We start from the raw sequence: 54,598 nt of genomic DNA, 5'->3' as shown, positions 1-54,598 counted from the left end.
CACGCAAGGTCCTAGGCTGGAAGACGCCATCAGAAGTTTACCTGGGTAAAAAGTTGCACTTGAGTTGACAATTCGTCCCGCAAAAGCATGTTTTCGAACAGGGGTGAATTACATGACCACACACAACACACCATTTCATTACGATTTCGTGGGGAGTTTCCTGCGGCCTGAATTCCTGAAGCAGGCCCGAAGCGATTTTGCGGCGGGCAAGATTGACCGCGCGGCGCTGACGGCATCTGAGGATGAGGCAATTAAAACGCTCATCTTCAAGCAGGTGGCGGCTGGGTTCCACTCCGTCACTGACGGGGAATTTCGGCGGGCATATTGGCACCTAGATTTTTTCTGGGGGTTAAACGGTGCGGAACACGCACAGGGCAGCAGCGGCAACCAGTTCCATGAGTGGCTGACGCGGCCCGACTCGGTTCAGCTGTCGAGCAAGCTTGACGGGCACAATCACCCCTTTGTGGAGCACTTCAAGTTCATGCAGGCCCACACACCGGCCAACGTGGTGGTCAAGCAAACCATTCCGGCACCGGCGCAGCTCTTGTTCGAATTGGACCGACCGGAGAATCAGAAGACCGTGGTGCGCTATTACGAAGACCGCGCGGCGCTGCTCGCCGACATCGTGCACGCTTACCGGCTGGTCATTGCCGACCTGTACGCGGCCGGATGCCGGAACTTGCAGCTTGATGACTGCACCTGGAGCGTGCTCGCCGGGGCGCTCGACACGAACGTCGCGGCGTTTCGGCTCAGCCCAGATGAGCTGGCGGCCACGGCCGCGACGTACCAGGAGCTAAACAACGCGGCCACGGCGGGGTGGCCGCCGGATTTGGTTTTGAGCACCCACGTCTGTCGCGGTAATTTCCACAGTGATTGGTCGGGCAAGAGTGCGTACAACGCCATCGCCGACCCGCTCTTCACCAGGTCGAATTACCACGCGTTTTATCTGGAATACGACACCGAGAAGGCGGGGGGCTTTGAGCCACTCGCGCAGGTGCCGGATGACAAATACGTGGTGCTCGGGTTAATCACCAGCAAGTTCCCGCAGCTGGAAGAGCGCAAGCACATCATTGACCGGATTCACGAGGCGGCGAAGTACCACCCGCTTGAACGGCTGTGCCTGTCGCCGCAGTGCGGGTTTGCCTCCACCGAGGAGGGAAACATCTTGAACGAGAGCGAGCAGTTTGCAAAGCTCGCGTTGGTTAAGTCGATTGCGGAAGAAGTGTGGGGCGAAAATCCCTACACGGATGCGTAATCTGCGAATGAGTTACTTCGCAAACTTATTCGCGTTACAATATTAGCGAAGAGACACAGAAAGGAAGCTACAAATTATGGCTAAAGTTGAAAGTTTTACGTTGGATCACACAAAGGTTAAGGCACCTTATGTTCGTTTGATTACGGTTGAAGAGGGGGCAAAGGGCGACAAGATTAGTAACTTCGACCTGCGTCTCGTTCAGCCAAACGAAAATGCCATCCCAACTGCCGGCCTGCACACGATTGAACACCTGCTTGCTGGCTTGCTCCGTGACCGCCTGACCGGTGTGATTGACTGCTCCCCATTTGGCTGCCGCACCGGCTTCCACCTTATTACCTGGGGTGAACACAGCACGACGGAAGTGGCCAAGGCACTGAAGAGCTCCCTTGAAGAAATTGCCGACAAGATTGAGTGGAAGGATGTTCAGGGCACGGACAAGTACAGTTGCGGGAACTACCGCGACCACAGCCTGTTCTCCGCTAAGGAATGGAGCAAGAAGATTCTGGCCGATGGGATTTCCGACCAGCCATTCGAGCGCCACGTCATCTAGACTTACGGCAAAGGCGCCAACTGGGTGGCTGCTCAGGTGCATCGCCCCTGATGGCTCCAGCAACTGAAGAAATAAACACAAATACCGCGGCTAACGGAACGCATTGGGCGTTTTGCCAGTCGCGGTATTTTTTGCAGTTATTGAGGTTAGGCGCGCATCTTCTGGCCCATTGCGGTGGCCAGCTTGGTGAGCTCCGGACGCATAATCTTGTTGGTTGGGTTCAGCGGGAAGTGGTCGACAAAGTATACTTGTGTCGGCCGCTCGTAATTGGCGAGGTGCTTGGCGGTGAACGTCAGGATCTCGTCCCGGCGCTTTTGGTGCAGCTCATCGTCGCTGCTGCCGTCGATAACCATGGCGGCGACGGCTTCACCGTAAATGTCATCGGGAACCGGCACCACGGCAACGTTGCGGACATAGTCGAGTTGCTCGATGACGCCTTCGACCTTGGTGGGGCTAATCTTTTCGCCACCACGGTTGATGATGTCCTTAGAGCGGCCAACGAGCCACAGGTAGCCGTCTTCATCGAAGTAACCAAGGTCGCCGGTTAGCATCCAGCCATCCTTGAAGGAATCGAGGTGTGGCGTCATGTAATCCGTAATGACGTGATCGCCGCGAATGGCGATCTCGCCGCGGAAGCCTGGTGTCTGGACGAATTTGTCGCCGTTCACGATGGCAATGTCGGTCTTGTACGGCTTGCCGGCTGAGCCCACTTTGATGGCGTCCAGTGGGTTGAGTGTGCACTGGCTGCAAGATTCGGTCATGCCGTAGCCTTCCAGAATCGGCACGTGGAAGCGACGGACGAATTCCTTGTGGCGGCTAACCGTCAGCATGGATGATGCGCAGCGAATGAACCGCAGTTTGTGGTCCGGCCGGAACGCGGCGTTTGCCTTTTCGTTCTTGAGCAGAATGGTGACGATGGTCGGCACCACTGAGGACCAGGTGACGTCGTTGCTTAGCACCTGTGGCCAGAACTTCGAGGCGGAAAACTTCGGGGCGATGACCATCTTGCCCCCGGCCAAAAAGCTCGACAGAACGAGGACGAGTTGCGCGTTGATGTGGAACATGGGCATCACAATCAAAACGGTGTCAGCTGGTGTTAACTCATGGCTTTCTAGGTCGTGGTTCGCGGCATTAATCATCATGGCATGTGTTTCGCCGACGCCCTTGGGCTTGCCGGTGGTGCCGGATGTGTTCAAAATCATGCCCAGGGTGTCTTCGGTCGGTGCGTCGTAGTTTGCCGGCTGGCTGTGGTGCAAGTTCTGCAGCAGTACCATGTCCTGGCCCATTAGGAGATTCGGCAGCGGGGTCGCCTTCACGTACGGGATTTCGCTAAAGGCGGTGGCGCGGGGTGCATCCACGAAGACGGCGGCGTACTGATTCTCCTTGAAGTCAGCCACTAAGCCATCAAGGCCGGTGGATGGGGCAATTGGGTGGATTGTCGCGCCCATGGACCACATTGCCTGGTTGATGGGCAGGTAGACGGGTGAGTTCTGCAGGCACATCAGCACGACGTCGTCCTTCCCCACGTTGGCGCTGCGCAAGGCTGCGTCCAAGACGGCGATGTCGCGCGCGATGTCTGCACCAGTAAACCAGGTGCCAGAGGCTTCGTCCTTAACCACATTTTCATTTTGCACGGCTGCGAGGCGTTCGTGCAGGCTATCAGTTAGTCTTGTCATTTTTAAGATCCTTTATCAATTATTTGCTTGCGGGCAGCTCGGCAGAATCGGATTGCGGTTTTGCGGCGAGTGCCTTTTTCTTAAAGTGCAGGTTGGGCCGGCCGATTAAAATCCCAAACGGTGGGACCTTGTACAGGAAGTACGAAATCAGCCACGTGCCCCCCAAGGCGATGACGTAAACGAGTGGTGCGCTAATCAGCCACGTCCAGTCAGACAGGTGGATTTTGGCAATCACTTCCGTCATCAGCGTCAGCATGATTGACTGCGTGAGGTAAATCCCAAAGGAAATCTTCGAGGACAGGGCGACGAACTTGGCGAACGGTTGCCAGCGCGGCCGGGTGTGCCGCTTTGCGTAACCGAGCGACAGGGAGAACACCGTCGCCACCATGAAGCTCGCGTAGATAACGAGGTATGGCTGGTGAATGAGTTCCGCGTAGTGCCGGGTCAGCCCCAAAACGTCGGTGTTGAAGCGGTAAAGGGCAAACGTGCCGAGCGCGAGCAGTGCGGTGATTGAATACAGCGGCCACTTGACCTTGCCGAGGAAGGCCACGACTTCTTTGTAGTGAATAGAATAAAAACCACCCACAAGGAAGTAGAACTGGTAACTCAAGATGTTGTTCCCATAGTGCAGGAAGATGTCCGGCCAGCCAGCGTGACTGATGTACGGGAAGTAGTATTTCGCCCAGAACGTGAAGGCGATTTGGAATGCTAGGGAAATCCCCATCAGAATCAGGTGGTTGCGCATTGATCCCAGCTTCTTAAACAGCCAAACGAGCAGTGGGAAAATCAGGTACAGCTGGAACATGACGAAAATGTAGTACATGTAAAAGCCGTCCGCCTTGATGAGGTGGGTCCACCACTGCGTCCCAAATTGTGCAAAAGACAGGCTCCCCGCCCCAACAAAAACGGTGAAGAGGGTGAGGAATCCGTTCCAAAAGATGTACGGAATCCCGGAACCCTTGTACCGTTTGAGCCAGAACGTGGGCCAAACGTTATTCTGTTTGTGGTAGTACTGCAAGAATAATACGAGCCCCGAGATGAACATGAACCCCATTCGCGTGAAGTGCAGAATCAGGTGGGTTGCCAGCATGATGACGTACGGCTTGCCCGTGCTGGCCATTGGTTCAGTGACCATTGAGGTGGCGTGGTTAGCAAGTACGCCGAAGATGAAGATGACGCGCATGAGATCGACCTCGTATAGGTAAGGTTTCTTGCGCTTTTTTATTTGTGTAGCCAAGATGCAGTCCCCCAAAAATTTTTGCTGTCAAAATTGGACGTCAGTGGTGCGCTGTCTGTAAATTTCCGTCACAATTTCCAATAATAAAAATTATAATAGCTAAATGTTGCGTTTTTGTGTATTTTTACGGATAATTTCCAATTTTGGCCCGCAATAGCATTCTTTTTCGTAAGTAAAATGGCTCAACTTGCACAAGGTGGGTGGAAACCGTTATAATAGTAATAACAAGTAATTACAAGTTTGGTTGGGAGGAAAAGACGATGCGGATTTTAAAAACGTATTGGCGCCTGTGGTTTGTATTAACCGTGGGCATATTGGCAGCTTACCTTACGTGGGGTGCGCACCAGGTGCGTGTTGCTAACTGGTTAATCACTGGGGCCGGTCTGATTCTCGCAGCGATTATGTTTTGGGAAATGATACAAACCCTGCGCTCAGGCAAATTCGGGGTGGACCTGCTCGCAATCACGGCCGTTGTTGCCACGATTGCCGTGGGTGAGTTCTGGGCCGGACTGATTGTGTTGCTCATGCTCACCGGGGGCGACGCGCTGGAGGATTATGCCGCGCACCGGGCCAACAGTGAATTGCGGAGCCTGCTTGCCGGGAACCCAACTTCTGCGCACGTGATGGTGGATGGCAAGCTGCAGAACGTGCCGGCCGACAGCGTTAAAGTTGGCGACACGCTCATTGTGCGGCCGGGGGAAGTGGTCCCGGTCGACGGGGTCGTTCTGAGCGGGGTGTCCGATGTTGACGAGGCCAGTTTAACTGGTGAATCACGGCCGGCGCCGAAAGCAAAAGACGCTAAGCTGATGTCTGGGAGTGTTAACGGGGATGGTGCCCTGACCATGCGGGCCAGCGCCAGTGCCGCGGACAGTCAGTACCAGAGCATCGTGGCCTTGGTCAAAGAATCAATTTCCCGCCCGGCACCGTTTGTGCGGATGGCCGACCGTTACGCGGTGCCGTTTACCATTCTCGCCTACGTCATTGCGGGCATTGCTTGGTATTTTGCCGGCAGTCCGGTGCGGTTCGCCGAGGTGCTCGTGGTTGCGTCACCGTGCCCACTCATTCTGGCGGCACCAATTGCCCTAGTTTCCGGGATGAGCCGTACCAGTCGTAACGGGATTGTGGTTAAGACGGGGGCGGCGATTGAAAAGCTGGCCGCAGCAAAGACGGCGGCGTTCGATAAAACGGGGACAATCACCCGCGGCGTTTTGCGCGTCGATGGTGTGCACCCAGCAAAGCCGGATTTACTCGATGCGGACACGCTGCTTCAACTGGCCGCGGCGGCAGAACACCACTCGGCGCACATCTTGGCGCGGTCGTTAGTGAAGAGCGCGGGGGATAATTTGCCGGTTGCGACTAACGTAAGCGAAAAAACCGGTGCCGGCGTTTCGGCGACCGTCAATGGTCAACAGATTCTCGTTGGGAAGGCTGGTTTTGTTGGCGTGGAGCCAGCAAGTGATGTGACCGCGGTGTACGTCAGCATCGATGGCGCTTACGCCGGTTACATTGATTTCGCCGACGAACTGCGGCCGGAAGCACGTGCGACGATGACGAGCTTGCATGCGCTTGGTGTTCACAACCTCGTGATGATTTCGGGTGACCGCAAGCCGATTGCTGAGGCGATTGCTAAGGACGTCGGCATCGATGAAGTGTACGCAGAGCAGTTGCCGATGGACAAGATTAACGTGATTCGCAACGTCCCCAAGGGCAAGCGGCCGGTGATCATGGTTGGCGATGGTGTGAACGATGCGCCGTCACTGAGCGCTGCTGATGCCGGAATTGCGATGGGGGCACACGGCGCCACCGCGGCCAGCGAATCCGCCGATGTGGTGATTTTACGCGATGACCTGAGCAAGGTCGGCGAGGCCGTTGCCATTGCGAAGGACACGATGCGAATTGCGCGCGAATCCGTGCTCATCGGGATTGGGATTTGTACCGTCTTGATGTTGATTGCAAGTACCGGGATTATTCCGGCGATTATAGGGGCACTGTTCCAGGAAGTCGTCGACACCGTCACGATTTTGGCCGCACTGCGCGCTCGCAATCCGCGCAAGACGGTTGTGCGCAGCTAGCGTGTAACTCGCATTGAACTTAGTGGTTTGACGACTAATCGATTGCGCAATTACGTCCTTTCGCTTCACACACAAACCTGAATTTGTTACGCAAAGAAAAATGGGAGTGCCAACCGCAAAAATCGCGGTTGGCACTCCCATTTTGTTTGTTGCCACGCCTAGGCGCAGCACCGAGCCACTGTTTAGCTGATGGCTGCCTTCATTGCTTCTGTGTATTTGCCAATTTCTGGTGCCGCGGCCGTTTTGTACTTGGCGGCAATGTCGACGATGGCTGAACCGACGATGATTCCGTCAGCGAAGCGGGACAAGTCGGCTGCCTGTTCCGGTGTGTGAATCCCAAAGCCGATTGCGGCCGGAACGTCGGTGTACTTCTTGATTTCGTTAAACAGTCCGGACAGGCGGGCGTCGAACTCGTCGCGCTCCCCGGTGATGCCTTCCGAGCTGACCACGTAGATGAAGCCCTCCGCCTTCTTGGCCAGTGCGGGCACCCGGTCGCCGGAATTGAGGGTGATGAGCATGATGAGATCCAGTCCGTACTTTTGTGTGAACGGGCGAATTTCGTCCTGTTCTTCAATTGGTAGGTCCGGGATTACCAGACCGTTCACGCCGAGTTCGGCACACCGAGCACAGAACTTGTCGTAGCCGTACTTGAAGGGAATGTTGGCGTAGGTCAAAAAGACAAACGGGGTGTCGACCTGTTTGCGCGCCTTGGCGACGATGTCAAAGACCGCATCGACGGTTATGCCGCCAGCAAAAGCACGCAGGTCGCCCTCCTGGATTACGGGTCCATCAGCAACTGGGTCGGAAAACGGGATGCCTAGTTCGATGATGTCCGCGCCGGCCTTAGCCATGGCGATAATGTTGCTGACGGTGCTGTCCTCGTCGGGGTCACCGGCGACGATGAAGGGGATGAATGCCTTCCCCTTGGTAAAAGCTGCTGTGAGTTTACTCATGTGATGATTTTCCTTTCTATTATGAAGCCGCGCGGGCGTTATTGATGAAGGCTGCAACCAGGTCGGGGTCTTTGCCGTGCTTACCCTCAACGCCGCTGGAAACATCGACGGCAAACGGATGGACGGTCGCGATGGCCGCGCCGACGTTTGCTGGGGTGAGGCCACCAGCAAGAAACAATGGTTTCGCTGCGGACGGGACTTGTTGCCAGTTAAGGGTCTGGCCACTACCGGCGCCTGCATCGACCATGACAAAATCGGCGCTGGTCTGCGGCAGAGCGGTGCGGTTGCCCTTGAAGACGCGAATTACCTTGGCGCCACGTTCCTGAAGCAGCTGCACGATGGGCTCAGGCTCGCTGCCGTGCAACTGAACCACGCTGATGGCCTTGCTGCTGACGGCTGCCAGCATTTCATCCAGGGGTGTGTCAACGAACACGCCGACGCTGATGATGTCCGGTGCAAGGGATGCGCGGAGTTCCTGCGCCTTGGTCAAGGTTACGTGGTGCCTGCCGGGCGCGAAGACAAAGCCCGCGTAATCGGGGTGGGCGGCGTTCACGATGGCGACATCGGCTGCCGTCATTAGCCCGCAAATTTTCACCTTAGTCATCCTCAGTGCCTCCCCGTAGTGCCGCGATTGTGGCCGCCTTGTCCTTGGCGCGCATCAAGGTTTCGCCAATGAGGACGGCATCGACGCCCGCATCCCGCAGCTTGGCCGTGTCACCCGGCGTTTTAATACCACTTTCGGCGACAAAAATCACGTTGCTTGGAACTAGCGGACGCAGGTTGATGCTGTGGTTCAAGTCAACGGTGAAATCGCGCAGGTCGCGGTTGTTGACCCCAATGATTCGGGCGCCAGCTGCTAACGCGCGCCTTATTTCCTCAGGGCTGTGCGCCTCGACCAGTGCGGCGAGGCCGAGCGACTCCGCCAACTGCATGTAACTGCGGAGCTGCTCGTCGGTGAGAATTGCGACGATGAGCAAGATGAGGTTGGCGCCCGCGGCCTTAGCTTCATCAATCATGTAAGCGTCGATGATGAAGTCCTTGCGCAAAAGGGGCGTATTCACGTGCGCCCGGATTTGGCGAAGGTAATTGATGTCACCGTGAAAATAGGTGGGTTCGGTCAGAACGGAAATCGCGTTGACGCCCGCAGCTGCGTAGGCCGTTGCGGTGGCGACAGGATCAAAGTTCGTAGCGATTTGGCCCTTGGATGGCGACGCGGCCTTCACCTCGGCGATGATGGCTAGCTGCTCGCCGGATAGGGCGCGGTACACGTCGGCGGGGTTCGTTGCGGGCGCTTGTTGTGCTAACTTCTGCATCGAACATAGGGGGACTAGCTGCTTGCTCGCTGCGAGCCGCGTTTTGGTTGCAGCGACTAAATCGTCTAGAATCATGCGCTCATCGCCTGGTGGGTACTGTTAATCAGCTCGTTTAGTTTGGCGGTTGCCGCGCCGCTGTCGATGGTTGTCTTGGCCAAGGCCAGTGCATCCTGAATGCTCAGTTCAGGCCGAGCAGTGTGCAGAGCGCAGGCCGCGTTCAGGAGCACCGTGTCGAGCTTGGGCCCGGGCGTGCCGGCGAGGATGGCGCGGGTAATCGCGGCATTTTCCGCTGGCGTGCCGCCCAGCAGGTCCGCCTTGGTGGCGCGGGTTAGACCGAATTCCTCTGGCGTAATGGTGCTGCGCGTGAACTCGCCGCCGCGAACAGTGATGACCTCCGTTGGTGCGGCGGTGGTGACTTCATCGAGTCCGTCTTCACCGTGGACGACGAGAGCGTTCTTAACGCCCAGTTCGGCCAGCACGTGTGCTAGCGGGTCCATCAGGTCGGCATCGTAAACACCGAGTAGCTGTGCGGTGGCGTGCGCCGGGTTCGCCAGTGGCCCCAGAATGTTGAAGATAGTGCGGATGCCGAGTTCCTTGCGCACGGGGCCGACAAAACGCATGGCCTGGTGGTATTCCTGGGCAAACAGGAAACAGATGCCGATGTCGTGCAGCGTTTTTTCGCTGACTGCGGGATCGGCGTTGATGTTCACGCCCAGGGCCTCGAGCACGTCGGCGGCACCACTCTTGGAGGATGCGGAGCGGTTACCGTGCTTGGCGACCGGTGTACCCGCCGCAGCTACGACCAAGCTCGTGGTGGTGGAGATGTTGAAGGTGTTCGCGTGATCACCACCAGTCCCGACTATTTCCAGAACGTTTTCCCCGGCGTCGAATGGCAACGCGTGTGCGCGCATGGCGCTGGCTGCCCCCGCGATTTCGGGAACGGTTTCGCCCTTCATCGTCAGCGCGGTGAGGAGTGCGGCAATCTGGGTGTTGCTGGTGGTTCCGTCCATGATTTCGTTAATGACAGCTTCGGCTTCGGCAAAAGTTAGGTCGTTGCCGCTTGTGATTGATTGAATTGCCTGTGTAATCATGTTAGTTGCTCCTTTTGACGGTTAGTCCTCGTTCAGTTCGATGCCGCGGTATTTGGCGATTGACGCAACGTCCTTGTCGCCCCGGCCGGACAGTGTGCAGATGATAATTTTGTCTTTAGGCAGGGTTGGCGCGAGCTTTTGCACCTCGGCAACGGCGTGGCAACTCTCGATGGCGGCGATGATGCCCTCTTCCTTGGCGATGTATTCGAAGGCGTTCACGGCTTCATCATCGGTGATGGGAACGTACTGGGCGCGCCCGGAGTCCATGAGCGCAACGTGTTCGGGGCCCACGCCAGGGTAGTCAAGGCCAGCGGAGATGGAGTAGACCGCGTCGATTTGGCCATCCTTGTTCTGCAGGAAGCGGGACTTCATTCCGTGGAAAATGCCGGTTGAGCCGAGCTTCATGGTTGCGGCGGTCTTACTTGTGTTCACACCCTTGCCGGCAGCCTCACAGCCAATCAGCTGCACGGTCGGGTCCTCGATGTATTCGGCAAAACTACCAATGGCGTTGCTCCCACCGCCGACACAGGCAACAACGTAATCGGGCAGACGTCCGGCAACGTCTTGCAGTTGCTGCTTGGATTCCTTACTGATGACACTTTGAAAATCGTGGACCATTGCGGGGAAGGGGTGCGGACCAACCGCGGAGCCCATGACGTAGAACGTGTCCTTGCTGCGGGCGGCGTAGTTTTGCAGGGCGGCGTTAACGGCGTCCTTGAGCACCTGCGAGCCGCTCGTGACGGCGTGCACCTTAGCACCGAGTAGTTCCATACGATAAACGTTGAGCCGTTGCCGGTCGGTGTCCATTTTGCCCATGAAAATTTCGCATTCCATGCCGAACAGTGCGGCGATGGTGGCGGTGGCAACCCCGTGCTGGCCTGCGCCGGTCTCGGCAATCAGGCGTTTCTTGCCCATGCGTTTTGCAATGAGAGCCTGACCAATCACGTTGTTGATCTTGTGGGCACCGGTGTGGTTGAGGTCCTCACGCTTGAGGTAAATCTGCGCGCCACCGAGGTCTTCGGTCATGTTCTTGGCGTAGTAGAGCAGCGATGGTCGGCCGGCGTATTCGCGCAGCAACGTGTGGAATTCGTTCAAGAAGTCGGGGTCGTCCTTGTATTTGTTGTACGCCGCCTCGACGCGTTTGATTTCTGGCAGCAGAATTTCTGGTAAGTACTGGCCGCCGTAATCGAGGTAACGACCGGATTTCATTGATTGTTCAGGTGTGTAAGTTTCAGTCATGATAAATTTCTCCTTCTAAATAAACAGTTTTACGTGTTAGTTAAAATGCAATAGTTTGAGGAAACCACCAAGCAGTGGCCCGTAAACACAGTAGTCGGTTTCACTCAGAATCCGCATGATTGGTGCATAGGTTCCGACCAGTGGCAGTAGCAGCGCCTGGCCGAAAATAAGGATGAAGCCGTTCGCGCCAGACCCAAGAATGGCGCCGCGCCGGCCGCCGTGTGCATCGCCAAAAATAGCGGTGGCCGCCCCGGTGAAGAAGGTCGGGATGAGTGCGGGGAAGACGATGATGGGGTAGTGGAACGCCGCGAGCAGCAGCATCCCAATAATCCCGGTGGTCAGACTCATGAGGAAACCAACGATGACGCTGGTTGGGTACTGCGGGAACAGCAGGGGCACGTCGAGACCGGGCTTCGCGTTAGGAATCAGGCGCTTAGCAATACCGTGGAATGCGGGGATGATCTCCGCCAGCATCATCCGAACACCGGCGAGAATGACGGTAATCCACATGCCGAACTCCACGCCCTTGGTGATGGCGAAGACCACGATGTCCTTGCCGCCCGCCACGTGGGTCATGCTAAATGTTGGCCCGGCGATGAGACCGAGAACAAAGAACAGCAGCATCATGACAAGGGTCAAGGCAACGGTCATGTCGCGCAGGAAGTTCAGTTTCTTCGGCAGCTTCATGTCTTCAAGGTCGTGGTCTTTGTTCCCAAATAACTCCCCGAGAATGGAGGCAACCAGCAGGCCGGATGAACTGGAGTGGGCCAGGGTGAACCCCTCGGCGCCGCGGACCGGCTTGATGAGGATGTTCACGTAGGCGCAGGTGAGGGTCATGTAAAGGCCCAGCAGGATGGAACCAATGATGATGCGCGCCGGGAAGTCGAGGCTGGTCCCGAACTTGAGCAGCGCGGCAATTAGTCCGGCGAAGAAGAACGACACGTGTGGGGATAGGTGCACGAACTTCAGGGGGGTGAAGCGTGCCAGCAGCAGGTTGATGATGAACCCGAGGGCGAAGATGATGGCCATATCCGTCCCAACATCAGCGAGGCTGGCCATTTGGGTGGCCCCGATGTCTGCACTGGCGGGTGCCTTCATGTTGAAGATGTGGGCGATGAGTTGCTGCAGGGGCAGTAGTGCGGTGCCCAGTGTTTGGCCGCCGACGTTAATCATCGTGAACCCAATGACGGCCTTGAGCGTGCTTGGCAGAATCTTACTGCCGGGTTTGTGCTCGGCCAGCATCCCGACGACAACGACCAGGCCGAGGATGAAGATGGGCTGGCTGAGAACGTTATTGATGAAGTAAAGAAGAAATTGCATTGGTTAGTCCTCCATTGCCGCAAGTAGCTTGGCTTTCAGTCCGTCTTGATCCATCAGGTTGTCGTTGATGATGACCTTCGCCTTGGTCTCCGGCAGCATGTCCGCAAACATTGAGGTGGTCAGCACGATGTCGTAATCATCTGGTGTTGCGGAAGTGATGTCCGCGTTGTCCACGGTTGCGTCAATTCCCTCTTCGTCCAGAATCTGTTCGGTAAACATTTTTTCCATGAGGCTGGTACCAACACCGGCACCACATACGGTAAGAATTCGCATAATTGTTTTCATCCATTCTAATTATTGATTGTCATGCCTGGAGCAACTTGAGGACTGCATCAGGTGTTTGCGCTGCGACTAGTTGTTCGTATCGCCATCGCGCACTGAGCATCTAGACCAGTTCTGCTAACAACTGCAGGTGGTCGTTGTTGCCGGTTGCCGCTAGTCCAATCAGGAGGTCGGCCGGGCCGTTTGCGACATTGCCGAAATCAACCGGGCTGGTGAGGGTAACAATGCTGATGCCAGATTGTTTAACCCCCGTTGGCCGGGCGTGGGGCAGCGCAATGCCCGGGGCAATCACGAAGTAGGCGCCGTGCTCGGCGAAGTTCTCCGTGATTGCCTGGGTGTAGGCGGCGGTGGCGAACCCGCCGTTGGTTAGTAAATTGCCAACAAGTTCGAGGGCACTCTTGGCGTCCGTACAGCTGGCCTGGGTCTGAATTGCGTTCATATTGGTGTAATTTGCTAACATAATTGCCTCCTAGATACAAAAAAATCCGTCCTTAATCCACGTCAAGAAGACGTAGATTAAGGACGGATTAACCGCGGTGCCACCTTAATTCAACTGGATTAGTTTTGACGGGTAGCGTAAATATACTACCCTGAATACATAAAAACCCGCACTGGACAACTATCCACTACGGGCTCTACGCATTGCAACCTAATCCGGTCACGCTTAGCGAAGAGCCAACACTCTCCCGGCAACTGACGTATGCCAACACGTTTCCCGGTACTCGTTACCTTTCGCGGGAACCCTCGGTGGTCCATTTGCCAGCCTGCGTTCGGTCACATTCTCAGCACCGTGACTCTCTGTACGTGCACAACTGGTTTGATCTCCACCTCATCGGTTTTGGAAACAGATCTATTTGATTGACACTGAGTTTAGTCGCGTATGGGGCAACTGTCAATTGTTTTTGATAAAATAACAGAAACAAGTGTTACATAATTACTGCGCGTGACCTTGTTATGTGCCGAAGCCGTACGCTTTTTGGTGGTCAATAAATTTAATGCTAAAATGGCGGAGACACGGGAGGCTAGTATGACAACTGATTACATATTACCGCGCGGCGCAGCACCGCTTGATTTTGTTCACATCCGGAACGCCCGAACGTACCGGGGGCTAAAGACAGCTGATGGCAACTGGGTCCGCGACGACATGCTGGTGCGCACGGCGCGACTGAGCAGTGCGTCCGCCGCTGACCTGGCCCACCTGCGGGACATTGGCGTCACCGCGGTGGTGGATTTGCGCCTGCTACCGGAGACTGAGGCCAATCCAGATTTGCGGGTGCCACAGATTGATTATGTGCATGCACCAATGGCGTCCGACCAGGTGACCGCGGACAATCCGGGCCTGCTCCAGCTGTTTACTTACCTGCGCGGACACGATGACGCGCACGAACAAATGGAACAAGGCTATGCCAAGATTGTCACGGATAAGGTCCAGCGCGCCAGCTTGGCACGGTTTGTCAAAACGGCCATCAAAACGCCAGGTAGTGTGGCCTTTCACTGCAGCATGGGCAAGGATCGAACCGGGGTGGCGGCGGCAATCATGCTGGCGGCGCTCGGCGTGGACCGGCAGTTCATTAATGCCGATTACATGTATTCCAATGCGGCTAATGCCCAGCACATGCAGGCACTGACGCAAAAGTTATCCGAGCACCACGGCACCGACGTGATGCGCACCAACCTTCTTGCCCTTGCCGCAACGGATACCGATTACCTAGACGCGGCGTTTTCGGCGATTCACGCGCAGTTCGGGGATGTTGCGACGTTCATGCGCAGCGGCTTAGGGCTCGGCGATGCGGGGATGGCAAAGATGCGCGCCAAGTTTCTTGTTGATTAAATAACACAAATACATTTTCGCAGAATCACTAGTGGGTGCCATTTTACCCATTCGGGAGTCTGCGAATTTTTTTGCGCAATTTTTCGGTGACTGATAACTCTGAATGACGGTGTTGGGTTACGGGAGATGCACCAATACTGGCAGTGAGGTGTTTCTTAATCGGCGGGGGCGCCAGTGGCATACTCGCATCTGCCGGTACACAAATAGGTGTAAAGTCAGCTTTTAGTGTGAAAAGGGGCACATTTTGTTCTACCAAATCCATACAATCTATATCGTTATTATTTGTTTTTGCCATACATAGTGTCCACGATAAACCATACAATGTTTTTACGGATTATTTGGCTTTTTCCGTTGACACTAATTCGCAAACTGGGTAATCTAGGTACCAACAGCCGATTGGTTGCAAAACTATGAGAATTGGAAGTGAACTTCAATGCGAATGTGTATGGCCATGTGTGTGCAAGAAAATAGGGGGCAAGAAAATGAATTGGACTGTCATCACGCAGAGCTTACCGCAGTTCGTGGCGGGCTTTGGCATCACGTTGAAGCTATCCGTGATCGGCATTCTCGGCGCGCTACTGGTTGGCGCAATTATTAGTCTGGTTCAGTATTTTCGAATACCAGGATTGAGACAGCTTGCAACTGTCTACATCGAAATTTCAAGAAATACCCCACTACTTGTGCAACTATTCTTCATCTTCTACGGGCTTCCGGGCCTTGGCGTGAAGTTGTCGGCCACAGTTAGTGGGGTTTTTGGTTTGATTTTTCTTGGTGGCAGTTACATGGCCGAAGCATTCACGGGTGGTTATAACGCAATAAGTAAGAGCCAAATCGAGTCGGGGCGGGCACTTGGCCTCACCGATTTGCAGTTGGCGCGGTACGTCGTTTTGCCTCAAGGACTGACGGCGAGCGTTCCCGCACTAGCAGCAAACGTGATTTTCCTCATCAAGGAAACATCCATCTTCACGGTCATCGCGATTCCGGAGCTGACCAACACGGCGCTGGATCTCATTGGCCTGTATTACAACAGCAACGAGTACCTGTTTGAGCTCGTTGTCGCTTACGCAATTATTCTGATTCCACTGTCGCTTGCATTGACGTGGCTGGAAAGGAGAGTCCGCTATGCTAGCTTCGGGAATTAAAGTGTTGTTTGCCGGTCAGAACATGCAGCGTCTCCTTGGCGGGTTCCTTGTGACCCTGCGCGTTGCCATTATCGTGTTGATTCTGGGCGGAATCCTCGGCGTTTTGCTTGGCGCATTACGCACACTGCACAACCGGCCCCTGCGTATCATCTTGCGGATTTACCTTGAGATTTTTCGCATCGTGCCCACGGTTGTTCTGCTCTTCGTGGCGTATTACATTCTGCCCCAGACGTTCGGGCTCAACCTTCCGGGGGAAGAGGTGGCGGTGCTGGTGTTCACACTGTGGACGGCGGCCGAAATGTCCGACATCGTTCGCGGGGCGCTGGAATCCGTGCCGGTGCACCAGAAGGAATCGGGTCTCGCTATTGGGTTAACCCAGGCGCAGCTGTTCCGCTACGTGCTGATTCCCCAGGCGATTCCGGTGGCACTGCCGGGGACGATTAACCTGGCAACGCGCATCATCAAAACAACGTCGCTACTGCTGATGATCAGCGTGATGGACATCGTCAACGTTGGCCAGACGCTGGTGGAAGCAAACGGGCACAAGAACCCGAGTGCCGCGTTTTGGATTTACGGCATGATGTTCATCTTGTACTACATCCTGTGCGCACCACTATCACAGTGGGCAAAACGGGTGGAAAAGAAACGATTGGAGCGAGCAAATGGCTGAAGAATTATTACGGGTGGAGCACTTAAAGAAGTCGTACCAAAGCAAGGAAGTGCTGCACGACATTAATTTCGCCATCCACAAGGGTGAGGTTGTGGCGCTGCTCGGGTCATCCGGTTCGGGTAAAAGTACGCTGATTCGCACGCTGAACGGTCTGGAGGATTACCAGGGCGGCACCATCACCTTCGCTGGTGAAACGGTCCACCCAAGTAAGGCGACCTGGCTGGCACTGCGTCAGCGCATCGGCATGGTGTTCCAAAGCTACGACCTGTTTCCCAACCTGAGTGTGCTCGACAACATCCTGCTTGGACCACTCAAGGTGCAGCACCGCAGTCGGGCTGAGGCGGAAGAGGATGCACGCAAGCTACTGGCGAGCGTCAACCTGGCCGATTACGCGGACCGGTACCCGCGGCAGCTGTCCGGGGGGCAAAAGCAGCGCATTGCGATTGTGCGGGCGCTGGCCTTGCACCCGGAAATGATGCTGTTCGATGAAGTGACGGCCTCGCTTGACCCCGAAATGGTACGTGGTGTCCTCGACATCATGACCGATTTGGCCAAGCGCGACATGACCATGATTGTGGTAACCCACGAAATGAATTTTGCCCGCGAAGTCGCAGACCGGGTTCTGTTCCTAAGCGACGGTGAGATTCTGGAAGATCGGCAGACGGCCGAGTTCTTTGCGCATCCGGCAACCAAACGTGCGCAAGAATTCTTGGCCAGCATGGAATTTTAAATCACCGCGTTTCTGGGAAGATATGCGCGGCGTAAGTAGATTAAGGAGAACAAACAATGAAGAAGAAGTTTCGGATTTTAGGTGCTTTGGCCGCCGCGGCAGCCATTTTGATTTTTGCAACGGGCTGCGGGAAGAGCAGTTCATCCAGTTCTAGTTCCAGTGATAACGCGGCAATTGCCAAGATTAAGAAGTCGGGCAAGATTCGCATCGCCGTGTTTGGCGACCTGCCCCCATACGGCTGGATTAACAAGGACGGCAAGCGTGTCGGCTACGACTTGGCATTAGCGCGGCGCATCGCCAAGGACCTCGGCGTTAAGCCCGTCTTCACGCAGGTTAACGCGAACGGCCGTGTGGATGCACTCAAGGCCAACAAGGTGGACCTGGTACTGGCCAACTTCACAGTAACGCCAGAACGCAAGCAAGTCATTGATTTTGCCGACCCATACATGAAGGTGTCCGTTGGGGTTGTTTCGCCAAAAAGCAAGCCAATCACCAAGGTAAGTCAGCTGAAGGGGAAGGACGTCATCGTCACCAAGGGGACCACGGCTGAACAGTACTTCACGCAGAGCCAAAAGAGTGTCGGCCTGCAGAAGTACGACAGCAAGACGCAGCAGTTCAACGCACTGAAGAACGGCCGTGCAGCAGCACTTGCTGACGACAACTCGTACCTGTTCGCATGGGCTAAGGACAACCCTAAGTACACGGTCGGCATTAAGACCCTCGGCCCGGCATCCACAATCGCACCTGGTGTGAAGAAGGGTAACAAGGGTCTGCTGACCTGGACCAACAAGGAAATCAAGAAGCTGACCAAGGACGGTTTCTTCAACAAGGCATACAAGTCCGAACTGGCTCCTTACTTTGGTAAAGAGATCAAGGCGTCGGATATTGTGATTACAAAGTAACAGAGCGCAGCAGCCCGGTTTGCTCGTGAGCATCGCTGGCGCTGTCCATTGTACTAACAGCGGTAAACCGCTGAGTACAAGTGGCAGCGTGCTCTGACAATTGATGGCGCATTTTGCCATCAGTTGTCGGAGCGTGCTGAGCGGAACGAGCAGGGCTACGGAGCTCGACTATGCCGCGTCCCTCGCACCCTCCAGCAATTTATTTTCCACGTACTCCAACCAAAATGCGTCCAATCCCAAAAAGATTAGGCGTATTTTTTATACCCCCAAAAAGCGTGGTTAGTGCCGAAGCTCTAAACCCTCCAGGCATTCAGCACCAAGGTTTTTCAAAAGTGAGTTGACACTCACCAAACCGTGCAGTACACTTTTCCCGTACATTAAGTGAGTGACGACTCACCAATCTAATTAAAACTCCACGTAGCTAGTCGCGCGGAGTTGGGGAGTGGGTTAATATGCCTGAACCATTAATTGATATGCAGCACTTGGTCAAGAAGTTCGGTGACCAAACGGTGCTTCAAGACGTAAACTTGGCGGTTATGCCCGGTGAAATCGTCGGTTTGATTGGGCCATCTGGTGCCGGGAAGTCGACGGTCATCAAGACGACGCTTGGGATGGAGGTGGCTGATGGCGGTACGGCGCACGTGTTGCAAACGCAGATGCCAAACCGACAATTGCTCGGCCGCATTGGCTACATGGCCCAAGATGACGCGCTGTACGATACGCTGACCGGTCGGGAAAATTTGACATTTTTCGGGAACATGAAGGGCGTGGCCAAGGCGGACTTGACGGCTAAGATTGCCCACGTTGCGGCGGTAGTTGACCTGACTGGTGACTTGGACAAACGGGTGAGCGGGTACTCCGGCGGGATGATGCGGCGTCTGTCGCTCGCAATCGCGCTGCTAGGTGATCCCGAACTGCTGATTTTGGACGAACCAACCGTGGGGATTGACCCGGCGCTGCGGCGCAAAATCTGGGCGGAGCTGGCCAATGTCCGTGCGGATGGTCGGGGTGTGCTGATTACCACCCACGTGATGGATGAGGCGGAGTTAACCGACAAGGTGGCGTTGCTGCTCGGTGGCAAAATCATGGCGTTCGATCAGCCGGCCGCACTAAAGAAGCAATATGCGGTTGATACAATCGAAGAAGTCTTTCTCAAGGCTGAGGGGGTGGATTAAATGCGGACGTTAGCAATTGCCAAGCGGGTTACGACCGAGCTATTGCGGGACAAGCGGACACTCGCGTTAATGTTCGTCGCCCCAATCCTGATTTTGTTCCTGATGAAGCTAATTTTCTCGGCGAACTCCACAACGAGCGTCAATATCGCCACTGTTGACCTGCCCAGTGCGGTGCGGACCGAGCTGAACGGAATTAAGCACGTTGACGTGGTGGCCAAGAAGGATAATTCTGCTGCAAAAAAGGCGCTCAAAAATCAGGACGTGGATGCAATAATCCGCAAAACGAGCACGAATCAATACACCGTCACTTACGCAAACACGGACGCGACCAAGACGACGATGGTTAAGCAAGCCTTCAAGGGCGCGCTATCGGCCAATGGCATCAAGCAAATGCGCAGCACAATCAAGCGGCTTGGCGGCACGGTTGTTAAGCTGACGGCGACGGTGCAACAAATGCAGGCGGCGCAAAAGGTCGCGGCGGCAAAAGCGGGGATGGCAGCAAGTGCCAATGCAACGACCGGGAGCGCAAAAACGCCGGCCATATCGGTGCCAAAGGTGAAGGTGACAACCAGCACTAAAATCAAAAACAAGTACGTGTACGGCGATAAGGACACTGGGTTCTTCGACAAAATCGTGCCAATCTTGATGGGCTTTTTCGTCTTCTTCTTCGTCTTCCTGATTTCCGGAATGGCGCTACTTAAAGAACGCACCAGCGGGACACTAGATCGGCTCCTCGCGACCCCAGTCCGGCGCAGCGAGATTGTCTTTGGCTACATGCTTAGTTACGGAGGGCTGGCGTTGGTGCAGACGATTATTATCGTACTGACAACCGTTTACTTGATGGGAGTTGAAATCATGGGCAGCCTGGGTGCGGTCATGGTCATCAACTTCTTGCTTGCGGTCGTAGCACTGGCATTCGGGATTCTCATGTCGACGTTTGCCCGCTCGGAATTCCAGATGATGCAGTTCATTCCGGTTATTATCGTGCCGCAAATCTTCTTCTCTGGTATTATCCCGCTAGAATCATTAGCCGGCTGGGTGCAGGGTATTGCCTACATTTTGCCGCTGAAGTATGCTGGTGACGCGATGACCCAGATTATCATGTACGGCAAGGGCCTGCTTGGTCTGAGCTTTGACATCGGTATTCTGCTACTATTCCTCGTGGTTTTAACCTTCCTCAACATCCGCGGGTTGCGGCGGTACCGGAAAGTATAGGCCAACCCAAATTTTCGGGGACTTGCTGCGAGCTGATTACCAATTAACAGTCGATGCAGACTAACCCGCCTGCGCCGACTTACCATATTAGAAAGAGGTACATCATGACCAAACCAACCACCGTTTCCTATTTCTTCAACCAATCGCTTAACGCCGACACCAGTTTGACCGCCAAACAGCGGCAGATTATTCTGGCCGCACTGGATTTGTTTGCCGAAAACGGGTTTGAGAAGGCGACAACGGCGGAAATTGCGGCGCGGGCGGGTGTTGCCGAGGGGACGGTGTACAAGCGGTACAAGACGAAGCGGGAACTGCTAAACACAATCCTGAACCGGTTTGCGTCCGACGTGGTGCCGCAAGCGGCCCAGGAGTTCGCGACGGACGAGTGGACAAAGGCGGACGCGACGCTGCACGCTTTTCTCACCGCGCTTGTTAGTAACCGGATTGAGTTCATTGCGGACAATTACCAGATTATCAAGATTATTGCCAGTGAAGCGCTGAACAATGCCGAGATGCAACAGCAGGTGCTCGGTAACATTGGCAGTCGGTTGTTCGGCGAGCTCAGCAAGCACATCGACCGCTTGAAGGCGAAGGGTGAAATCGTTGACTGGCCCAACGACATTTTGATGCAGTTCGTCGTCGGGACGATGGCCTCGCTGGCGGTGCGCCTGTTTGTTCAGCTGCCACCAACCGATTTAGCGGATCAGACCCAACATATGGTAGCGTTCCTGGAAAAGGGGCTAACACCAGCCAAATAATCGGAGGGGCGCAAAACATTCAGTGGTGAAATATTGCCTATTTACTATTGTTCGTATTCGAAAAGCGGGAGAATTTGTCCCGCTTTTTGTGTACCTGTTCACGAACAGAAAACAGAATTTCCGTTAATAATTTGTAACAAATTTTTTAATAGGACTCTAAGCACCGCGGGGACTACATTTGCAAAGCATGCTTTCAATAAGTTGTGTTTTTGTTCCGTGAAACCCACCCATAGCCACTATATATGGTGTATTGTATAGATACATTCAATAGAAATAGCGTGCTGATATTGCACGCTATTTCTATTGAAAACTAGGAGGTACATAATATATGGCAACTGAAACCGCAATTCGAGTAAGTTTAACCGACGACTTCGTGCAGTCTGTCGTGAACACCGTCAAGCCACACTGGGGTGAACTGGGCTGGGTTACCTACAAGCGCACGTACGCCCGCTGGATTGATAGTAAGGGCCGCACTGAAAACTGGGACGAAACCGTTAAGCGCGTGGTCGAAGGTAATATTAACCTCGACCCCCGTCTGCACACGGACGAGATTGATCCCGATGTTTATGCCGAACTCACCGACGAAGCGCAACAGCTATTCAAGCTCGTCTACGGCCTGGCTGCAACTCCTAGTGGCCGTAACTTGTGGATCTCTGGTAGTGACTACCAGAAGCGTAATGGTGACGCCCTGAATAACTGCTGGTTTGTGGCCGTCCGTCCGCAAGCCTATGGGCACAGTCACATCGTGCCGTGGTACCTGTCCGAAAAGACGGTGGCACCATCCATGCCATTCTCATTCATGTTTGATCAGCTTATGAAGGGCGGCGGTGTTGGCTTCTCCGTGGCGGCCGAAAACGTCAACCAGATGCCGGCAGTTGATAACCGGATTGACCTGGCTGTGATTATTGATAAGTCCAGTAAGGCTTACGATGAATCCATCGCTGCCGGAGCAGTGGACCGCGACGCATGGCTTGCGGCCAACAACATTGACGACGCGCTGAGCTACCGCCTGCCAGACACCCGCGAAGGCTGGGTCGAAGCGAACGCGGCACTGATTGACGCCCACTTCAACGGGACCAATCCTAGTGGTGTCACGACGCTCGTTCTTGATATCTCTGACATTCGCGAACGTGGTGCCAAGATTCACGGCTTCGGGGGCACGGCTTCCGGTCCTGCACCACTGGTTGAGATGCTGGGCGACATTAACGGCGTTCTGAACGATGCCGTGGGCCGCAAGCTGACCAGTGTTGACGCCACCGACATCGGGAACCTGATTGGGAAGACCGTTGTTGCCGGGAACGTGCGCCGTTCCGCTGAAATTGCCCTGGGTGGCGCCGACGACTCTGCGTTCATCACGATGAAGCAGGACAAGGACAAGCTGTACCACCACCGCTGGGCTTCCAACAACTCCGTGCTCGTTACCAGCAGCTTCACGGGCTATGATGAAGTCGCCGCAGCAATCGCCGAAAACGGGGAACCAGGGATGGTTAACCTCGAGTTGGCGCGCAACTACGGGCGGATTGCTGATGGCCGGCAGGAGGGCATTGACGCCGAGGTTGAAGGCACGAACCCGTGTGGCGAAATCTCGCTGGCCAATGGTGAACCTTGCAACCTGTTTGAAGTGTTCCCAGTGATTGCGGAGCAGCAGGGCTGGAACCTGCACGCCGCATTCCGTCTAGCCGCACGCTACACCAAGCGCGTTACGTTCAGCAATTACGACTGGGAAATTTCCCGGAACGTCATTGAAAAGAACCGCCGGATTGGTGTGTCCATGTCCGGGATTCAGGACTGGATTCTGTCCCGCTTTGGCCACCGCGTTGTCACCGGCTATGAAGATGCAACCGACCCCGAAACTGGCGCGGCAATCAAGAAGCCTATCTACGACCAGGAAGCAGTCAAGGCCTTTGATGGTTTGTACAAGGGCGTTGTTGCTGCCGACAAGGAATACTCCAAGCAGTTGCACTGCAACGAATCGATTAAGCACACAACCGTTAAGCCATCTGGGACCGTGTCCAAGCTGGCTGGGGTTTCTGAAGGGATGCACTTCCACTACAGTAACTACCTGATTCAGCGCATTCGTTTCCAGGACAGCGACCCCGTGCTCGACGCCCTGAAGGCTTGTGGCTACAACATCGAACCCGATATCTACAGCAAGAACACGATGTGCGTTGAGTTCCCCGTTCGGGCCGAACACGCCGACAGTCCTGATTTTGCGTCCGCTGGTACCGTCAGCATCGCCGAACAGTTCGCAACGCAGGCATTCCTGCAGACGTACTGGGCGGACAACTCGGTTTCCTGCACCGTAACCTTCCAGCCAGACAGTGAAACGGATGAGATTGCACCGCTGTTCAACCAGTACCGCAACATCATCAAGTCCACCTCACTGCTGCCATACAGTGGCGCCGGCTACCAGCAGGCACCAAAGGAACCATTCAGCAAGGAAGACTACAAGAAGATGCGCGCTCAGCTTCACGGCGACGTCGCCAAGAAGTTCAACGAGCTGCACCCAGCTGACGTTAAGGATTTGGAAATTGTCGATCAAACGGACTGCGCGTCCGGGGCCTGCCCAGTTAAGTAATGTGGGCGGCTAGGCAAAGTGAAAGTGCATGTGCAGCTGATGCGCATGCACTTTTATTTTTGCCAAAAACGTTGGTGACTTGTAGAGTGTAAATGGAACGAATAATTGGTTGGAGGAACTGGTATTGAATAAAGTATTGAAGCGGCTGCTCTTCGCCCTAGCCGCGCTCATTGTCATTGTTGTTCTTGGTGCCTGCGGGAATGGCCACAAAAATGCGGCGCCCAAGAACGGCACGTACACCGTGACGCTCACCGTCAATAAGAAGCAAATCAGCAAGAAGCACATCGCGGTGGTCAAGAAGCAATCCATTCTGGCGGCGATGGAGAAACACTACAAGGTCGACCAGGATAAGGGCTTCATCACGGCAATTAACGGCCACAAGCAAAACGCCAAGAAGAACTTGTACTGGATGTTCTACATTGACGGCAAGTCCGCAGCCAAAGGGGCGGGGGACATTGTGGCCAAGAAGGGGCAGAAGATCAGCTTCAGGCTCGAGCAGGCCAAATATTAAGGCACCCATCTTCACAAAACTGGTGTTTAACTAAAAAATATTTTCGAAAAAAAGGCAATCTTGACGTTGGTCAAGGTTGCCTTTTTGCTTACGCCTTAAGCTAGGTACATAAGTTAAGGCAAGCGCAACAAAAAGATGCGTGGCCTGCAGGGGGAAACGTCATGAAAATGAATTTATGGTTTAACGAACACAAACAGTTGCTGGCCGGCACGGTCGGCGGACTCGTGCTTATCAGCTGGCTACTTGGCTGGCTCCACGTGAGTGCCTTGGCCATGGCCGTCATGTACGTTGGCGGTGTGGTTGGGACCGTCCCAATCGCGTCCCGCGCATTCGGTGCACTGAAGGCCAAAACAATTAGCATTGAGCTTCTGGTCACCATCGCCTGTATTGGGGCCCTCGCGATTGGCGAACCCAATGAGGCCGCAATCGTGACCTTCCTGTTCCTCTTCGGCGATGTGCTTGAAGAACGGACACTGGCCAAGACGCGTTCGGCCGTGAAGGATCTCACCGAAATGGCGCCGCAACAAGCTGATGTGCTGCAGGACGATGGTAGCCTAGTTGCGACCGACATCGATGACATCGACGAAGGCATGCGCGTTGTGGTTCGCCCTGGTGGTCAGGTACCCGTTGATGGGACCGTGGTCGCTGGGACTGGGGACACACTTGAAGCGGTAATCACCGGTGAGGCGCGCCCGGTGGCAAAGGCGACCGGCGATGATGTTTTTGCCGGGACCACGCTTGACTCCGGGACGCTGACAATTGAAACCACGGCCGCGGGGGATGACACCACGTTCGGTCAGATTGTTGAGTTAGTTGAAGAAGCGCAGGACGCCCAGGCGCCGGTTGCGCGTTTTATCGACAAATTTGCCCGTTACTACACGCCCGCAGTCCTCGTGATTGCGATTATCGTTGGGCTGGTTAGCCGTGACATTAGCCTCGCAATTACGATGCTTGTCCTCGGATGCCCAGGGGCCCTCGTCATTGGGGCACCAGTTGCCAACGTTGCCGGGATTGGCCGCGCGGCTGGTAGTGGGATTTTGTTCAAAGGTGGCGCGACCGTTGCCAGCCTCGCCAAGGCTGACACGCTGATGCTCGACAAGACCGGGACCATCACGACCGGGAAGATGGCGGTTCACAGTGTCGCTGCATTTAACGGTGATCAAAACGAAGCACTCGGCATTCTCGCCGGCATTGAGGCGGGCAGTGTGCACCCACTGGCCAAGGCCATTGTGCAATACGCTGACGGCCAAAAGGTTGCCCAAGCGGCCGTACCCGACATGGAAACCATCAAGGGCCGCGGGCTTGCCAGCGCCGATGGTCAGTACCTCGTTGGGAATGAGCGCTTGCTGGCGGAACACGCAATCACGGTTGCCGCGGACGTTGATGCGGCGGTCAAGAAGGCGCAAAACGCCGGGGACTCGGTAGTGATTCTGGCAGCAAACGGCCTCGTTCGGCTGGTTGTTGGGGTCAACGACATTGTCCGCCCAGACGCCGCTGCTGGTCTGGCCGCGCTGAAGAAGGCGGGCGTGAAGAAGATTGTGATGCTGACGGGTGACAACCGCGCCGCCGCAGAACGAATTGCCGCGGACTTGCCAATTGATGAGGTCCAGGCAGAACTGCTGCCTTCCGAAAAGGTTGAGGCCGTGAAGACGGCGCAAGCAAACGGCGCCCAGGTTGCCTTCGTTGGTGACGGGATTAACGACGCCCCGGCGCTTGCAACGGCGGATATCGGCGTTGGCATGGGCGGCGGCACGGCCGTTGCCCTCGACACGGCGGACGTTGTGCTCGTGCGGCCACAGTTCAACACGCTGAGCCAGGCTGTTTCCCTGGCGCGGGGCACGACGAACGTTACCACGCAGAACATTGTGATTGCGGTTGGGACCGTGGCGCTGCTGCTCCTGGGCCTGCTGGTGGGCATCGTCCACATGGGCAGCGGGATGCTGGTCCACGAAGTTTCCATCCTGCTGGTTATCGGCAACGCAATGCGGCTGCTGCGCAAATAATTACCAGAACGAGCACCAAAGTTTTTTCGGAAAAAAGCGGCTAACTTGATTTACGTCAATTAGCTTTGACCGGCAACCAATTACTATATAAGAGTAGACAGAAAGAAAAAGATTGTTGCGATTCGAATGCAGCGCGTTGCGCACCGCATTCGGATTACGAGGAGGTTATCTCATGGAATTAGCAGTTATGAAGCTTGGTGCACTTACTTGCCCATCTTGCATGCAGAAGATTGAACACGCAGTCAGCGGCGTCGATGGCGTCAGCAGCGTGAAGGTGCTCTTCAACGCGGCAAAGCTCAAGGCTCAGTTCGATTCAAGTAAGACCGATGCCGACAAACTTGCCGACGTTGTGACCGGCCTCGGATACGAAGTGCAGAGCGTGAAGGTTAAGGAACTGGCATAGACAGGAGATTACACATGACAGAATTCAGTGAAGCAATTACCAAGCAGTACGCAGCAGAACAGGCACAGTCGGAGGCCGATCACCACACACCAACTGCCGGCGCGATGACCAACCACATTCTGAGTAACCACGTGGTGCTTACGAACCGGTTGCGCCAGGCACAGTGGTTCGTCAAGGGACCAAACGCACTGCAGCTGGCTGCCGCGTTCAAGGCGACGAACGCCGCCAACAACGAGTGGATTGACCGGATTGCCCAGGACCTCCTGGATGAAGACGAAATCCCGGCAAACATCACCAGCGAATACAGTGCCTGGACCATGCTTCAGGAACACGGTGAGAGCAAGTATCTGGACGCTGACGCCCTGGTCCAAGGGATCGTGAGCGACCTGAACACCGACAACCTGTTTGTAACCCGCGCGATTGCACTGGCACAAAAGGAAAACCGGCCCGCATTTGCCGCTGAGCTCGTGCAGCTATTCGGCTGGAACAATCGTCAAATTCGCCAGTACCAGGCACTGCTCGGTAACACCGCCCGCACCGGCCTCGATGAAGAGGACGACGATGACGACGAAGATTAATTGACGGGGCAAAACTGGGGCTGACGTAGCTCCGGTTTTTCTCGTTAGCAGGCAAAGACGCGTTACAATGTAGTTAGGAAAGATACTTGGCTCGGGGGGATTGCAGATGCACATTCATGATGCAGAAGGTTGCGTGCGGCTGGTGCCGATCTTTAAGAATTTGGACGCAGGGACGATTACCGCCATTGCGCAGCTCGTGCACGAGCACAACGTTGCTGCCGGCGACACACTGTTTCTGGCGGGGACCGACGCCGATGCGCTGTACATTGTTGCGCGCGGTCAGGTCAAGGTCACGCAGGACACCGTCAGCGGGCGGGAACAAATGTTGCGCCTGCTGCAGGCCGGCGATTTTGACGGTGAGGCCGTGCTCTTCACCAAGACGGAGCACAACAACAATGCTATCGCGCTGACCGCAAGCCAGGTGTGCACCATCAGCCGCAGCGACTTCCAGCAGCTGCTGCGGCAAAGCCCAGACCTCGCACTGAACGTGCTCAACGCCCTCGGGCAGCGGGTTGTCACCCTGGAGAACCAGGCGACGGCGGCGAACACGGCCAGCGTGGCTGAGCGGCTCGCCAACTATCTGCTCGAAACGAGCGCGGCAATGGGGGATGCGGAATTCACCTTGCCGCTGCGCAAGAAGGACCTAGCACTTTACCTCGGAACGTCGGCCGAAACAATTAGTCGGCGGCTGACCACCTTTGAGGATGATGGCCTAATCGAGCAATCTGGTCGGGGCCACATCAAGATTGTGGATGCTGACGGACTCGGCTTAGTGATTTAACCGAGTTGCCATTTCGAACGCTTGTTTGTATAATGGATACTAACGAATGCGGAAGTGTAAGTGAGGTAAATCCATGCAGACAGAATATTCAGCAGAAATGGCGCAGGCCCACCTGAGTGATATCATCCGGGCGGCGAACAACAAGGCGCAAGTAATCAAGATTAACGGCACAGACGGTGAACCCGACGCGTTTGTGGTTCCAGAATCCTACTGGTCCGCGCTGCAAGAAACCCTCGCAGTTGTGAACGCAGGTCGGGTTTTTCCCGAACATATCGGTGAATAAGCAAAAGGAGATTGGCCAGCTGGTCAATCTCCTTTTTTGGTACCGATCTTATTTGAATTCCACGCCGCAGCGCTTCAGCCACAACATGTCGCTTGCTGCAAGCTGCGGGCTGCCGAGGAAGTCCAGTGAGCCAAGCAGGTTTTGCAGGATTTCGCGTTGCTCTTCGCCGCCGTTTTGCTTGAAGGCAAAGGCGCAACGGCAAAGTTCGCGGCGGTAGTTGGTGAAGATGTCAATTGGGCTGAGCTTCATCCCGTCAATCATCTTCATGATTTCGCCGGCAAACTCCAGGTCGCCCGTTTCGATTGGCCGCATAATGGCGTTCATCAGCGCCATCTGGTATGCCTGCCGGTCGTTTTCTGGGTGCTGGCGCTTGGCAAACGAGCGGACCATAATCCGGAAGGCGCGCTTGCTGTGGTGCTCATCCATGAAGTAGACGAGTTCCGCGTACAGCATGTATTCGAAGTGGTGCCAGTCATCGTCGCGTTCAAGAAAACTGACCACTTCATCCTGGTTAGCGTCTGACAGGTAAATGGTTGGAAACTTGATGGATTCAGTCCATGTTTCAAGAATCATCAGGTTAAAGGGACGCAGGGGCAAATACATGTTGTCGGTGGCGAACCGGTAGTTGTGCAGCGCGGCGGTGGCCATCGCCTTGTTCCCGCGTACGAGTGCATCGTGGACGGAACGCAGCGCGACGTCAAAGGCGGCCTTGGCTTGGTTGGGCCGCATGAGAACGTCAGCGGGATCCATTTCGGCGGCTTCCATTGCGGGTGCGAGCTTCGAGATGGTCAGGTCAATCTGGCCGCGTTCAAAGCGTGACAGCGTGGTTTCCGAAATCCCGGCGGAGACATCGCGGATCTTGAGCCCCCGGCGTTTGCGAATGTGCCGGAAAAAGGCACCCAGTTTGGCTTCGTGGTCTTCCATATTTTCTCCTCCAAAGTGCGGCACAATCCCGAAAATAAAAAAGGGTGGGCGTGCGAATAATTGCGGTTGAATAAATCATTTCATTTTACTCGTATTAGTATACACTTTGCGTAGCGCTTTCCGTCAACCGGTAAATATCAATTGATTGTTATTGTGAAAGAAATAAATATTGCCGGTGCACGTCCCGCCGATTAAATCATGTGGGTAGTACCGGCACTTTTTGCAGGAAAAAATGCTCAATGGTCGGGTTGCTGGCAACAGGGATTCTACACTTTTGGTGTTATTTAAAGACTCGGAATATTGATTGGTATAGTTGTGCATTTTCTGCATTTGGTTTATTCAACTAGGCGCGTAAATGCCGCAAAGCCGCGTGGGCGGCATGGTGGCTCGGAATATAATAACGTTGTTTTGGAGCGATTAGAAAAATGTTTGTTATTGGCTAAGAATAAACTATGTTTTCTTAAGCGGAATTGTGTTGCTGGGCCACGGGAAAAATGCAAAAACGGCATAATTCGCGCAAGAACCAGTACGGGTGTTAGCGGGGGTGTCTTTACTGGTAGGCACTTGCTCAATTAGTACAAAAACGTAATATTGCCTCATTTGCAATCTAGGTGGTGTTTTGCTGTGGCGAGCGAAAAAACAGGCCACAACTGAAAAGTTATGCCCTGCTCTTGATTATGTCGTAATTCACCCAGCGGTTGATCCGCAGCTTTGCGCCCGACCGCTACTTGAAAATCCCGTACTTGTCTTGCAGCCGTGCGAGCTTGCGCAACATCGGCATGCCCAGCACCGCCAGAAACAGCACCGTGGCCCCAGCGTGGACTAGGTCCATGGGGAACCCCGAGGCGTAGATGGCAATGAGTGCGGTTTTCGTGATGACCCCGCCGTACATGATGATGGACGCCGGATTCAGGATGCCCCCGTAGACGATGATGACGCTGAAGAAGCCGAAGATGCACATGGAGATGCGGTTCGGTCGCAGGAGGTGCGCCCAGGCAAGCGTGCCGGCGAGCCAGCCGACGCAACCGAAACCGAGCATTTGCCACGGGGTCCAGGGCCCCTGCGTGAAGAAGATGTTCGACGTGAGCGCGGACATTGCGCCAACAAGGAAGCCGACGTCGCTCCCAAAGGCGATGCCGCTGACAATGACGATGGCGGCAATCGGCTTGAACTGGGCAAGCATGAAAAAGGCGCTGCGGCCGGCCACCGCCAGCGCAACCAGCACCGCAATGACCACGAGCTCGCGGGCGCTGGGGTGACGGCGCTCAAACCGCAGACACACCGCGCCGAACGCGACGGCCATGAGGAGCAGGCTGGTCACCAGGTAGTGGCGCTGGCCCGTGTGCACGCCAAACGCAAGCACGAGCGCGCTGAGGATTAAGACGAGAGTCGTGCGCTGCCACGATAACGCCCGCTTGGGGTGGCTGAAGGTCGGAACCGGGTTTTGCGGCATGGCCGGCAAATCGGCGGTGGGCACGTCTTTTTGGTCAGCGTACAGCTGCTTTAGGAATTGGTTTTTTGCAGGCATGCTTCCACCTCCTCCAGCGTGATGGCGTTCGGCCAGTAATCGCGGGCGATGCGGTTTGCGGTCGTGGTGTAGAAACTGTTGGCGGCGAAGAACTCGTGCGTCGGTGCGGAAGCGGCAATTTCGCCATCGAAAAGCAGCGCGATGTGATCCGCGTATTGGGCCACGAAGTCCAGGTCGTGGGTGACCATGACGATGGTGACCCCAGTACTGTGCAGCTGGGCCAAAATCGAGCCGACCGCCGCCTTGGTGAAGGCATCCAGCCCCTTGGTTGGTTCGTCCAGCAGGAGTACCTTTGGCCGCAGCAAGATAATCTTCGCCAGCGCGAGCAATTGGCGCTCACCGCCACTGAGGTCAAACGGGTGGTGGGCCAGCAGCGGGCGCAGGTGGCACAAATCGATCACGCCACTCACCGCGGCTTCAGCGCCCATGGCCGGCTGCACGCGCTTCGCCGTTGTCATCAGTTCGGCCTGCACCGTGGCACTGGCAAACAGCGTCGTCGGGTCCTGGGGCATAACGGCGAGGAATTCCTGGTACAAGTCGGCGCTGCGATACCGGTCGAGGGGCTGGCTTGCCAGCGTGATTTTACCGCTGCTCGGGCGCAAAATTCGGCCGAGCAGGTTGAGCAGCGTGGTCTTGCCGGCGCCGTTGCTGCCAACGATGCCGTACCACTGGCCGCGGCTCACTTGCAGATTAATGTCCTTCAGGGTGTCGGGCGCGTCCTGGCTGTAGCGAAACGAAACGTGCTTGGCAATCAGCCACGGCTGTGCGTCCGGCTCGGGGGCGGGCGTCGCAAATGGTTCCGGATTACGAACGAAACCTTGGAGCCATGCGCGTCCGGCGCCCACGGTCAGGGGGATGGTTGCCGCCTGAACGCTGGTTACGGAATTGCAGTACAGCCGCGTTGCGGTCGGCAGGGCCGCAAACAGCGGGGCGTGCTGAGCAAAGAGGTCGGCACTGACCTGCTGGGGCGCTCCGTCCGCGACGATGGCCCCACTGCGCATCATCACGAGCTGGTCGGCGAAACTGGTGACGTCTTCCAGTTCGTGTTCGGCCAGCAAAATGGTCGTGCCCAGCTCGTTGTGCAGGCGCACGAGGGCCTGGATGAAGCTCTGTTTTGCCAGTGGATCGAGCTGGGCCGTGGGTTCATCCAGCAGGAGCAGCTCGGGGCGCATAACCATGACGCTGGCGAGGGAGACAAGCTGCTTTTGCCCGCCGGAAAGGGTGGTGACGTCCCGGCTCATCAATTCGGTGAGGCCAAAGAAGGTCGCCATTTCGGCAATGCGACTGTGGATGACGTTTGGCTTTTCGCCCAGACTCTCGAGGCCAAAAGCCAGCTCGTGCCAGACCTTGTCGGTGACGAACTGGGCGTCGGCTTGCTGGTTCACGTAGCCAATGGCACTGGCCTGCTGCCGGTTGTCCAGCTTGGCCAGTGGCTGGTCGTGCCACAGCAAACTCCCGGTGGCCGTTCCGCTTGGCAGCAGCACCGACTTCAATTGCCGCAGCAGCGTGGTTTTGCCACTGCCGCTGCGGCCGAACATGACGGTGAAGCTGCCTGCCTTGATATTCAGGTTGATGTTGGTCAGCGCGGTTTTCGCGTCGGCGTAGGTGAAGGAATAGTCTTTAAAGGAAACAAGCATTAATCTATCTACTTTCAATTAATTGCGTGCAAAATACGGCGGCAGTTCGGCCTTGGCATTATCCGGAACCTGGTGCAGGCGCGACCAGACGTACATGATGCTGGGCAATAGTGCCAGACCAAGAACGGCGAGGGTGCCGATGAGTGTCCAGAGGTTGCGCCCGATAATAATCTGCGGGTTGTACTGGGCAAACAGGCCGTGCATGCGCCAGCTGATCAGCACCAGCCCCGTGAGGACGATCAGCACGGCGGCCAGAATCCGGTCGGACGTGCGAAAGTGGAACCGGGCGTACGCGGTGCGATGACCGGTGCCGTAACCGCGGCTGCGCATTGAGTCGGCGGTGGTGACGGCCGTTTCGAGGGCCCAGGTGGTCATTATGGAGAAAATATTGGCGGCCACGTGGAACTTCTGGCGCCAGTTGACCTGGCCCACGGCGTTGCCGGTGCCGGTCTGCGCGTTCTTGACCGCCCGAAACTGGCGTCCGAGCAGTGGCACGAAGCGGAAGGTGAGGCTCATGAGCAGACCAATTGCCGGCAGCATGCGCCCACACAGATAAACGATTTTGTCCCGGGTCATCAGCTGGTTGATGGCCACGAACCAGCACAGGCCACATGCCAGCACACCCGCCAGAACGAGGCCGTAGACGATGGCCTCAAGCGTGATGGAGTTGCCGCTGTTTAGGGTTACCAGCAGGGTCTGCCCGTAATGGTTGAAGCACATGTTGATGAGCGTGAAGACAACCATCCCCGGCAGGATGAACGTCAGCAGTAATTTTGCCACGTGCCGCCATCCCCGCAGGATAGCGCCATAAATGGCGGCGCCAATCAGCGCCGCCACCAAGGCGAGGGGGTGCAGGCAAAATGCCGTCAGCCCCAGAATTATGATAAAGTATGCGGCCTGGATCAGCGGGTGTGCCTCACCGAATGGGTCGCGGTGTCCGTGAACGGTTTTCAATTGTGTCCCCCGACGTCGGCGCCAAGTTCAAGCGTGTACAGCCACTTGATGACGCTGCCGTTCTTCAAATCTTTGTATGATGATGCGCCGTAATTCGGGAACCAGCCATCAACGGAGTACATCCAGCCGGATGCGGCGCCACCGTCGAATTCATACAGGTTGTGAATGCCGGTAATGTAGTAGGCGTTGTAGGCCGGCGTCCACCGCGCTTCCATCTGGATGCCACGTTCGGCGGTGACCTGCTTCAACACGTCGTAAACTGATTCACCAGTTTTAAGTGTAACCTTGGTTGGCGGCAAAATCACGCCGCTTTTAGGGACGGAATTCTTCTTGTTGTCCTTGATCTGGTCCAGGTGGTGTGCGGCCGTAGATGCGTTAATCGAAATCGTGACGGTAGGCGCACTACTTGTTGCTTTAGCCGTAGCGTGCTTGGTCTTGTGTGTTGCGTGCTTGACTGCCGCTGAACTAGTGGCAACAGCGTGGCTGCTGGAACTCCCGGCATCCTTGCTACTAGAACTGGCCTTAGAAGCGGAACTGGCTGCCGAGCTTGATTTACTGGTGGCGGCAGCGTGCTTTTTGGTCTTAGACGCCGCCTTTTTAGCCTTAGCCTTGGTCGAAGTGGCTTTTGTGGCCTCTTTTTTGGCAACGACCTTGGCCTTCTTGATGGTCTTGGTCTTATCGGTCTTGGTGGTACCAACCAGGTAAACGGTGCGGTGGACGCTCGTGACCTTGAAGCTCAGCTGCGTTGTCTTGGCTGTTTGCTTCAGGTTGACCGGCGTCGCTGAATCAACGGTGAGCTTGTTGCCGCTGAGCAAAACCGCGGCCGATGCGGACCAGCGCTTCGGGATGGTGATGGTCAAAGTGGGGGCGCCGGCCAGGTGGAACTGTGCGAACTTGATGCCAATCAGATTCTTGGCGCCGGGCACCTTGGCCAGTGCCGCCTTGCTCTTGGCGTTAGTTATTGTCAGTGCTAGTTTCTGCTTGGTGGGGTTTTTCACCTGCGCCGAGTCGTAGGTCCAGCTGTACTTAATCCCGTCGTGCTTGCCAGAGAGGGTGAACTGCCCGCCCTTGTTTGCGAGGTTCTTCATTTGGGCCTTGGTGACAACGCCGTTTTTGGCCAGCTTGGTGGTGGTGACCGTTTTGCTGCCGGTGCTTGAGGTTTGCGCCGCGGCGTTTTTGCCGCAACCGGCCAGGAGTGCGACCGCCAGCAATGCAATTAATCCGGCACGCCTACGCATCAAACCGCACCTTCTTTCCGATGACGAAGGTGAGGACAAGCAGAATCAGGCCCAGGGCAATGGCCACGATGGATGCGGTGCTGCCTAGTTGTGGTAAGTCGGACTTTGCTTTGGCCTCATGCTTAGCCGCTTGGTTTTGGGCTGCAGCTGCAGGCTGGACGCCGGCTGGCTTGTTGGCGTTGTTGTGCACAGAATCGGTGTTTTGCTTTTTAGCATCAGTGTCTGCTGGGACGGCGTCAGCGTCATTATCAGTATCCTTGGATCCTGGCTGCTGCTTAGGTGTAGCAGGCGCTGTGGATGCTGGTTTGTTGTCGTTACTGCCTTCCGTTGCTTGCGGCTTAGTTGTCGTTTGCGGCTTGCTGGTGGTGACGGCCGGCTTGGTGCTGGTAACGGCCAAATCGGACATGTCGTAGAGGCTGGTTTCACCCTTGAGGAACCGGTTGTAGGCAACAATGGCGTAGTAACTTTGCTCGGTTGCCATGTCGTTCACGGCATCGCCCAGGGTGTGGGCAAAGCCGGAGCCGGCAACGTGGAAGGACATCAGGTTATCGATTAAGGTCTTGCCGTTCTTCGTGAAGGCGGTGTCTTGCGGGTCAATGCCCAGCGCGGTCAAGGCGACGATGACCTGATCGGCGGATTCAACGTTGGCGGTGCCGTATGAAGTGTAGCCACCGGTTGCGTCCTGGCGCTTGCTGAGGACGGATACGGCGCGGTCAATTGCGCTCTTCACGTTCGCCTCGTTTTTGTACGGTGCCAGTGCTTGCAGCGCCATGGCCGTGATGTCGATGTCCGCGGTGCTGCCGAACAGGTTCCAGCCGCCGCCCTTGACCTCTTTGCCCAAGATGTAGTCGACGAGGGCCTGCTTGGTAGTTTGGGTGTCCTTGCCGGTGACGGGGCTGAACTTGTAGGTTGGGTTTGCGTCGATGGCGAGTAAAGTGTAAATTGCACCGTTAATGCCCTGCGCGGTGACGGTTTCGAGGCTGTTGAGTCGGTCAAAGAGACTGTTGCCGCCCAGGTTCTCCGCGTTGCCGCCGAGTGCGGTGACGGCCAGTGCGATGCGCGAGTTGTCGGTCGCGCGAATGCCGCCGTAACCCAGCATGTCGTAGCTACCGGCGTCGGTTGCCTGCTTCAGCTTGGCCGTTGCATCGCTCAAGTAGCGCTTGGCAAAGCTGCTGGTGTCGGCGCCGCTGCGTGCGTAACCCACAATCAGCCACTCGGGCATGTCGGTCACCATGTTCGTGTCACTCTTGGCAAAGCCGTCGAGTCGACCCTTCACGTATGTAGTGGTGTCTTTGAGTGCCTGCGAGACAGCAGCCGGAGTCGCGCTCGTGGTGCTGGCTGCGGCCACGGAGTTTGCGGGCGCTGCGGGCATTGCCGCCGCGACGCCGCCGAGCAGCAGGCCGGTAGTGATAAGAATGCGTGTGAATAATTGATGTTTTGCCATTGGTTTAACCCCCAGAATAATTGCGTTGAACACTATATATAGTATGGCGAAATGGATCTAAACACAATCAAATGTGGTTACCAATTTTGTGAAATAGAACGCTGACTTATTAACGGTGTATATGAATGCCGCGCGGGAGTCGGCATTATGCTGGCACAAATAACGTGAAACAAATTTGCCTGGCCACAATTTACAATCCGCGGCTTACGGTGGGCCGGATGCGAACGCAATTGCTGGTGAAATTTTGCCACGCCATTTGCGCTATACTAATCACGTTAATTAGGTAGAGGGGCGATAATATGAACGTGGTAGTGCTGACGATGATTTTACTGGTGACTGGATTGGGCGGCGGGTTGCTGGCGTCGATGGCGGGGATGGCGTCGCTGATTGTCTACCCCGTGCTCATCGCGCTGGGCGTGCCACCGGTGTCCGCGAACGTCACGAACACGGCCGCGATGATCTTTACCGGCATCGGCTCGGGCTTGTCCTCGACCAAGGAACTCAAAAGCAACCGGAAACTGATGGTCAGCGTCTCCGTGTACGCGACGGTGGGTGGCATCGTCGGGGCGATTATTTTGGCCCTGGCCCCCGGTGACAGCTTCGAAAAAATCGTTCCGTTTCTGATCGCCTTAGCCGGTGGTCTGATGCTCTGGTCGGCGCGCGGACCGCAGCAAAACGTCGGCCACGCGGTGACGGGGTGGAAGCTGGTGCTGCGGAACTTCGTCGTCTTCCTAGTGGGCCTGTACATTGGCTACTTTGGCTCGGCGGCGGGGATTGTGTTGCTGGCGATTTTGTCGATGACGCTACCCGTTTCGTTTGCGGTGGCCAACGCGCTCAAGAACTTCGCGGCGTTCCTGACGAACATTGTGTCACTCATCATCTACGCGTTCACGACAAAGGTCTATTGGCTGATGATAATTCCACTCGGCGTCGGCATGTTCATCGGCGTGTACATTGGCCCAATGGTGGTCAGGTTCGTGCCGCAACGCGCAATTCGCATCTGCATCGGCTTTGCCGCGTTCGGACTCGCCGCGTACTTCTTCTACACGGCGTACTTGGCGTAAGCGTCTTGGCCTTCGGGTCCGGGCTGGCCAGCCCTCCTGCCGCCCAATAAAATGGCATAGTGGCGGCCAAACACGTTATAATCTAGGTAGAACAATCCAGAAGATAGTGGGCGAAAGATAATTGCGGCAAACGGCAGAATAATGCGCCGCAACTGTAAAAACTCTGGTCAGTGTGAGGTCGGACCAGTTGGCACGAATTGACGTGAAAGGAGCGGTTCCTCATGGCAAAGGATGCAAAACGCGAACAGTTAATGGAGAATATGGCCCAGTGGGTTAAAGAATTCCAGGGCAACGTTTCGTATATCGTTCTGCATGCGCAAGACGAAAAGCGCAAGAACATGGTGCCGGAAATGGTGATGGATATCACGAGTGCCATGTGGGACCACTTTGGCCGTGAGCCGCGCCGGTGGACGGCAACGATGATGAAGCGCGTGCTGAAGTCGCTCTTCCCGCGGTGGATGGACAAGTACGAGCTCGCCGCGTTTGATTTGTCCGACAGCCTGACCGACTTTCTGATTTTCATGGAAGATGAGCACCACATCAGCAACGCGCGCCGGCTCATTAACGCCGTGGATGACGCGTCTGTGGTCGCAAACGATGAGTATGGTGACTACACGGACACGGACGAAATCATGAATTACGTGGAAAGTCCGGCCAAACCCGCCAGTGAGGCTGATTTTGGCGAGCACATGTCACAATTAATCGCCATGATTGCCACCGCGCGGCACATCGACATCCCGGTGGGTGAAGCCGAGACCTGGGCCTTTCTGCAGAAATACAAGGCCGACGTCATCATGCTCGCCGACACGATGACGCTGAAGGAAGCCATTAACCTCGCCATGCCCGAAGATGAGAAGAACCCGACGAAATTCGCGCATGAATTCTACACGCAGTACATTCTGCCGGACATCGACGTGGACAGCCTGCTCAAGGATACGGGGATGCCGCAGCTCCGAAGTAGTGATAGTGGCGATAGAATTGCTGGAAATGACGTAATCTTAATGATGGTGGAACAAAGTCTGCTTGGCGACCCGACGCCGCTGAATCAGAACCAGCGCACAATGCTCGCATCGCGGGTTGACGGTGATCCACTCAATAACCCCGCGGCCGAGCGCCGCTTCTTGGAACGCCACGCCGCGATTTTGCAGCAGTACTTCGGCGCGCCGGCAAGCAGCGTGAGCCCGCACAATCAGGAGGGAAAGATTATCGATTTTGCGGAAGCCAAGCGCCGGGCCGAGGCGGGCGAGAATAAATAACTTGTCGAAGCAACGGGAACAAGATAACATGGGTAGAAGCGAAAAGACTAACTGGGTGGTCATCGCAGTAAACGCGGTGACCATCCTTACTGAAAAGAGTTATTATGACTGAATTAGTTGCACCAACACAAAAACAGATTACGAACCTGACCGGTAAAATCAAGGACTGGCTCGATGAGTTCTACGCGAGCAAGATTTTTGATGAACTCAATGAATATAACCACCTGAGTCGTCAGCAGTACGCCGATATTGTCTTGGACTTCGCACTGGGGATGCTCAGTGAAGAGGGCCGGCAGCCATCCCGCTGGACCAACACATCGGCGACGGAACTGCTCGAAAAGCGCGGCGCGGACTGGGCCAGCGAAGTGACGACGGCGGACCGGGAAGTGACCTTTGATACCATTCTGGACGTTGTGAGTGACTTCCTTGACTTCTGCGGTGAAGCGGGCAAGCTGCGCAACGGCGGGAAGTTGGCGGACAGCGTCGCCGAACTCATGGAAGAGGCGGCCACTGCCGAGAATCTGGCCACGATTGCCGAGCACCTCGGGGACACGTTCATCCGCGTCAGTCAGTTCTTCAAGATGTCGAACATGGCGGCCGTGCAGAGCCCTACGTTTTTGAACGCGCACCTGGTTGATGTGCTCCTTCTGGCGGACAGCGCCTCCTTCATGGATATGGCGATGATTGCCGCGCTGGGCGATACCAGCGGCGAGCAGCAGGACGATTTCGTTGAGGCGTGGCTGGCCAAGTACGCGATGCCCGAGATCAACGTGCAGGTGGCCGGCGACCATTTCGCCAGCGCGCTGGGCATCAAGAACAACGATGCGGTGAGCTACCAGTTCGTGATGGCACAGCTGCACAACGAAATGACGCCAGTGGCACCCGCAACCCGCCTGTCAGTGGCGATGCGGCTTGAGGGGATGGAGCTGAAGGACGGCGACATCACCGAAGAAATCACGTTCCTGCAAAAGCACCGGGCGGTATTGAACGCGGTGCCGGCGATGCTCGAATACTTGCCCAAGGAGCAGCTGAACCAGCGGCAAAAGAGCAACAGCAGCCGCAAGAACAACGTCCTCAGCTTTGCGGCGGCCAAGAAGCTGGCGCAAAAGCGGAACAAACGAAAGTAGGGTCAACATGGAACAAACGGTCTACGTAATGGTCTTCGCCAGCCCCGACCAGGTGGCCAGCGAGGTTTTCGCCCACAAAGCGGACTGCCAGGCGGCCTTCCACAAGATGGTCCAGGACATCATGGCGCACTACGGGGATGAACCGAGCCTCGACATGGTTCTTGCTGACGGCGAGGCAGAAGGCAGCTTCGAGGACGGCTACGGTATTTCCGTCCAGTGGAGCGCTAAGGAAGTTCAATAATCCACAATCGGCACATCTGGCGCGGCTGGGTGTGCCTGTTTTATGCGCAAATTGCGATAAACATGCGTAATCGCGTGGTTATTGGTAAAATGGTAAACGGAAAATACGGCAATACCGAAAACATTGCGAAGCGGAGGGCCTCATGACACCAGAACAGATTAACCGAGTATTGGGCAACACGGACACGTGGCTGGCGGATTACGCCGCGGCGGGTCGTGACTCAGTACTTGGTGAGAAGACTGTCGCCACCGAACAAATGGCTGCACTCGTGCGCGACTTCACCAAGCAGATGGCTGAAAATTATGATCGCACGCCCCGGCGCTGGACGGCGCGGGATGCAAGTGCGCTTTTCACGGACAACGTGCAGGAGTGGAGCAATGCGCTCAACCTGACCGGCACCGAGCTGGCGGCACTACTGGGCGATTACGTGGAGTTCCTTGAAGACGAGCACCACCTGCGCAGCGCCAAAGCCATTGCGACGGCGCTAATCAAGGCGGGAGTGAGCGCGGAAGCACCAGACCGTGAACCCGCTGACCGCACCCGCGTGGACGCACTGCTGGCAATCATGCGCGGATTCTTCGGCATCGACGCCGCGGTTAGTGATCACGACCTGTTGCATGCGCACCTGCCGGAAGCAATCCTCATGGGCACAGAGCTCACGTTCACGGATATCGCCCTGCTGGCAGAAATTGCCAGTGACAAGGCGGACTACACGGTCAAGAGCTGGCTCAGTGAGTTCGTCTTGCCCCTGTTCAACCTGGCCAAGGTGAAGGAGCTGCTGGAAACTCAGCTGGAGGAAAAACTCAGCGATGACGCGGTGGCCAACTACGAGCTCACCAGTTTGCTGACGAGCACGGTGCCGGTGGTTAGCGACCAGCGGCTGGCGGTGGCGGCGATTGTTGCGGGTACCCCGTTTGTCACCGGCCAGCGCGATGAGGTCGACTCGATGGCGGCCCGCTACGGCAAGGTCATGGCGGCCGTGCCGGACATGGCGAAGTTCATTGCGGTACCGAAAAAGAAACACGATGTGCGCCAGGGCCTAAGCATGAAGGCGGCCAAGAAACTGCGCGCCAAGAAACGTAAGCGCAAGTAGAATGCGGCGGTCAGGACAGAATATGTCCTGGCCGTTTTTTGATGCGCAAATCAGCTACTATTGGGCGCATATTTGCATTTATTGCGCAGAGGTTCCCGGCGTACCTGGAAGGCTGGGATCAGCGCAAACTCTTTGCACCCAAATCTATGAAAAGCAGTCAGTCAATATGCCAATGTGTGAAAACGGGGAAAGTGACACCGCAACAAAATGGTTAGCCAAGGCCACCATCACCGACATCCTGATGGCCGGGAATTACGGGTATTGTGGTGTGCGCCCAGACACGCTCGTAGCAGGCGGGGCGGGCGCCTATGCGTGACAATCAGGCAGAAATATTGAGGTAATGCTTGTAATTAAACCGGAAGTAGTCTATAAATATGGTAATGAACAACATAAATAATTAGTTATACCAAACTCGTGAAAAAATAACATCGACTAATTATAAGTTTTTCAGACCACGGGGGATTTTTTTAGTAAATAGAGGGAGTACCTATGAGTGACAGCACACCACTACGCTTGCAATTCTGGCTGGCGCAGCTGATTGTTAGTACGCTTTTTGCCAGTGGCTTTGTGGTCTATTACCGCGAGCTGTGGCACTTAGCTTTTACTGACCAGAATGGTAAGACACGCCGGGCCATCATCATCCGCATTGCGATGCTCGCAATCACCATGATTTTGGGCCTGGGTTTCTATCAAATAACACGAATAATTGGTAACCCGACACTAAGCTTGGTTTTTGCGAACTTTAGTTTCTTCGTCATGACCTTCCCGTTGCTGGATGAAAAGAGTAATTGGCTCGAGTACACGCTGCGGGCAATTGGCGTCTATGAGATGTGGCTGCTCCTTTATTGGTCCGCGTTTGGTACCTGGCGTTTTGCCCTGACCTTCGTGCTGATCACCATCACGCTCATCGGCATGCGCAAACTGGCGGCGCACATTCGCTACCACATCAGTCGCCACGTCTTCGCGTTCACGTATTTGGCGGCCATTTTTTGGTGCTTCAAGCCCGCAATTCCGGGCGGGTTAACCGCACTGACGCCCGTGTTCCTAGGCCTCGTGACGTTCTTTGTCATGGCGCTTGTGACCGCGATATACCTGAAGTATGACCACAGTGAGCGATTGGTGAATGCGGCGAACGATCAGCAGGCCCACTATGATGCCTTGACCAACTCGAAGAACTACGCGGCGTACGTCCAGGATGTCACCGGGATTTTCGCCCGCGCCAAAGAGCAGCACACGCCGGTGGCAATGGCGGTGCTGGACATTGACCACTTCAAGCAGATTAACGATCATTACGGCCACTTGGCGGGTGATCAGGTGCTAGCAGGGGTGGCCGAGAGCCTCGAAAACATGCTCAGCGAATATCCGGGCGTGCACACCCTCTACCGGACTGGCGGCGAGGAGTTCAACGTGGTCTTCCCGGGACGGACGGCTAAGGACGTGCAGGCGATGCTGCTGGAATGCTGGCGCGTGGTGCGCGAGACGCGGTTTCCGGCGGCGGGGTATGAAGTCCTCGTCACGATTTCAATTGGGATTGCGCAGCTCAGCGACAACGATGAAAAATTCGATGACCTGTACGCCCGGGCCGATGCCAGCCTCTACCAGAGCAAGCATTATGGCCGCGACGTGGTGACCGTGATGGGTAAAACACTGAATGTGGTGCGCAAGCCGAAAGTGATTTCGACCGTCGCCATCTTCAACCAGAAAATCATCAACGTGCACAAGGTGCCACACGTGGCCGTGCACAACGAGGTGCGCCTGGCACGCTATGATAGCGACCGGGACCAGTGGATGTTCCCCAAGAACTTCGAACTGGCGGTTGGCGTCCAGATTGATTTTGCCAAGAAGGCGATTCAAAGCGCTGAGGTGCCGAAGATCATGCTCAACCTCACGCAGGAGCAGTTTGCCCTGCCCGAGGTGCTCCAGAAGTTGGTTGATTTCCGAGACCATTGCGATGCGTTGCAGGTGCTGGTGGTTGAGCTGATGGGGATGCCTGAAGCGTCCGTGATGCAGCGCATGGGCCGGCTGTACCGGGAAGCCGACGTGCGTATTGAGGTGGAGAACCTGGACATTGCCACCGACCTGTTCTCGCTGGCGCCAGTGCTGCCGTTTATGGACGGGGTTAAGTTCGAACTGGCTGACTTGTGCCGCGAGTACCCTGGCGATGCGCTGATTGCCCGGCTCAAGGAATGGCACGCTGTCTTAGATCCACTCAATATTGATATTGTGATTACTGGGATTGAGAACAGTAACGACGCGGACTACGCGGAGCACAAGCTGCACGCGCATTTCCTGCAGGGCTATTTCTACGACCGTCCGGCATTACCGCGAATTGAATAGCAAGAAGGACGCCGCCTAGTTGAAATGCTGGGCGGCGTTTTTATTATCTTGGGTGCGCCGACTTACCGTCCATTGGGCAAACTACATTGGCAATTAATGGACAGCATTTGCTTTAATTAATAACAAAAATTGACGAAATAATAATTGACCAAATATCAGAATTTTTGTGACAGGTAAGCCAATTCGCGTTACACTATCGGTGAGGCTCGGATGTTCCGTGGCCTCTCTTTGAACACGCGCCTACCCAGCGCAATTGACTCCCGCCGCCACCCAGGTGTTGGGGGTCTTTTTGATAACGTGGTGGTGAAAGACGACGCAAAAGGCTCTGAATATGTAAGCGATTGATTTAGGCTGAGGCAGATGTCCTCAGCCATTTTTGTGTTATCGTAAATTTTGCATAAACGATCATTGCAATTATCAGGCGATCAATTTATAGTCGTAACAGAAACACAATTATAGTGAGCCTGTGGATGACCATTGCTTTGCCTAAGCGAACAATTTTCTTTGTGCATTAGTTGATATTAAGAAAAGGCTTTTTTAGACCGGTGTTGTGAATCTCAATTGAATTCAAAGATTGTTGAAGCATGGTAACGCTAATATTTCCACATTCAAAAAAGGAGAATAATTATGAATTTATTTGACAAGGTAATTGCTGGAGAATTTAGGAAGACTGGTGCTACGAAAAAGATTTCCGTTCCTGGCAATGATGGTTCAAACTACGATGTCTATGCGATTCCGCTTAAGTATCTTTACTACAATGATCAAAATGGACGCATTAACACCGCCTATAGGCAATATCAAAGTGAAAATGGTGTACTAGCACCTGAACCAGGCGATTCAGAATACAATCAAATTTTTGAGAAATTTGTGTTAGATTCGAATAGCCAGGCTCTAAAGGACACGCTAAAATCCATTAAAGAAAAGACTCAGCAGGAACCAGGTGTTGTTTTGCCAGATGGCCGGGTCATTGACGGTAATCGACGTTTTACTGCTCTTCGTATGTACCAACGCGAAACCAATATTGAAAAATATTTTGAAGCGGTTATTTTGAATCTTGATACCGCTAAAAAATCGGACGAAAAAACCATTAAAGAATTAGAGCTGGATTTACAACTTGGCCGTGAGGAACGTGTGGATTATGACCCAATTGACCGAATTTTCGATGTATACAACACGATTAAAATTGAAAAACTGATGACTGTTGATGAATACAAAAAAGCATCCGGCGCAGGGAATACCAGGGGAATAAATCGTGATTTACGACTAGCAGAGCTTATTCTTCGGTTTATCAGTCTAGTATCTCCAGGTGGAAACGCAATTGATAAGTTTTATCTAGCTAGAGATTTAAAAATTGATGGTCCAATTGAAGAAATTGGCGGAACGCTTGACAAGCTAACGGGTGACGACAAGGAGGCTGTAACAGATGCGGTTTTAGTAAGATTATTACTTGCTAAGTCTGGTTTAGAGACCGCTGAACCAAAGATAGTCATGCGGGATATGAAAAACAAGATATTGAAGAACCCAGATATTAAGTCGCATTTAGTAGATGCAACTGAGGACGACGATAAGCTTGATGATATTGTAGATGCGTTTGTTAAGAAACCAATTGCGTCAGCAGCCGAATTGAAGCAGCGAATAAATGAAGATGAACATTTGAAGAGCCAAGCTGCAAGATACATCAAGTCGACTAATCGATTGGCTTTTAAAGGTGATAAGGATGGAAAACGACGTAAATCTTTGTCAGAATTGGAAGATATTTATGAGAAACTGTCGGTTATGAGCGCTTCTGATTTTACGGAATTGAACGTGGACGAGAACGCTGAAGCGAAAGACACCTTGAAGGATATCTCAGATGTCGTGTTCAAGTTAAAAAAGGAGCTACGTATGTAATGTTTTCTGACAAAGTCAAGAATGCGATAGAGCCTGAGTATACGAAAGACTTGGTCGATAATTTTTATAATCCTCTATTGACGGAAGCAAATCTGTATCAGAGAGTGTCAGGTTTCTTTAATAGTGCAAGTATGGATTTGTATGCGCATGGGTTTGAAGAAATGGTCAAAAACGGTGGCGAAGCTCAGTTTGTTATTTCAAAGGAAATTTCAGCAGATGATTTTGCGAAAATTAAAGAAGGATATTCTTTACGCCATCAGATAAGGCCGCTTAACATCGCGGCGCAGAATGAAAAACTTAATTCAGAAGCACAGGAACGACTTGGAAATTTAGCGTTCATGATTGCTGCTGGTAGGGCCCGGGTGAAGGTTGCCCTCACTAAGCAAGGTTTGTTCCATGATAAATTTGGCATTATCTCCAACGATACTGAGTGTGTTTTCTTTAATGGGTCAGCCAATGAAACACAAAGTGGTATTAGTAGGAACTATGAAAGTATCAGTGTTGATGTTTCGTGGGATAGAAGCCAATTTGTTCAATCTAGGATTAAAGAATATAAGAATCGATTTTCTAGGCTGTGGGAAAACAGGGAAGAAGACATTGAAGTAATAGAAGCTTCCGACTTGGCATACGAAGAGATTGCCAAATATCAAAGCTTGGCAACAATTAAGCTACCTCAAACAGAGGATGAAGATAATGGTATTCAAACAAATGAGATAGCATTCAAATTTATTGATGGTTCTATAATTCGAGTTGATAATTCCGAATGTAAATTAACAAGTTCTGATAGGAAACTGAAAGCTGGTAGCGATACATCCTATTTTTTTGACCCTGATAATAAAACTATTAGGCAAAGGACAGCTTATAGAGATATTGAAAAAGTAATTCAAGTCACTAAGCAGAGAGCGTACAGAAAGAATGTAAAAGTAACTGTCTCAAAAGCAGTTGAGCAATTCATTGCACGAAAAAAATATTCGATTGAACAATATAAAATACTTGGTGAGGTCTACAAAGAGGATTTAGAACAGTTTCCAATTTCTAAAAGGATTCAATTCGAGGAATTCTGTAACACAGTTCAATCTGAGGTTGTGCGGCCTTTGAAACCACTTCACTTGCGAGCTGCTTTTTATGAATACGAAATGGAACGTGCGGCCAATTTTTCTGTTCCTGGTGCAGGTAAAACAGCTATGCTGCTTGGGGTTTTTGCATACCTAAATAGTCAAAGTGCGCCCAAAAACGAGAGACTGGAAAGAATTCTGGTTGTTGCTCCAATTAGCGCATTTGAAAGTTGGAAGCATGAGTTTGAAGAGGTGTTTAAGCAAAAGAAACAATTGTCGTGCATAGACAGTCAGAGCACAAAAGATTTTAAATCAAAATTGGTTACGGATTGGAAGGTCAGCAATCTCATTCTGGTTAACTATGAATCCCTTTCTGCTTATACCGGTGTGTTGGATAGAATGTTGGATAATGACACAATGCTAGTTTTTGACGAAGTTCATCGCATTAAAAATCCGGATGGCAAACATGCACAAGCTGCACTGGAAATTTCTGATAAAACTAAATTTAGGTATGTGTTAACTGGTACGCCAATACCAAACACGTACCGCGACATTTATAACTTTTTACACGTTTTGTATGGGGATGAATACAACACATTCTTTAGATGGGATTTGGATGAACTTAATAAACCTAGAGTTCGGGAAATTGAGGAAATAAATCGATCAATTCATCCCTTCTATTGGCGTACAAATAAGAAGGATTTACAGGTTCCAAAAGCAGATGATGATTACGTGAATGTAATCAAACCAAGTGAAGGCCAGCGTAAATTAGCAGAAGAAATTTACCGCAAGGAGAAATCAAGTTTGGCGATATTGATCAGATTAATACAGGCATCGACCAACCCTGAATTAATTCATGAAGCCATAAATTATAGAGAGCTAATGTCCTATGATGACGATGATGATGACAGCCACACTATTTCTAAGAATGATTTCGAAGACTTATTGAATGTAGGCGGGAATGCACTTAACGACTCCACATTCAATATTGATAGCGATATAGTTTCTCCTAAGTTTGAATACGGAATTGATTTGGTTTGCCAGTTGGTTCAGCAAAACAAAAAGGTACTGGTTTGGGGAATATTTGTTGGTACACTCAACAAAATCACTAGTCGTTTGCGCGCCAAAGGGATTAGAGTAAATCTTGTTTATGGTGGAACCCCAAAGTCAGATCGCGTTGAATTGATTAATGAATTCCGAGACGGAGACATACAAGTGTTGGTCACCAATCCGCAGACATTGGGTGAATCAATTTCGTTGCAGCAAAGTGTCCATGATGCTGTTTACTTTGAATACAATTTCAATCTGACTTTCATGCTGCAGTCGCGGGACCGTATACACCGTATTGGTCTTAAACAAAGTGATCACACGCGTTATTATTACCTGCAAACAAAAGATGAGGATGCATCAAGTGATCGGCCTGGCTACATTGATGAAAAGATATATCGACGTTTGAAGGCAAAAGAAGAAATCATGTATGGTGCTGTTGATAATGACAAATTGGGCATTGAGTATAGTGAAGATGAAATATTGGAAGCTATCAAAATGATTGATGAGGAACGAAACAGAATCAAGCTAGATTAATCTTGTTAAAACTGGCAACCTTTGTGTAAAAAACGCTAAGCAGTAGAATCCACAGAAAAACGGCGACGTCGGGCAACGTCGCCGTTTTTGGTGTAGCTGGGACTACACTATTTTTTGGGAGGAGAAAAATATGAAGAAGACTTAGCGATGAGTTCTGGGTTGCTCATCTCTATGTTTATTACTATACGGGCCAGATGTGAAGAAGTTGTGGCGTAGATTTGGTTTTATTGCGGTGAAGCGTTGACGGCGATTGACCAGCAGGATTCAGATTGCGTTGAGGTAAAAGTGTTCAGGCGGTGTTTTGGCGCATTTGATACAGGACATATTTAAATATATGCGCAGAAAAGGGCGAATCTGCGCATATTAAAAAATATGTCCTGTGTCAAATGTTCAGAAACAGGATTTTGGCGTTGCGGGTCGGGGCGAAAGAGCAAAGACGAAACGGAATGGTGGGTGACGGGAGAAGTTAGGGGAAGGTCGTGCAAAAGAAAGAAAAAGGATTTTCGTAGTGTTAAGGTCAGTCAACGTGGTTACTTAAATGTGGTTGTTAACCATCTTAAAGCTCAATATAGCGTGGTCGAACAGATTGGTAGTAACTGTGATTGACTGTGATGATATTGTGGCTCGCATCGTAATAGTGAGTGCAGTTTTCGAAACTGGCAGATCGTGCTTGAACTGTAATTTGTTGGAATCGCCTAGATAGTTGTCAGCGGGAATATAAATCTTTGCCTGGACATAGACAACTTCTCTTGACGGCATTAATTTCCGGGATTTTTTTCTTTTTAACACATACTGTTGCTATTAAATTGCTTCTGGCTTGAGAGACATTAATCTCGTCGAGAGCGAACCACATGTATACCATAATGCATACTTCAAATCGGTAAGGGCTCAACATTTGGGGCCACTTGTGCCACCAGACGGCAAGGCATATACTGCTAACTAAACGGCACTTGACGGAGGGCATTGACGATGGAATTGCACGACCTAAGCATTGACCAGCAGGACTATTTTAACTATTTACAGTGGTTTCAAAAACACGGCAAAATCCGTTTGCTCCAGCTCGGCCTGGTGATTGGTGGTGTGATACTAATCGCCTATAGTTGCTTGCTCGGAGTGACGGGCAGCTATGTCTGGGGCACACTAGCCCCGATTATCTTTCTGGGTGTATTCGCCATCGTCTACCTACCGCTACTGACGCGCTGGCGGGCCGTGACCGCGTACCGGTCACCGAAAAACGCGGCGGTGTTTGCACCGGCGACGTTTGTGATTGACGACACGGGCGTGACCGCGACGGCGGCCAACGGTTCTGGTCACCGAGATTGGACCGGCTTCCTGGAGGCCGCGGAAACCCCGAGTCTGTTCATCCTGATGTCGACGAGTCGGCAGGGACAGTTGCTGCCGAAGTCGGGGATGACAGAGGAGCAAATCCAGGAGTTGCGGGCAATTATTTCGCGGAACATGACGGTGGACAAGGTGAAGCTGGGGTAGTTTATGGCCGTGCCGCGATTATTAACGGGAATCTGTCATCTAGTATTGAAAATAAGCCTATCATTTGAAGCTTACTCTTATGGGGTAAGCTTCTTTTGTTATTTATAGTCGGAAACAACAGAATCAGCGGGTTAGGCCTTTTGTGCCGGGTGTTCTTACTGAATTTTGGATTTTAGCGTATATCAAATACACTAGGAGTCAACTGAATTGAACCAGGGTAGCAGTCAAGTGGCCAGAATCGGCAGTTTTGCGTTGATCGTCGGGGTTGGAAGGGGAAGACGAAGCGCAAAAACTGACTGATAAAGAATTCAGTTCAAAGCCGTACTCGTTCGTACTGCTAATTTGTGGTAGGATTACTCCGAGGTGAAGCGTATTGAATGATTTGGAATGGATGCAGCACCTTCGCAATTCTGCACAACAATTCAGCCAAGATGATTATGACGCCGTAATTCGGGAACTTGCAGGTGGGGATTACGAGAAATTTGTGCGCGCTCTAGTACATTTGGAAAACGGTGAGTTGAGCCATGAAGATTACTCCAGCTGGCTTGGGAGTGACTTGGGGCTGCTGGATGAGACTCTATTGCGCAATTAGAAAAGAATTTCTTGCCAATTCGAACGATCGTTCGTTATAATGGTTATCGAGAAAGAGATTCTGCCATAATACTGGATCAACGCGATGAATTGTAGTATTCTAGCATTATTGCATGTTAGGCGACCACGAAAGGACGCATCACAAATGAACAAACGAGTAGCTGAGCTATTTGCTGGCGTCGGTGGATTCCGCGTCGGTTTAGATGCACTAAATTCTGGATGGAAGACAGTGTACGCTAACCAATGGGAACCAGGGCGCAAGAATCAGTACGCATTTGACTGCTATGTTCGTCATTATGGCGACAGTAGCATCAATTCAAACATTGATATTAACAAGGTTGATAAGACTACAATTCCAGATATCGAATTACTGGTTGGCGGCTTTCCTTGCCAAGATTATTCTGTAGCACACTCAGGTGCACAAGGAATTGAGGGGAAGAAGGGTGTTCTGTGGTGGGATATTCGGGACACGGTGGAAGCTAAAATGCCGCCATTCATCCTTTTGGAAAACGTTGACCGCCTATTGTCTTCACCTGGTCCCCGCCAACGTGGCCGCGATTTTGGGATGATTCTCTTCACGTTGAATCAGTTGGGTTATGGGGTACAGTGGCGCATGATTAACGCTGCTGACTATGGTTTCCCACAGCGTCGTCGTCGTGTCTTTATCTTTGCGTACCGAAAAGATACAGAGTATTATCGTGAACTTGAAGACTTACATGACTTAAAGAAAGCTATCAAGGACCACAGTGTATATCACAAGGAACTGCCAATTAAGAAACACCTGACTTTGCAAAAAAAAGGTTCAATTGACGGTTACCTCGATATTGTAGACTTCTCAGATAATTTCAGTTTCAAATTTGAAAATACTGGGATTATGCAGGATTCCGAAATTTTTACAGGAAAATATGAGTCTGCCTACGAAGGTAAACATGTTTTGCTTGATGACATTGTGCTTGATTCTGTTGATGATGAAGAATTATTTATCGACACTAAGCCAGGACGCCTTGAGAAGTTTGAATATTTGAAGGGTGCCAAGAAGGAAGAGCGGACTGCCAAAACTGGGTTTAAGTATTATTACTCAGAAGGCGGGATGTCTTTCCCAGACCCATTAGATCGACCAGGACGAACTATGTTGACGTCAGAACACAGTATTAATCGCAGTACGCACGTAATTAAGGATAAGCAAACTGGACGGTTACGTTTGCTGGACCCTGTGGAATGCGAGCGGCTGCAGACCTTCCCAGATGGTTGGACTGAGGGAATGCCAAAGACGGCGCGTTACTTCATGATGGGTAATGCATTGGTTTGTGGTGTTGTCACTAAGATTGGTTCAGGAATTGACGATATTATGGAGCGCGAAACCAATCTTAAGCCTGCTAGTGAGATAGTTAAGTTGAATATTAAGCATTAAGTTATGACCCAGAGAAAACACAAATTTTCTGGGTTTTCTTGTGCCATCATTAAAATTTGTAACCGATAACTAAATTGATATACTAAGATTGGATTCGACTTGGAGGTATATCTTAATGGCTATTGGACACACACATGTAGTTAAATATGCTGACCTAGAGAAAAAGTTTAACGCAGCTATTCACAAAACTTTAGGCGAGATTGATAATCGTGGTCGCTTTGCCTCACTGGCCGATAAACCAAAGATGACTGGTGTCGCGGGGCTAATCGTTGAAGAATCAATTGTTGGTTACGACGCGGATAATAAACAGCGCCCGGACCTAGTGGTTGATGGGGATGAAGTGGAAATCAAAACGACCGGTGTTCGGCGGAACAAGCACCAGAATGCTGGACCTTATGAAGCCAAAGAGCCCATGTCAATTACGGCCGTTTCACCAGATGAGATTGTCCATGAGAAGTTTGAAGATTCCCACTTCTGGCATAAACTTGCGCACCTATTGTTCGTGTACTATTTGTATGATTCCGACAAAACTGTTACCTCAACTGATTATGCGAAGTTTCCGATTCTTGGCTACGAATTCTTTCAGTTTTCGGACGAGGAGACCAATGTGTTACGGAATGACTGGACCTTAGTTCGCAATTTTGTGCAAAAGATCCAGGATGAGTATGTTGACCCACGGGATGGTTATCCGCGGCTGTCATCTGAACTGCGGAAGCAACTGATGTTCATTGATACTGCGCCAAAATGGCCACATCAACCGCGTTTTCGCCTAAAACGTGCTGTAGTTAATTCGATTGTTGACCGTTACTTCAAGGCACAAGGGGAACAGCTAAGCGAGACTATCAGTAGCTACAGTCAGTTCGATAAAACTCTTCATGAGTACGGCATTAAGTACAAGAATAAGACTGTAAGGGAATTGCTTACTGAACTGAATATTGACTGGAAGCCAAACAAACATGGTGACGTTGATAAGTCTATTGGCGAACGAATAATTGTGAAGATGTTTGGTGGCTCAGCCTCTAAGTTCAATAAGGTCGAGATGTTCAAAGAAATGGGCCTTATTCCCAAGACCATTGTTTTATCGAACAAGGGCGGTCGAACCGAGGACTTTAAGATCTCTGGTTTGGATTTGCCATCGTGGCCAAATGAAGAGGATGATTTTGACAACTCATTGCTCAGCGCGTACTTTTCTGAAGCACAGTTGCTCATGATTGTGTTTGAGGAACCATCGACTAAGTCTAAGCTGCTAGACAACAAGTTTCTTGGGTTCAAACGTTACAACTTCGATGAAGACTTTATCCAGACGTACGTTAAAAAGTTGTGGGTGCACACGCGCAACTTAATTAACAATGGTGAATTGCGAGATATTAAGAAATTCGACAAGAAAACGGGTAAACCGGTTATGAACAAGACTGGGGTTCAACAATCGGCGCCGAACTTTTTAAAGTCATCCGAAAATCTTGTTTTTATTAGAGGCACGGGAACCGACTCATCACGTAAACCGGTTGTGATAAATGGTGTCCACATGTACATTCCGGATGTGTGGGTGAAGGGTAGCACGATGGTTCAGCTCTTAAGCAAGGTTGATTATATCTAATTCTTAAAATGGAGGACCCATCTGGTGTCCTCCATTTTGCTATAATTGCCCCATACCACCTTAGAAAGGAGCCGCCCATGCGCCGCAGAACACATCACTTCCGCAACTTAATTCTCATCGCCGTGATTATCTTTGCGGTGTACAAAATCGGCCCCAGCAACCTCGCCCGTGATGCCAAAACCTGGTGGGATAGAACGCAGACGTTCATCCAGTCCACCCAGCAAGTGCCGGTGACTCCAGAAAGTTCGGCGAGCAGCGCGCCTGCCTCAAGCTCGTCTAGCTCCAGCAGCAATAGGAGCGACGCAACCCCGGTTGAAGCAATTGTTCGCGGCAAGTCGCTTAGCAACACCTACTATTACCACTTTGCTAACAGGACCGCACCCAAGGTCATCAACCTGTTTCGGCAGGCGGTGACGACGTATAACCGCACCGGCATCGTGAAGCTGATTGCCGGTAGTGGCGGTAAGCACGACAATAGCATCACGTTCGGGCAGTACAAGAAGATTACCCCTGGAGCGGTGGACGGGGGGATGGAGCTCGGCAAGGGCGGTCCCGCAATTTATGAATACACGGGCAGCGACAATTACACCGTTAACCGCGCCAACGCCAATCTGAACGTCCAGTACATGGCCAACCTGAACCTGACCGTGGCGCTGCACGAACTCGGCCACGCCCTGGGACTCGATCACAGCCAGGACCCAGTTTCTATCATGTACCCCGTCACCTCGGGTCACCAGAAAATGACCAGCGCCGATTTGGCCGGGCTGCGGTCAATCTATTAGGGGCAGTGCTCAACCCAGTTGCGCCCCCAATCAGTTTGCGAGCGAGTGCTGTCAGCCGCAACAAACGGAATACTGAATATCAGAGAATCCCCCAGCATCGATTTGCGCCCAATTACACTGTGGGCAAAAGGATGAGGGGGATTTTTTGGATGTATGGCGACTAATCCTGTGTTGTACCACGCAACGTGTCGGTGGTCGCGGATGATTTCGGCGGTGAGGAGCTGTGCGGCGCGGCGTTTAAGAATAATACGTTCGCCTTCGCGGTTAATCATCAAGAAACACTGCGCGCGTATTTTGCTGGCACACTATAAAATGGGAAGTGGTACATTTGCACGACACAAAAAGGTTACCCTGGTTTACGTTAAATAACAAACATGATTGTTTTTTTTGCAGGTGCGCTATAATTTGCTAAAATGATAGCGGTTTTAGGAGGCGTGCAAAATGTTGCGGAAAAAGAGTTTTTGGGTGCGGCTGGCGATTCTTGCGTTGGTAGTTTTCGCCGCAGACTATTATGGTGACATAGGTTTACCTTTAGAATTTGATGCTGGTGTGCTGCAAGACAGTTTGGTCAATACGGCGATATTTATCGTGGCTGTCGCCTTTATTTCGCCGGTAGTGATGCATTTCCTGGGTCCAATTGCGAAAAAGGCGTTCAGCCAGAAGGAACCCAAGAAACAAGGTTGATCTAATAGGCAAGTGCGCCGTCAGCACCGATTTTGGTAATTTTAATGCTGTGACGAATTTACAATGTAAGTGCAACAAATTAGCCAAATAGAAAAGACTCACAGCCTGAGTCCTTGTACAATGAA

51 protein-coding genes are annotated in these 54,598 nt (G+C 53.1%); 33 read left to right on the top strand and 18 right to left on the bottom strand.

Annotated elements, in window-relative coordinates:
• Positions 1 to 112 precede the first annotated feature (112 nt).
• Complete coding sequence (locus tag EKN00_RS06080; protein ID WP_127849265.1) at positions 113 to 1,255, top strand: 5-methyltetrahydropteroyltriglutamate--homocysteine S-methyltransferase; 1,143 nt, start codon at positions 113 to 115, stop codon at positions 1,253 to 1,255.
• 76 nt (positions 1,256 to 1,331) lie between these two features.
• A complete protein-coding gene (locus EKN00_RS06075; RefSeq protein WP_127849264.1) occupies positions 1,332 to 1,805 on the top strand; it encodes an S-ribosylhomocysteine lyase in 474 nt (157 codons plus the stop codon).
• 146 nt (positions 1,806 to 1,951) lie between these two features.
• Here EKN00_RS06075 and EKN00_RS06070 read toward each other — a convergent pair whose 3' ends face one another.
• Together EKN00_RS06070 and EKN00_RS06065 are read right to left on the bottom strand one after the other, a co-directional pair.
• Entirely contained in the window at positions 1,952 to 3,481 is a 1,530-nt protein-coding gene (locus EKN00_RS06070) for an AMP-binding protein (RefSeq protein ID WP_127849263.1), read from the bottom strand.
• 19 nt (positions 3,482 to 3,500) lie between these two features.
• On the bottom strand, positions 3,501 to 4,718 hold the full coding sequence (locus tag EKN00_RS06065) for an acyltransferase (RefSeq protein WP_241559466.1): 1,218 nt from the start codon (positions 4,716 to 4,718) through the stop codon (positions 3,501 to 3,503).
• Positions 4,719 to 4,978: 260 nt separating this feature from the next.
• Between EKN00_RS06065 and EKN00_RS06060 the strand changes: the two genes are divergently transcribed.
• Positions 4,979 to 6,790: a heavy metal translocating P-type ATPase gene (locus EKN00_RS06060; protein WP_127849262.1), complete on the top strand. Its 1,812-nt coding sequence runs from the start codon at positions 4,979 to 4,981 to the stop codon at positions 6,788 to 6,790.
• Positions 6,791 to 6,972: 182 nt separating this feature from the next.
• Here the strand turns inward: EKN00_RS06060 and trpA are convergent, their stop codons facing one another.
• The 8 genes from trpA to EKN00_RS06020 form a co-directional block, all read right to left on the bottom strand.
• Positions 6,973 to 7,743, bottom strand: a complete 771-nt coding sequence (gene trpA, locus EKN00_RS06055; RefSeq protein WP_127849261.1) for a tryptophan synthase subunit alpha — start codon at positions 7,741 to 7,743, stop codon at positions 6,973 to 6,975.
• Between the two features lie 19 nt (positions 7,744 to 7,762).
• Positions 7,763 to 8,347, bottom strand: a complete 585-nt coding sequence (locus tag EKN00_RS06050; protein ID WP_127849260.1) for a phosphoribosylanthranilate isomerase — start codon at positions 8,345 to 8,347, stop codon at positions 7,763 to 7,765.
• Positions 8,340 to 9,131: an indole-3-glycerol phosphate synthase TrpC gene (gene trpC / locus EKN00_RS06045; protein WP_127849259.1), complete on the bottom strand. Its 792-nt coding sequence runs from the start codon at positions 9,129 to 9,131 to the stop codon at positions 8,340 to 8,342. The genes EKN00_RS06050 and trpC overlap by 8 nt, the downstream gene beginning before the upstream one ends.
• Positions 9,128 to 10,147: an anthranilate phosphoribosyltransferase gene (gene trpD / locus EKN00_RS06040; protein WP_127849258.1), complete on the bottom strand. Its 1,020-nt coding sequence runs from the start codon at positions 10,145 to 10,147 to the stop codon at positions 9,128 to 9,130. The genes trpC and trpD overlap by 4 nt, the downstream gene beginning before the upstream one ends.
• 21 nt (positions 10,148 to 10,168) lie before the next feature.
• Positions 10,169 to 11,386, bottom strand: coding sequence for a tryptophan synthase subunit beta (gene trpB / locus EKN00_RS06035; protein ID WP_127849257.1), 1,218 nt, complete (start codon positions 11,384 to 11,386; stop codon positions 10,169 to 10,171).
• Positions 11,387 to 11,422: 36 nt separating this feature from the next.
• Positions 11,423 to 12,706 (bottom strand): PTS ascorbate transporter subunit IIC, encoded by a 1,284-nt coding sequence (locus EKN00_RS06030; protein ID WP_127849256.1) that lies wholly within the window; start codon positions 12,704 to 12,706, stop codon positions 11,423 to 11,425.
• A gap of 3 nt (positions 12,707 to 12,709) precedes the next feature.
• Positions 12,710 to 12,982 carry a PTS sugar transporter subunit IIB gene (locus EKN00_RS06025; RefSeq protein ID WP_127849267.1) on the bottom strand — a complete coding sequence of 91 codons (273 nt, stop codon included), beginning with the start codon at positions 12,980 to 12,982 and terminating at the stop codon, positions 12,710 to 12,712.
• 109 nt (positions 12,983 to 13,091) lie between these two features.
• The gene (locus EKN00_RS06020) at positions 13,092 to 13,448 is read right to left on the bottom strand and encodes a PTS sugar transporter subunit IIA (RefSeq protein ID WP_127849255.1); all 357 of its coding nucleotides are present in this window, start codon (positions 13,446 to 13,448) and stop codon (positions 13,092 to 13,094) included.
• Between the two features lie 567 nt (positions 13,449 to 14,015).
• Here EKN00_RS06020 and EKN00_RS06015 point away from each other — a divergent pair.
• Positions 14,016 to 14,819 carry a tyrosine-protein phosphatase gene (locus tag EKN00_RS06015; protein ID WP_164848053.1) on the top strand — a complete coding sequence of 268 codons (804 nt, stop codon included), beginning with the start codon at positions 14,016 to 14,018 and terminating at the stop codon, positions 14,817 to 14,819.
• A 43-nt stretch (positions 14,820 to 14,862) separates the two neighbouring features.
• On the opposite strand, the gene EKN00_RS10835 is transcribed toward EKN00_RS06015, so the two are convergent.
• Positions 14,863 to 15,114, bottom strand: a complete 252-nt coding sequence (locus EKN00_RS10835; protein WP_164848052.1) for a hypothetical protein — start codon at positions 15,112 to 15,114, stop codon at positions 14,863 to 14,865.
• Positions 15,115 to 15,301: 187 nt separating this feature from the next.
• On the opposite strand from EKN00_RS10835, the gene EKN00_RS06010 reads away from it, so the two are divergent.
• The 14 genes from EKN00_RS06010 to EKN00_RS05945 all read left to right on the top strand — a co-directional run bounded on the left by EKN00_RS06010 (position 15,302) and on the right by EKN00_RS05945 (position 28,548).
• A complete protein-coding gene (locus EKN00_RS06010) occupies positions 15,302 to 15,961 on the top strand; it encodes an amino acid ABC transporter permease (protein ID WP_127849253.1) in 660 nt (219 codons plus the stop codon).
• Complete coding sequence (locus EKN00_RS06005; RefSeq protein ID WP_127849252.1) at positions 15,942 to 16,631, top strand: amino acid ABC transporter permease; 690 nt, start codon at positions 15,942 to 15,944, stop codon at positions 16,629 to 16,631. The genes EKN00_RS06010 and EKN00_RS06005 overlap by 20 nt, the downstream gene beginning before the upstream one ends.
• Positions 16,624 to 17,361 carry an amino acid ABC transporter ATP-binding protein gene (locus EKN00_RS06000; protein ID WP_127849251.1) on the top strand — a complete coding sequence of 246 codons (738 nt, stop codon included), beginning with the start codon at positions 16,624 to 16,626 and terminating at the stop codon, positions 17,359 to 17,361. Before EKN00_RS06005 ends, EKN00_RS06000 begins: the two co-directional genes overlap by 8 nt.
• A gap of 56 nt (positions 17,362 to 17,417) precedes the next feature.
• The gene (locus EKN00_RS05995; protein WP_127849250.1) at positions 17,418 to 18,263 is read left to right on the top strand and encodes a transporter substrate-binding domain-containing protein; all 846 of its coding nucleotides are present in this window, start codon (positions 17,418 to 17,420) and stop codon (positions 18,261 to 18,263) included.
• A 452-nt stretch (positions 18,264 to 18,715) separates the two neighbouring features.
• The gene (locus tag EKN00_RS05990; RefSeq protein WP_127849249.1) at positions 18,716 to 19,438 is read left to right on the top strand and encodes an ABC transporter ATP-binding protein; all 723 of its coding nucleotides are present in this window, start codon (positions 18,716 to 18,718) and stop codon (positions 19,436 to 19,438) included.
• Entirely contained in the window at positions 19,439 to 20,653 is a 1,215-nt protein-coding gene (locus tag EKN00_RS05985; protein ID WP_127849248.1) for an ABC transporter permease, read from the top strand.
• Positions 20,654 to 20,757: 104 nt separating this feature from the next.
• A complete protein-coding gene (locus tag EKN00_RS05980; RefSeq protein WP_164848051.1) occupies positions 20,758 to 21,411 on the top strand; it encodes a TetR/AcrR family transcriptional regulator in 654 nt (217 codons plus the stop codon).
• 328 nt (positions 21,412 to 21,739) lie between these two features.
• The gene (gene nrdJ / locus EKN00_RS05975; protein WP_127849246.1) at positions 21,740 to 23,989 is read left to right on the top strand and encodes a ribonucleoside-triphosphate reductase, adenosylcobalamin-dependent; all 2,250 of its coding nucleotides are present in this window, start codon (positions 21,740 to 21,742) and stop codon (positions 23,987 to 23,989) included.
• A gap of 124 nt (positions 23,990 to 24,113) precedes the next feature.
• On the top strand, positions 24,114 to 24,500 hold the full coding sequence (locus EKN00_RS05970; protein ID WP_127849245.1) for a DUF4430 domain-containing protein: 387 nt from the start codon (positions 24,114 to 24,116) through the stop codon (positions 24,498 to 24,500).
• Positions 24,501 to 24,661: 161 nt separating this feature from the next.
• Positions 24,662 to 26,503, top strand: a complete 1,842-nt coding sequence (locus EKN00_RS05965; RefSeq protein ID WP_127849244.1) for a heavy metal translocating P-type ATPase — start codon at positions 24,662 to 24,664, stop codon at positions 26,501 to 26,503.
• 172 nt (positions 26,504 to 26,675) lie between these two features.
• A complete protein-coding gene (locus tag EKN00_RS05960; protein WP_127849243.1) occupies positions 26,676 to 26,906 on the top strand; it encodes a heavy-metal-associated domain-containing protein in 231 nt (76 codons plus the stop codon).
• 14 nt (positions 26,907 to 26,920) lie between these two features.
• Complete coding sequence (locus tag EKN00_RS05955; RefSeq protein WP_127849242.1) at positions 26,921 to 27,484, top strand: ferritin-like domain-containing protein; 564 nt, start codon at positions 26,921 to 26,923, stop codon at positions 27,482 to 27,484.
• A 106-nt stretch (positions 27,485 to 27,590) separates the two neighbouring features.
• Positions 27,591 to 28,265: a Crp/Fnr family transcriptional regulator gene (locus EKN00_RS05950; protein WP_127849241.1), complete on the top strand. Its 675-nt coding sequence runs from the start codon at positions 27,591 to 27,593 to the stop codon at positions 28,263 to 28,265.
• Positions 28,266 to 28,338: 73 nt separating this feature from the next.
• A complete protein-coding gene (locus EKN00_RS05945; RefSeq protein WP_127849240.1) occupies positions 28,339 to 28,548 on the top strand; it encodes a type II toxin-antitoxin system Phd/YefM family antitoxin in 210 nt (69 codons plus the stop codon).
• Between the two features lie 48 nt (positions 28,549 to 28,596).
• On the opposite strand, the gene EKN00_RS05940 is transcribed toward EKN00_RS05945, so the two are convergent.
• The 6 genes from EKN00_RS05940 to EKN00_RS05915 form a co-directional block, all read right to left on the bottom strand.
• Entirely contained in the window at positions 28,597 to 29,472 is an 876-nt protein-coding gene (locus EKN00_RS05940; RefSeq protein WP_127849239.1) for a helix-turn-helix domain-containing protein, read from the bottom strand.
• A gap of 724 nt (positions 29,473 to 30,196) precedes the next feature.
• Positions 30,197 to 31,000 carry an ECF transporter S component gene (locus EKN00_RS05935; RefSeq protein WP_127849238.1) on the bottom strand — a complete coding sequence of 268 codons (804 nt, stop codon included), beginning with the start codon at positions 30,998 to 31,000 and terminating at the stop codon, positions 30,197 to 30,199.
• Complete coding sequence (locus EKN00_RS05930; RefSeq protein ID WP_127849237.1) at positions 30,976 to 32,637, bottom strand: ABC transporter ATP-binding protein; 1,662 nt, start codon at positions 32,635 to 32,637, stop codon at positions 30,976 to 30,978. The genes EKN00_RS05935 and EKN00_RS05930 overlap by 25 nt, the downstream gene beginning before the upstream one ends.
• Positions 32,638 to 32,655: 18 nt before the next feature.
• Positions 32,656 to 33,591: an energy-coupling factor transporter transmembrane component T gene (locus tag EKN00_RS05925; RefSeq protein WP_127849236.1), complete on the bottom strand. Its 936-nt coding sequence runs from the start codon at positions 33,589 to 33,591 to the stop codon at positions 32,656 to 32,658.
• Positions 33,588 to 34,829, bottom strand: coding sequence for a DUF4430 domain-containing protein (locus tag EKN00_RS05920; protein ID WP_241559467.1), 1,242 nt, complete (start codon positions 34,827 to 34,829; stop codon positions 33,588 to 33,590). The genes EKN00_RS05925 and EKN00_RS05920 overlap by 4 nt, the downstream gene beginning before the upstream one ends.
• Positions 34,822 to 36,273: a prenyltransferase/squalene oxidase repeat-containing protein gene (locus EKN00_RS05915; RefSeq protein ID WP_127849235.1), complete on the bottom strand. Its 1,452-nt coding sequence runs from the start codon at positions 36,271 to 36,273 to the stop codon at positions 34,822 to 34,824. The genes EKN00_RS05920 and EKN00_RS05915 overlap by 8 nt, the downstream gene beginning before the upstream one ends.
• 299 nt (positions 36,274 to 36,572) lie before the next feature.
• On the opposite strand from EKN00_RS05915, the gene EKN00_RS05910 reads away from it, so the two are divergent.
• From EKN00_RS05910 to EKN00_RS05850, 14 genes are all read left to right on the top strand, one after another.
• The gene (locus EKN00_RS05910) at positions 36,573 to 37,337 is read left to right on the top strand and encodes a sulfite exporter TauE/SafE family protein (protein ID WP_127849234.1); all 765 of its coding nucleotides are present in this window, start codon (positions 36,573 to 36,575) and stop codon (positions 37,335 to 37,337) included.
• A 221-nt stretch (positions 37,338 to 37,558) separates the two neighbouring features.
• Positions 37,559 to 38,593 carry a hypothetical protein gene (locus EKN00_RS05905; protein WP_127849233.1) on the top strand — a complete coding sequence of 345 codons (1,035 nt, stop codon included), beginning with the start codon at positions 37,559 to 37,561 and terminating at the stop codon, positions 38,591 to 38,593.
• 104 nt (positions 38,594 to 38,697) lie between these two features.
• Positions 38,698 to 39,720, top strand: coding sequence for a hypothetical protein (locus EKN00_RS05900; RefSeq protein WP_127849232.1), 1,023 nt, complete (start codon positions 38,698 to 38,700; stop codon positions 39,718 to 39,720).
• Positions 39,721 to 39,727: 7 nt separating this feature from the next.
• A complete protein-coding gene (locus EKN00_RS05895) occupies positions 39,728 to 39,961 on the top strand; it encodes a hypothetical protein (RefSeq protein ID WP_127849231.1) in 234 nt (77 codons plus the stop codon).
• A 142-nt stretch (positions 39,962 to 40,103) separates the two neighbouring features.
• Positions 40,104 to 41,054 (top strand): hypothetical protein, encoded by a 951-nt coding sequence (locus EKN00_RS05890; RefSeq protein ID WP_127849230.1) that lies wholly within the window; start codon positions 40,104 to 40,106, stop codon positions 41,052 to 41,054.
• 166 nt (positions 41,055 to 41,220) lie between these two features.
• Positions 41,221 to 41,370, top strand: a complete 150-nt coding sequence (locus tag EKN00_RS10830) for a hypothetical protein (protein ID WP_164848050.1) — start codon at positions 41,221 to 41,223, stop codon at positions 41,368 to 41,370.
• A gap of 173 nt (positions 41,371 to 41,543) precedes the next feature.
• Positions 41,544 to 43,391, top strand: a complete 1,848-nt coding sequence (locus EKN00_RS05885) for a bifunctional diguanylate cyclase/phosphodiesterase (protein ID WP_127849229.1) — start codon at positions 41,544 to 41,546, stop codon at positions 43,389 to 43,391.
• Between the two features lie 627 nt (positions 43,392 to 44,018).
• Positions 44,019 to 45,281, top strand: coding sequence for a ParB N-terminal domain-containing protein (locus EKN00_RS05880; protein ID WP_127849228.1), 1,263 nt, complete (start codon positions 44,019 to 44,021; stop codon positions 45,279 to 45,281).
• On the top strand, positions 45,281 to 47,920 hold the full coding sequence (locus EKN00_RS05875; protein ID WP_127849227.1) for an SNF2-related protein: 2,640 nt from the start codon (positions 45,281 to 45,283) through the stop codon (positions 47,918 to 47,920). The genes EKN00_RS05880 and EKN00_RS05875 overlap by 1 nt, the downstream gene beginning before the upstream one ends.
• Before the next feature lie 969 nt (positions 47,921 to 48,889).
• Positions 48,890 to 49,408 carry a YcxB family protein gene (locus EKN00_RS05870; protein WP_127849226.1) on the top strand — a complete coding sequence of 173 codons (519 nt, stop codon included), beginning with the start codon at positions 48,890 to 48,892 and terminating at the stop codon, positions 49,406 to 49,408.
• Positions 49,409 to 49,781: 373 nt separating this feature from the next.
• Positions 49,782 to 50,000 carry a hypothetical protein gene (locus EKN00_RS05865; protein ID WP_127849225.1) on the top strand — a complete coding sequence of 73 codons (219 nt, stop codon included), beginning with the start codon at positions 49,782 to 49,784 and terminating at the stop codon, positions 49,998 to 50,000.
• A gap of 144 nt (positions 50,001 to 50,144) precedes the next feature.
• Positions 50,145 to 51,410, top strand: coding sequence for a DNA (cytosine-5-)-methyltransferase (dcm, locus tag EKN00_RS05860; protein ID WP_127849224.1), 1,266 nt, complete (start codon positions 50,145 to 50,147; stop codon positions 51,408 to 51,410).
• Between the two features lie 115 nt (positions 51,411 to 51,525).
• On the top strand, positions 51,526 to 53,007 hold the full coding sequence (locus tag EKN00_RS05855) for a MutH/Sau3AI family endonuclease (protein WP_127849223.1): 1,482 nt from the start codon (positions 51,526 to 51,528) through the stop codon (positions 53,005 to 53,007).
• A 77-nt stretch (positions 53,008 to 53,084) separates the two neighbouring features.
• A complete protein-coding gene (locus tag EKN00_RS05850; protein ID WP_164848049.1) occupies positions 53,085 to 53,789 on the top strand; it encodes a matrixin family metalloprotease in 705 nt (234 codons plus the stop codon).
• Here the strand turns inward: EKN00_RS05850 and EKN00_RS05845 are convergent.
• Entirely contained in the window at positions 53,786 to 54,061 is a 276-nt protein-coding gene (locus tag EKN00_RS05845; RefSeq protein WP_127849221.1) for a hypothetical protein, read from the bottom strand. The genes EKN00_RS05850 and EKN00_RS05845 overlap by 4 nt on opposite strands.
• Before the next feature lie 169 nt (positions 54,062 to 54,230).
• Here EKN00_RS05845 and EKN00_RS05840 point away from each other — a divergent pair, with 169 nt between their 5' ends.
• Positions 54,231 to 54,473, top strand: a complete 243-nt coding sequence (locus EKN00_RS05840) for a hypothetical protein (RefSeq protein ID WP_127849220.1) — start codon at positions 54,231 to 54,233, stop codon at positions 54,471 to 54,473.
• The last annotated feature ends 125 nt before the right edge of the window (positions 54,474 to 54,598 follow it).

Source organism: Lacticaseibacillus hulanensis, assembly GCF_004010095.1.
GTDB lineage: Bacteria > Bacillota > Bacilli > Lactobacillales > Lactobacillaceae > Lacticaseibacillus > Lacticaseibacillus hulanensis.
Note: the sequence above shows the minus strand (reverse complement) of the source record. Positions and strands in the feature narration are given on the sequence as shown.

Coding starts and splice junctions, on each gene's coding strand:
- EKN00_RS06080 (WP_127849265.1), top strand. CDS start 113: ATGACCACACACAACACACCATTTCATTACGATTTCGTGGGGAGTTTC.
- EKN00_RS06075 (WP_127849264.1), top strand. CDS start 1,332: ATGGCTAAAGTTGAAAGTTTTACGTTGGATCACACAAAGGTTAAGGCA.
- EKN00_RS06070 (WP_127849263.1), bottom strand. CDS start 3,481: ATGACAAGACTAACTGATAGCCTGCACGAACGCCTCGCAGCCGTGCAA.
- EKN00_RS06060 (WP_127849262.1), top strand. CDS start 4,979: ATGCGGATTTTAAAAACGTATTGGCGCCTGTGGTTTGTATTAACCGTG.
- trpA (WP_127849261.1), bottom strand. CDS start 7,743: ATGAGTAAACTCACAGCAGCTTTTACCAAGGGGAAGGCATTCATCCCC.
- EKN00_RS06050 (WP_127849260.1), bottom strand. CDS start 8,347: ATGACTAAGGTGAAAATTTGCGGGCTAATGACGGCAGCCGATGTCGCC.
- trpC (WP_127849259.1), bottom strand. CDS start 9,131: ATGATTCTAGACGATTTAGTCGCTGCAACCAAAACGCGGCTCGCAGCG.
- trpD (WP_127849258.1), bottom strand. CDS start 10,147: ATGATTACACAGGCAATTCAATCAATCACAAGCGGCAACGACCTAACT.
- trpB (WP_127849257.1), bottom strand. CDS start 11,386: ATGACTGAAACTTACACACCTGAACAATCAATGAAATCCGGTCGTTAC.
- EKN00_RS06030 (WP_127849256.1), bottom strand. CDS start 12,706: ATGCAATTTCTTCTTTACTTCATCAATAACGTTCTCAGCCAGCCCATC.
- EKN00_RS06020 (WP_127849255.1), bottom strand. CDS start 13,448: ATGTTAGCAAATTACACCAATATGAACGCAATTCAGACCCAGGCCAGC.
- EKN00_RS06015 (WP_164848053.1), top strand. CDS start 14,016: ATGACAACTGATTACATATTACCGCGCGGCGCAGCACCGCTTGATTTT.
- EKN00_RS10835 (WP_164848052.1), bottom strand. CDS start 15,114: ATGGCAAAAACAAATAATAACGATATAGATTGTATGGATTTGGTAGAA.
- EKN00_RS06010 (WP_127849253.1), top strand. CDS start 15,302: ATGAATTGGACTGTCATCACGCAGAGCTTACCGCAGTTCGTGGCGGGC.
- EKN00_RS06005 (WP_127849252.1), top strand. CDS start 15,942: ATGCTAGCTTCGGGAATTAAAGTGTTGTTTGCCGGTCAGAACATGCAG.
- EKN00_RS06000 (WP_127849251.1), top strand. CDS start 16,624: ATGGCTGAAGAATTATTACGGGTGGAGCACTTAAAGAAGTCGTACCAA.
- EKN00_RS05995 (WP_127849250.1), top strand. CDS start 17,418: ATGAAGAAGAAGTTTCGGATTTTAGGTGCTTTGGCCGCCGCGGCAGCC.
- EKN00_RS05990 (WP_127849249.1), top strand. CDS start 18,716: ATGCCTGAACCATTAATTGATATGCAGCACTTGGTCAAGAAGTTCGGT.
- EKN00_RS05985 (WP_127849248.1), top strand. CDS start 19,439: ATGCGGACGTTAGCAATTGCCAAGCGGGTTACGACCGAGCTATTGCGG.
- EKN00_RS05980 (WP_164848051.1), top strand. CDS start 20,758: ATGACCAAACCAACCACCGTTTCCTATTTCTTCAACCAATCGCTTAAC.
- nrdJ (WP_127849246.1), top strand. CDS start 21,740: ATGGCAACTGAAACCGCAATTCGAGTAAGTTTAACCGACGACTTCGTG.
- EKN00_RS05965 (WP_127849244.1), top strand. CDS start 24,662: ATGAAAATGAATTTATGGTTTAACGAACACAAACAGTTGCTGGCCGGC.
- EKN00_RS05960 (WP_127849243.1), top strand. CDS start 26,676: ATGGAATTAGCAGTTATGAAGCTTGGTGCACTTACTTGCCCATCTTGC.
- EKN00_RS05955 (WP_127849242.1), top strand. CDS start 26,921: ATGACAGAATTCAGTGAAGCAATTACCAAGCAGTACGCAGCAGAACAG.
- EKN00_RS05950 (WP_127849241.1), top strand. CDS start 27,591: ATGCACATTCATGATGCAGAAGGTTGCGTGCGGCTGGTGCCGATCTTT.
- EKN00_RS05945 (WP_127849240.1), top strand. CDS start 28,339: ATGCAGACAGAATATTCAGCAGAAATGGCGCAGGCCCACCTGAGTGAT.
- EKN00_RS05940 (WP_127849239.1), bottom strand. CDS start 29,472: ATGGAAGACCACGAAGCCAAACTGGGTGCCTTTTTCCGGCACATTCGC.
- EKN00_RS05935 (WP_127849238.1), bottom strand. CDS start 31,000: ATGCCTGCAAAAAACCAATTCCTAAAGCAGCTGTACGCTGACCAAAAA.
- EKN00_RS05930 (WP_127849237.1), bottom strand. CDS start 32,637: ATGCTTGTTTCCTTTAAAGACTATTCCTTCACCTACGCCGACGCGAAA.
- EKN00_RS05920 (WP_241559467.1), bottom strand. CDS start 34,829: ATGCGTAGGCGTGCCGGATTAATTGCATTGCTGGCGGTCGCACTCCTG.
- EKN00_RS05915 (WP_127849235.1), bottom strand. CDS start 36,273: ATGGCAAAACATCAATTATTCACACGCATTCTTATCACTACCGGCCTG.
- EKN00_RS05910 (WP_127849234.1), top strand. CDS start 36,573: ATGAACGTGGTAGTGCTGACGATGATTTTACTGGTGACTGGATTGGGC.
- EKN00_RS05905 (WP_127849233.1), top strand. CDS start 37,559: ATGGCAAAGGATGCAAAACGCGAACAGTTAATGGAGAATATGGCCCAG.
- EKN00_RS05900 (WP_127849232.1), top strand. CDS start 38,698: ATGACTGAATTAGTTGCACCAACACAAAAACAGATTACGAACCTGACC.
- EKN00_RS05895 (WP_127849231.1), top strand. CDS start 39,728: ATGGAACAAACGGTCTACGTAATGGTCTTCGCCAGCCCCGACCAGGTG.
- EKN00_RS05890 (WP_127849230.1), top strand. CDS start 40,104: ATGACACCAGAACAGATTAACCGAGTATTGGGCAACACGGACACGTGG.
- EKN00_RS10830 (WP_164848050.1), top strand. CDS start 41,221: ATGCCAATGTGTGAAAACGGGGAAAGTGACACCGCAACAAAATGGTTA.
- EKN00_RS05885 (WP_127849229.1), top strand. CDS start 41,544: ATGAGTGACAGCACACCACTACGCTTGCAATTCTGGCTGGCGCAGCTG.
- EKN00_RS05880 (WP_127849228.1), top strand. CDS start 44,019: ATGAATTTATTTGACAAGGTAATTGCTGGAGAATTTAGGAAGACTGGT.
- EKN00_RS05875 (WP_127849227.1), top strand. CDS start 45,281: ATGTTTTCTGACAAAGTCAAGAATGCGATAGAGCCTGAGTATACGAAA.
- EKN00_RS05870 (WP_127849226.1), top strand. CDS start 48,890: ATGGAATTGCACGACCTAAGCATTGACCAGCAGGACTATTTTAACTAT.
- dcm (WP_127849224.1), top strand. CDS start 50,145: ATGAACAAACGAGTAGCTGAGCTATTTGCTGGCGTCGGTGGATTCCGC.
- EKN00_RS05855 (WP_127849223.1), top strand. CDS start 51,526: ATGGCTATTGGACACACACATGTAGTTAAATATGCTGACCTAGAGAAA.
- EKN00_RS05850 (WP_164848049.1), top strand. CDS start 53,085: ATGCGCCGCAGAACACATCACTTCCGCAACTTAATTCTCATCGCCGTG.
- EKN00_RS05845 (WP_127849221.1), bottom strand. CDS start 54,061: ATGATTAACCGCGAAGGCGAACGTATTATTCTTAAACGCCGCGCCGCA.
- EKN00_RS05840 (WP_127849220.1), top strand. CDS start 54,231: ATGTTGCGGAAAAAGAGTTTTTGGGTGCGGCTGGCGATTCTTGCGTTG.